The sequence below is a fragment of the Bacteroides sp. OF03-11BH genome (assembly GCF_003604005.1).
GTDB lineage: Bacteria > Bacteroidota > Bacteroidia > Bacteroidales > Bacteroidaceae > Bacteroides > Bacteroides ovatus.
In genome coordinates this window covers 1-57,671 of the sequence record NZ_QTMW01000035.1, presented here as the reverse complement: position 1 = coordinate 57,671, position 57,671 = coordinate 1, and the positions used below count along the sequence as shown (strand labels likewise).

The window sequence follows — 57,671 nt, the reverse complement described above, 5'->3', positions numbered from 1 at the left end:
ATACCTTACTACCATCCGGCAACACAGTCTGCGCTCTCTGTCCGGCAGCAGTTATCACCTCATAATCCGAAAGCTTATTAGAAAGTAATCCCCAGGCAATTCCACCGGCAAAAACGAGTCCGGTAAGAAAAGCAGCCGCCACAGTAGCATAACGTCCCCAACGGATTGAAACACTTTTCCGCTTAGCCTTTTTCTCCTTTTCTCTGATAGCTGATTTAAATTGATCCAATGACGCCTCTGTATCTACAGTATTCATCACCGCTATACGCTCACCTACAAAGAGAGTGTAATAAAGTTGCTCCAAAGTTTTCCGGTTTTCCGGCCCTTCCTCGCACCAAGCTTCCACCCGAGCAGCTTCTTCATCATTACATTCACCTTGCAGGTAATTCACCAAGATAGTTTCATCCATGCTCTTTTATCTTTTTACAAAAAAAACTATAATACCTTTGTAGTAATACAGTTGTGAGCACAAATATACTAAAGAGAAAAAGAAAAAAATATTTTTTCTCGCATTTTTATTTCATTTATCTACTTCTTTCATTATTTTTGTCTTACATAAATTAAAAGAGAATGTCACAATCTCCGATATATTTGGATATTAATAATAATAAGTCCGTTATCACTGCCCTAAAAGCAGGAGAAGAAAAAGTTTTTGACGTCGTCTACAGACATTATTTCCGTAGGCTATGTGCTTTTTGTTCCCAGTATGTAGGTGAGCAGGAAGAAATAGAGGAGATTGTACAAGAAACGATGATGTGGCTGTGGGAAAATCGTTGCACTCTTATGGAAGAGTTGACACTCAAAACACTTCTTTTTACGATTGTCAAGAACAAAGCTCTCAACCGTCTTTCCCATTTTGAGATCAAACGAAAAGTTCATCAGGAAATCGTTGATAAATATGATAGTGAGTTCAATAACCCGGACTTCTATTTGAGTGATGAGCTTTTCCGTTTATATGAAGAAGCACTAAAAAAACTTCCGAAAGAATATCTCGAAGCTTACGAGATGAACCGCAATCAACATCTGACGCATAAAGAAATTGCCGAGAAGCTGAATGTATCTCCACAAACGATTAATTACAGGATTGGACAAGCCTTAAAGTTATTGCGAGTAGCTTTAAAAGACTATCTACCTTTATTCATACTTATTTTCGGACCTAATTTTTTCGAACAATCATGAAATCAAAATTTGTATTTAGTAGTTCAAGCCTGTTTATCGGACTTTTTCTTTTCTTCTTCACTGAAAACGTGTGTTCACAAGAATCCGCTGATAACTGGACTCTTAAACAAGCCCGTCAATGGACACAAAAACAAGAATGGGCAAACGGACTGAAGGCAATGCCTCATAAAACAACCGATTATCAGGAATTTGCGTCACAATATCATAAGAACCAGAAAGTGTGGGACAAGACTTTCCAATGGCTAGCTACCCACGACCTTGCGAATATGCCTGCCGGACGATATGAAGTGGATGGCGAACATTGTTACATCAATGTACAGGATGCAACAACACAAGATGTCAGTAAACGTAAAATCGAAGCACACCGCCATGGTATTGATCTGCAATATGTAGTGAAAGGCACCGAACGTTTCGGAATTACTTCAGCAGAATATGCAGAGCCTATCACTGAATACAAACCGGATGTTACTTTCTACAAAGCCAAGAAAATAAAATATGTAGATTCCACTCCGGATACATTCTTCATGTTCTTCCCCAAAAACTTTCATCAGGCATTGGTAAAGGCAGGGAAAGAACCGGAGGACATACGGGTCATTGTTGCTAAAATCGAATATATCCCATAAACAGAAACATGAGTGAACTTTTAGTCTATAAAGCCTCCGCAGGTTCGGGTAAGACATTTACCCTGGCAGTGGAATATATCAAACTGTTAATTCTCAATCCCCGCGCCTACCGGCAAATTCTCGCTGTCACCTTTACCAATAAGGCAACTGCAGAAATGAAAGAACGCATTCTTAGTCAGCTTTACGGCATACAGATAGGCGATAAAGATTCCGAAGCCTACCTCAACCGAATTAAAGAAGAGACAGGAAAAACCGAACAGGAGATACGGGAAGCGGCAGGCGTCGCCCTTAGCTATATGCTGCATGATTACAGCCGGTTCAGGGTAGAGACTATCGACTCATTTTTTCAATCTGTCATGCGCAATCTCGCACGGGAACTGGAACTTAGCCCGAATCTGAATATTGAGTTAAATAACACCGAAGTTCTTAGTGACGCTGTAGATAGCATGATTGAGAAACTAGGACCCACTTCTCCCGTTCTCGCATGGTTACTCGATTATATCAACGAACGAATTGCCGACGATAAACGTTGGAACGTGTCGGACGAAGTAAAAAGTTTCGGACGCAATATTTTCGATGAAGGTTATATTGAAAAGGGAGAAGGACTCCGGCAACGGTTACGAAACCCTGATACCATCAAAGAGTATCGCAAGCAACTGAAAGCGCTGGAAACGGAAATTCTGGAGCAAATGAAAGGATTCTACGACCAATTCGAAGGAGAACTGGATGGACACGCACTGACTGCTGATGATCTGAAAAACGGTTCACGCGGAATCGGAAGTTATTTTCGTAAACTTAATAATGGTATTTTAGGCAATGATATCCGTAATGCTACAGTAGAAAAATGTCTGGAAGACGCAAAGAACTGGGCAACCAAGACTTCTCCCCGCTACGCGGACATCATTAATTTAGCCAACTCTAGTCTCATGCAAATTCTGGAAGATGCTGAAAAGTTACGTTCCAAGAATAATTTGTTACTGAATAGTTGCCGATTATCCCTGCAACATCTCAACAAAGTGCAACTCCTCGCCAATATCGATGAAGAAGTACGTCAGTTGAATCACGACAACAATCGTTTTCTATTATCAGATACGAATGCCCTGCTCCATCAACTGGTGAAAGACGGTGACTCCTCTTTTGTATTCGAAAAGATAGGAACGAATATCCATAACGTCATGATAGATGAGTTTCAGGATACCAGCCGGATGCAATGGGGAAATTTCAAATTGCTCTTACTGGAAGGATTGTCTCAAGGAGCAGACAGTTTGATTGTAGGAGACGTTAAACAATCCATTTATCGTTGGCGAAATGGCGATTGGGGAATTCTCAACAGCCTGAATAATCACATCGAACATTTCCCGATCCGCGTCAAGACATTAGCTACCAACCGGAGAAGTGAAACCAATGTTATCCGGTTTAATAACCAAATCTTCACAGCTGCCGCCAACTATCTGAACGGAGTATATAAGCAACAGTTAGGCAAGGATTGTGAGGATCTGCAGAAAGCTTATGCCGACGTTGTGCAGAAATCTCCCCGAAGTACAGAAAAAGGATATGTAAAAGTCTCTTTTCTCGAACCCGACGAAGAACATGATTATACCGAACAGACATTAATTAGCTTGGGAGAAGAAGTGCAACATCTCCTCACCTCCGGAGTACAACTGAATGATATAGCCATCCTGGTACGAAAAAATAAAAGCATTCCTCGAATCGCCGACTACTTCGATAAGGAGCTACACTATAAAGTGGCATCAGACGAAGCCTTCCGCCTTGACGCCTCTCTTGCCATTTGTATGATGTTGGATGCACTGCGATTCCTTTCCGATGAAAATAATAAAATAGCACGTGCCCAACTGGCCGTAGCCTATCAAAACGAGGTTTTACAGAAAGGACTGGATTGGAATACTCTCCTACTCCTCCCTGCCGAGAATTATCTTCCCGCCGCTTTTCTTGAAAAGACAAAGGAACTAAGGTTAATGCCTCTCTATGAGCTTTTAGAAGAACTTTTCAGCATATTTGAGATGAATCTTATCAAAGATCAGGATGCCTATTTATTTGCTTTCTTTGATGCGGTGATCGATTATCTGCAAAGCAACTCTTCCGAGCTAGACGGATTCATCCGGTATTGGGACGAAACATTATGCAGTAAAACAATTCCGAGTGGAGAAGTAGAAGGTATCCGGATTTTCTCCATACACAAATCCAAAGGATTGGAATTCCATACCGTACTCCTTCCTTTCTGCGACTGGAAACTGGAGAATGAAACCAATAATCAGCTTGTATGGTGTGCCCCGCAAACAGCACCATTCAATACATTGGATATTCTTCCTATTAACTATTCCACCCAAATGGCTGAATCGATTTATGGTAACGACTACCTGCAAGAACGTCTTCAACTTTGGGTAGATAATCTCAATCTACTATACGTTGCTTTTACCCGCGCTGGAAAAAATCTCATTATCTGGAGTAGAAAAAGTCAAAAAGGTACCATGTCCGAACTATTGGCAAACACCCTACCGATAGTAGCCCAAGAAGAAGGGATTGACTGGGAAGAAGACTGTTACGAGCAAGGACAACTATGCCCTTCCGAAAAAGAAAGAATCAAGACATCCACAAACAAGCTAACCCAGAAACCAGAGAAACTCCCTATTCGGATGGAATCCATGCGGCATGATATTGAATTTCGTCAGTCCAACCGCTCTGCTGACTTCATTCAGGGCATTGAAGAAGAAGATTCGGACGACCGCTTTATCAACCGCGGACGTATGTTACATACTTTATTTTCTGTCATCGAAACAGCAGAAGATATTGATCCAGCCATCGAACGGCTTATTTTTGAAGGAGTTATCAGAAATGACGAGAAAGAAAAAGTGGCTCGTGAAGTTGCAAAGAAAGCTTTTTCTTCTCCTAAAATTCAAGATTGGTATTCCGGAAAATGGACACTGTTTAATGAATGTGCTATTATCTATAAAGAAAAAGGAGTTTTGCAAACCCGTCGTCCGGATCGTGTAATGATGAAAGACGATCAGGTTGTTGTAGTCGATTTCAAGTTTGGTAAGGAAAATCCTAAATATAACAAACAAGTGAAAGGATATATGCAACTTCTTACCAAGATGGGATATAAGAATATCACCGGCTACTTGTGGTATGTGGATGAAGAAAAAATAGAAAAAGTATGAAAGCTGTTCCTCTCATCGGCATTGCCCGCCATCGACTAACGATTGACGGTGAAGGAGTTACAACATTAGTTGCTTTCCATGGCTGTCCGTTGCGTTGCAAATATTGTCTCAATCCAACTTCTCTACAGCCTGATGGCGTTTGGGAGAGATACGATTGTAACCAACTCTACGAGGAAGTACGCAAAGACGAACTTTACTTTCTGGCGAGCTGCGGAGGAGTCACATTTGGAGGTGGAGAACCATTATTGCAAAATGAGTTCATCCGGCAGTTTCGCCAACTTTGCGGACCGGAATGGAGAATCACTGTCGAAACGTCTCTCAATGTTCCACTACAGAATGTAGAAGAGTTGATTTCTATTGTAGATAATTATATCGTCGACATCAAAGACATGAATAATGACATTTATCAGCGATATACCGGAAAAGGTAATGAAAGGGTTTTATGCAATCTCCGGTATTTAATCGGAGAAGGCAAAGCCGGAAAAATTATCATTCGAACACCGCTCATTCCTTCTTATAATACGGAGAAAGATGTAGACTACAGCATAGAGCTTTTGGAAGAAATGGGAATCACCCGATTCGACCGATTCACCTATAAAACCCCTAATGATTAATGCCATGGCACGAGGAAAACAAACCTGTAAAATCTTAAAAGAGATTCGTCGGCAGATAGCAGAAGCGAATGATATTGAATTCATTACTTCTGAATGTCAGTATCAAGGAGATTGTTTGGGTACTTGCCCCAAATGCGAAGCTGAAGTTCGATATTTGGAGCAACAGCTTGAACGAAAACGCCGTGTAGGTAAGGCTATCACTCTGTTTGGACTATCAACTGGCATACTTACAATAATACCTCCTACTTCATTGAACGCAGAAACACTACAATGCCCTAAAATGAATTGGACCATTACTGCTGACAGCCTGATACAAGAAAAAGACATGAAAGGAGAAGCTCCTTTTTATGGTCCGGAGAAGCTACCGGAATTTCCCGGAGGAATAGCAAAATTTATAGAATTTCTGAAAGAAAATCTTCGTTATTCAGAAATAGATAGTATTGCTAATAATACATACACTGATGTACAATTCACTATAGATCATGACGGACAAGTTATCAACCCAAAGATTACTCGCAAGACACATCCCAAAGTTGAAGCTGAAATATTAAGGGTCATGTCTCTCATTCCTCGTTGGACACCTGGCATGTTGGCAAATGAGACAGTACAAGTGACATACAATCTGATGCTCTCATTCAGTGCGATGTATGGCCCGGAATTGAGAATCACTTATACTCGTATAAACTATCCTAACGTTTACGAGGAAGTTCCAGTTATGCCTCAATTTCCTGAAGGCCAGCAAGCTCTCATGCAGTTTCTTGCAAAAAAAATCCAGTATCCCACAATAGCACAGGGAGATATGTGCATGGGACGTGTTATAATTCAGTTCATCATTGACAAAGAAGGCAATATAATCAAACCCAGAGTTGCACGTGGCATAGATCCTTACCTGGACAAGGAAGCATTACGCGTCATCAACCAAATGCCCAAATGGAAACCCGGAGAACTGGAAGATGGTACTAAAGTAGCCGTTTATTTCACCGTTCCGGTTATGTTCCGGGCACAATAAATATATGAATTAGAAAAAACTGAATCAATATGCAATCATTTCTCCAACTAGTCGCTCATGATTTATATACCAAGATAGGAAACGACCTGTCACGTACGGCACTCGTTTTCCCTAATAAACGTGCTAACTTGTTCTTCAATGAATATTTAGCCGGAGAATCCGATCAACCGATTTGGTCACCAGCTGCCATGAGTATCAGCGACCTGTTTCAGAAACTATCCGTACAGAAAAGCGGCGATCCTATTCGATTGGTCTGCGAACTTTATAAAGTGTTCAAAGAGGAAACACGGAGTCAGGAAACATTGGACGATTTCTACTTCTGGGGCGAATTGTTGATTAGTGATTTTGATGATGTAGATAAGAATATGGTCGATGCCGACAAATTATTCAGTAATCTACAAGATTTGAAAAATCTGATGGATGACTATGAATTCCTTGACAAAGAGCAGGAAGAAGCCATACAACAATTTTTTCAGAATTTCTCCATTGAAAAACGGACCGAACTAAAAGAAAAATTTATTTCCCTTTGGGACAAGCTAGGTACTATCTACCATCGTTACCGTGCGAACCTGACAGAGTTAGGTATTGCTTACGAAGGTATGCTCTACCGGAACGTGATCGAACAACTTGATACCGAACAACTCAAATACGACAAATACATATTTGTCGGGTTCAATGTTTTGAATAAAGTAGAAAATGACTTTTTCAGAAAACTGAAAGATGCGGGCAAGGCACTTTTCTATTGGGACTATGATATTTTCTACACCCAACAAATCAAAAAACATGAGGCCGGAGAATTCCTAAAACGTAATCTCGAGGAATTTCCGAACGAACTCCCGGAAAGCTTGTTCAACACCTTTAAAGAACCGAAGAAAATACGTTATATTTCCGCTTCTACCGAGAATGCCCAGGCACGTTTCCTTCCCGGATGGATTAAGGCGATAACAAACGATCATTCACAAATTGCCGTAGAAAAGGAAAAAGAAAATGCTGTAGTGCTTTGTAATGAAGCTCTGCTTCTCCCTGTACTTCATTCCATTCCGCAGGAAGTGAAAAATGTCAATATCACCATGGGATTCCCATTGGCACAAACTCCTGTTTATAGCTTTATCAATGCCGCAATGGAACTGCAAACCAATGGTTACCGCTCCGACACCGGCCGATTCACTTACGAGGCAGTATCCGCCATATTGAAACATCCCTATACCCAGCAATTATCATCCCATGCTGGTCCCCTGGAACGTGAACTGACCCAAACAAACCGTTTTTATCCACTCCCGTCGGAACTTAAACAGGATGATTTCCTAACTACCCTCTTCACTCCCCGTAATGGTATAAAAGAACTATGCGATTATCTGATCGAATTAATCAAAAACATTTCAACCATTTATCGGAAAGAAGGAGAATATAATGATATTTTCAATCAACTATATAGAGAATCGCTCTTTCAAAGCCATACCAAAATCAACCGTCTCTACAGTTTGATTGAAAGCGGAGAACTAAATATACGCACCGATACTCTGAAACGACTGATTACCAAAGTACTGACATCTTCTAACATTCCTTTCCACGGAGAACCTGCTATCGGAATGCAAGTCATGGGAGTATTGGAAACACGTAATCTGGACTTCCGGAATCTCATTATATTGTCTCTCAACGAAGGACAACTTCCAAAATCCGGAGGAGATTCCTCTTTTATTCCCTATAATCTCCGGAAAGCATTCGGCATGACCACTATCGAACACAAAAATGCAGTGTATGCCTACTACTTTTATCGACTGATACAACGGGCAGAGAATATCACGCTACTCTACAATACTTCTTCGGACGGTCTCAACCGTGGAGAAGAATCCCGCTTCATGCTGCAATTGCTTGTAGAAGGTCCACATGATATCACTCGCGAGTATCTGGAAGCCGGACAATCTCCGCAAAGTACCCAAGAGATACGAGTAGAAAAAACACCTGAAGTACTAAGACGAATCTATCGTGCTTACGATAGCACCAATCCAAATTCAGTGATTCTCTCTCCTTCCGCCCTTAATGCTTATCTGGATTGCCGATTGAGATTCTACTACCGGTATATAGCGGGTTTGAAAACACCGGACGAAGTTAGTGCTGAAATTGATTCCGCCCTATTTGGAACCATTTTTCACCTCTCCGCCCAATTGGCATACACCGACCTGACTGCAGCTGGAAAAACGATACAGAAAGAAGATCTTGAACGCTTATTACGCAATGACGTGAAGCTACAAAGCTACGTTGACCAAGCCTTCAAAGAAGAATTATTCAAGGTTTCTCCCGAAGAAAAACCGGAATATAACGGTATACAACTTATCAACTCCAAAGTAATTGTTTCCTATCTGAAACAATTGCTGCGCAACGACCTTCAATATACCCCTTTCGAAATGGTCGCTATGGAAAAGAAAGTTTCAGAAGAGATTACTATACAAACAGGACAAGGACCGTTCACTCTCCGTCTGGGTGGCACAATCGACCGTATGGATGCAAAAGAAAGTACCCTGCGGATTGTTGACTACAAAACAGGAGGAAGCCCTAAAATACCTGCTAATATCGAGCAACTGTTCACCCCATCGGAAACACGCCCGAACTATATCTTCCAGACTTTTCTGTATGCCGCTATCATGAGCCGGCAACAATCGTTGATGGTAGCTCCTGCCCTGCTCTACATCCACCGGGCAGCATCGGAAAACTATTCGCCTGTTATCGAAATGGGAGAACCCCGTAAACCGAAAATACCGGTAAACAACTTCGCTTTCTTTGAAGATGAATTCCGTGAACGCCTGCAAGCATTATTAGAAGAAATATTCAGCGAAGAAGAGACTTTTACGCAGACAGAGGATACTAAAAAATGTTCGTATTGCGATTTTAAGGCTATCTGCAAACGATAGGCCGAAAATAGAATATACCATTAAATAAGGACACGATTTACATATTCATGCAAACCGTGCCCTTATTATTTCTAGTCCGTGTTATCTCTAGTTATTCTTATTTTTCCAACAATGGGATTGAGAAACTAAATGTAGACCCGTCTCCCTTCTTTGAAGTAAACCAAAGTTTACCGCCATTCTTGACAACAAAGTCCTGACACAATAATAATCCGAGTCCCGAACCTTCCTCATTGTTTGTACCAAAGGTACTGAAATGAGTATCGGTATGCAGCAACTTCTTCTGATTTTCATCATCGATACCACAACCGCTGTCTTTCACACTTACGATTGCCATACCGTCTTCTTCTGCCAGTGATACCACTACTTCCGAACCTTCATTACTAAACTTAATCGCATTACTGATTAAATTACGGATCACCGTCTTAATCATATCAATATCAGCACGAACAGCCATATTTTCCACAGGTACATCCTGTACAATCTTAATATTCTTCAGACTGGCCACCATCGTAAAGATTTCACTTACGCCCTCTACCACTTCTACCATATCAATATCCTGATAAACCACTTTCAGCTTACCAATCTGGCTCTTCGTCCATTTCAGTAGATTATCAAGCAATGAGAATACATCTTCAGTTGTCTGATTGGCCATCGTTAGCAATTCATACATCTCCTCACCAATTGTTTCGCTTGGCAGATTCAGAATCAGCATATTCAATACCATCTTGATGGACCCCATAGGCGAACGCAAGTCATGTGCAATCACAGAATAAAGTTTGTCACGTCCCATAATAGTCTTACGTAACTCTTCCGTTTGTGCAACAATGATTCTTTTCGCTGCAACTAACGAAATCTGGTGTGTCACACGAATAATCAGCTCTTCTTTGTTGAATGGCTTTGAGATAAAGTCGTTACCACCCACCTGAAATCCTTTAACGATATCCGCCGTACTATTAAGAGCAGTCAGGAAGATAATGGGAATTTCAGCCATTTCGGGATCCGCTTTCATTTGTTGAGCCACCTCAAATCCACTGATATCCGGCATCATCACATCCAGCAATACTAGATCCGGATTTTCCTTCTTCACTTGTTCCAACGCCTGTGTTCCATTACCGGCAGTCACAATTTTGAATTTCTCGTTGGTCAAAAGTACCTTTAATAAAAGGACGTTTGATATTACATCGTCCACAATAAGGACTTTATATTCGGAAGGATTAATTTCCATATTCATAATTTTCTTTTTTTATGCTTCAGACATTTTTAAAATATTCAATCATACGCTTCAGCCCTTCTTCCAGTTCAACGGTAGGCTGCCAACCCAGTTTCTCTTTAGCCAATGTAATATCCGGTTGTCGCTGTTTCGGATCATCATCCGGCAAAGACTTAAATACAATTTTCGAAGATGAGCCGGTCAGGCTAATGATCCTTTCCGCCAATTCCAACACTGGAAACTCATTCGGATTCCCCAAATTCACAGGGCCTGTAAATCCGTCCTCCGTATTCATCATTCTTATCATTCCCTCAATCAAATCATCAATATATTGGAAACTACGTGTTTGTTTTCCATCACCATATATAGTTATATCTTCATTATTCAACGCTTGAAGAATAAAATTAGAAACAACCCGGCCGTCGTTTGGCAACATTCGCGGACCATACGTATTAAAAATACGGATAATCTTCACACGCACACTGTTCTGACGGTGATAATCCATAAATAACGTTTCTGCGCAACGCTTCCCCTCATCATAACAAGACCGGTAACCTACCGGATTCACATTCCCCCAGTAGCTTTCCGGTTGCGGATGAACGATTGGATCTCCATATACCTCACTCGTAGAAGCTTGCAGAATCTTGGCATCCAGTCTCATTGCCAATCCCAGCATATTAATGGCTCCCATCACAGATGTTTTGGCAGTTTGAATCGGGTCATGTTGATAATGAATGGGAGATGCCGGACAAGCCAAATTATAAATTTCATCTACTTCAACCGAATAAGGATAAGTGACATCATGCCTCACCACCTCAAAATGATGATTATCCATCAAGTGAATGATATTATCTTTCGAACCCGTAAAAAAATTATCCAGGCATATCACGTCGTGACCTTCGTTTATAAGCCGAGTACAGAGATGAGAGCCTATAAAACCGGCTCCGCCACTTACCAATATTCTTTTCATTCTAAATATTTCTATTGTTTACTAAAGAGACGCTGTCTCTTCGTTTTGTTTATGGTCACAAATGTAACCGATTTGCTTAAAATAAACAATTTTCGGAGAGGATATTTTAAAAAAAAGAAGATTTAAATAGTTTCAATTTCCGAAACAACTTGCCACTGACAAATGTTTATAATAGAAAAGTATTATTTATTAGAACTATTATGATGACAAATAATCCAAATGCAAACCTCATAGAAGCGATGAAAGAAAAGCTTCCGCTCAAAGGACAACTGGCAGATATGTTAATGGACACGCTATACATAGGAAAAGAGGCAGTATACAGAAGATTGCGCGGTGAAGTACCTTTCACCTTACAAGAGTCAGCCCTTATTTCAAGAAAACTGGGTATATCGCTAGACAAGATTATAGGACTAAGTTTCAAATCGAACGCCATGTTTAATATAAACATTGTAGATTATGACGACCCGTTCGAGAGTTACTACAATATCTTTGAAAAATATGTCTCGCTAATCAATACGATGCCGGATGACCCGAATTCTGTAATGGGAACTTCTGCCAACATTATTCCCCAGACTCTCTATCTGAAACATGAACTTCTGGCAAAATTCCGTTTATTCAAATGGATGTACCAGAATAAATATATTGATTGCAAGAGTTTCGAAGAATTGGATATTCCACCGAAACTGGTCAATATCCAGAAAGACTATGTAGCAATGACACGTCATATCCACTCCATAGACTATATATGGGATAATATGATTTTCCAACACCTTATCAACGATATCCAATACTTCGCCAGCATCCATCTCATTTCCGACGAAACAAAAGAAGAAATCAAAAATGAATTATTCTTATTGGCGGACGAACTGGAAGAACTGGCTATCAATGGCAAGACAGCCGATGGCAATCGTGTACGCATCTATGTGTCGAATATCAACTTCGAGGCAACATATAGCTATGTAGACACCAATAACCTGCAAATGAGCCTCATACGTATTTATTCCATCAACTCCATTACCACGATGGACAACGAAATTTTCTGTACCTTGAAAGAATGGATTCAATCTCTGAAAAAGTTCTCCACTTTGATATCCGAAAGCGGTGAAATGCAGCGTATTCAATTCTTCAAGCAACAGCGAGAAATTATTGACGCTCTTTAATTTTATTTTCGCAGATTAGAACTTCAAAAAAAAATCAGTTCCAATAAATGAAAGTAGATAAGATTCTTATCTACTTTTTTTCATTCCCTGTCCTCACCGCTTCCGTTTGATTCCCAATCAGAAAAAGACACATACATTCATCTCTGTTTTTCCACACAAATCTTTCAAACACAAGACGTAATTTTGCATAGAATGTATCACAGAGATTATTAACATTAAAATTAAAGGAACAAACAATGAAAAATGGTATTCTAAACGAATTAATATCTACAATGAGGGAGCGAATTCCTCAAGATATGAATCTGGCCAATACTTTGGCTGACATTTTATGCATGGGAAAGGAAGCTGTCTATCGCAGATTGAGGGGTGAGGTGTCTTTTACAATAGACGAAGTAGCGCTGCTTTCTCAAAAACTCGGTATTTCTATCGACCAGATTGTAGGTAGCCATGTATCTAATAAAGTTACTTTCGACCTGAACTTACTTCATGCCACTAGTGCGCTGGAAAGTTATTACGAAATAATCAACCGTTATCTGCAAATTTTCGACTATGTGAAAACAGATAATACGACGGAGGTGTATACTGCATCCAATTCCCTTCCCTTTACACTTTATTCTTCCTATGAGAATTTGTCTAAATTCCGTCTTTGCCGATGGATGTATCAGAATGGGGATATAAAGACGCCACATTCTTTGGAAGACATGTCTGTGGATGAACGGATCGTCAATGTGCATAAGAAGCTGAGTGAAAGTATAAGACAGTGTCCAAAAACGTTTTTCATCTGGGACACAAATATCTTTTATTCTTTTGTGAAAGAGATCAAGTACTTTGCCAGCCTGAATCTGATAAACAAGGACGATGTCATGCATTTGAAAGAAGAACTTCTTCAGTTACTTGGCGTGGTAGAACATCTGTCCATAAAGGGAGAGTTCAGCGAAAACAAGAAAGTGTCTTTCTATCTGTCCAATATCAGTTTCGAAGCCACTTACAGCTATATCGAGAAACATGATTACCAAGTCAGTCTGCTGCGGGTATATTCTATCAACTCGATGGATTCGCAAAGCTCATATATCTGCCAGATGCAACGCAATTGGATTCAATCGTTGAAGCGCCACTCTATTCTGGTTTCGGAAAGTGGAGAAGCACAGCGTATTGCTTTCTTGCAAAAGCAGTTGGAAGTTATCAATACGTTGTAAACAAAGGGAAACACACTAAACATTGTGGATTCTAGGAATAAAAAGAAAAGGATTTAATAGACGAGCTGTATCAGAATGAAGACAAACAACATTCTGATACAGTTCTTTTAGCTTTTATTCTATTGTGCGCACACAACGATACCAAGCCCAAGTTGTGGACTCTACCGTAGCCCATGCACCGAATTCACCATTATTATGTCCGACCAGCCAATAGTTGCTATCGCGTGAAGTCAATGTCCAGTGCACAGCACTAATCTTCTTGAATCCGTTCCCTGTCCAAGTAGTCGAGTCACCGAAACCTTGGTTTTCGATATTGGTAACAGCCCCTCCCATACTGAGTACTAAATACATCTCACGCTGAGTAGGTAGACGCCAGCCACTCCCTTTGCTTTCGCATGCCGCTTTTGCTTCCGCCCAAGTTTTACCATTACTACTGGAATTTTCAATCTGAAACTTAGGAGCAACCTTATTCATTGCGCCACTTGTATCCGGAGTTTCACCTGAAGCAAATAACACCGAAGGATCTGTTCCTCCACTGGCATCGCGAGAGACAATAGTGACCCCCGAGGATTCTACCATCAAATAAGGGTACTTCTTTCCGCTATTTGTATTATCCCTTACGCAACGAAAATAATTATTATTACTAACAGGTGCGGAATCCGGATAACCTGCCGACATTTCCATCCCAAAACGTGTTGTAGAGCCTTTAGCCTCATAGTATGATGAAGACCAGTAGTTACCTGTCCAGTTTTGATACCACCCATATATATTCTGACCGTCATGATAATTACTGTTAATCGCATTACCACCCAAAGCATTTTCATAGACAAATGACAGCAACAGTTCACTAGCAGTAGGCAGACGCCAACCATCGCCTATATTCCTACAGATATCCTCCGCATCGGCTACATTTTCCAATCGCCCCACACTTTGGTTAGTTCCGTTATAATATCTCCTATTATCAAACCGAAGCGGATAAAGATAGAAAAGAGGTTCCCCGGCAGTTGTGTAAGATTTGGTTTCGGACACCATCTGAAGGTCAATCGTACGATAAAACGGGAATTCTTCATCCGCCACGGTATGCATTACATTTCTGAACGTGATTCTTATCGTTCCGCTTTTTCCTTCTTTCCACTTGCCGGGGTGAAGCTTCAGCCTGAAATCGTATCCATGACCAACCACATCATTTCCCTTGCCGTCATCATAGCCTATGATAGACTCAAGATACATCTTGTCGTCCGCATTCTTTCTACCTATAATTACATCATTATCCGAATCGGTCCGAATCAGTCCGGTGCCATCATCGTTCGTTATATTCAATTCCTCAATATCCATAATTTCCCAATTGTTATTGACAAACAATTGCAAGTATTGTTCCGCACCCAGATTGACTTTATAAGTACGACTATTGACTGTAGTGGAAAGATATCGGAGTGAAAACTCCAGCTCCCCCTGATTGATGGGGAATTGTACTTGAGTAAGGTATCCTTCCTTATCGTACAGGTCGAACAACATAAAGTCCCAACGCCACCACCAGCCTGCACCATCTTCAACAGTACCATCGCCTGCTCTTCGCGGATTAGGCTGTATGGTAAACGCCTGTACCCTTTCACTGAACGGTATCGCATTCGTCCTGTCTAATTGCGGAATCAAACCGCCGGCATTATATTGGACCATATTGACACCGCCAGTGCCATAAAGCTTACCTTCTATCCTATCCACGGAAAACATGACATACACCGTCTGCGGTTCGAGAGGGAGTTCGTCGCCATCAGGATTTCGAATTGGAAAAAAAAGATCTCTCTCCAACACATTTCCGTATGCATCGACAAATTTGATAATTCCCGGATCTATTGTATACTGCGTCACTTCAATATTGTGAGTCAGGCGCCCTGCCGTCAACGTAACAGTAGCCTTACGCCCAACACCAATATTTTCATTATTAAAATATGGAATCTTCAATTTGAGTTGGGTATCATCGTTTGCAATGCCCGATGCCGCATCAGCTCCACCTTCAAATTTGAGCCAGTCGTTCCCTGCAGTAATGGTGGCCTTCCAGCCTCCGGGACTGTCAGTAAAAACGTCTATAGCATAACTATTATTCTGGTATTGAGTTACAGCGACCTCCGATTCACCCACTCCAAGCATATATTGCCCATTGTAGACTATATCTTTGACCTTATCACGATCATAGTGTATCAACCGGAATTTCAGGTTGGACATGACTGTATATGATGCCAGCGCCTCGCTAAAACTTTTATAACCGGTTCCCAATGCTTGGGTAATGGTAATGATGTATTTATGGTTTCGCTTCAAAGGCAAATATTCCACCTGCTCTCCTGTATTTCCGTTTTTGGTAAAATCCACCCGGTAAAATGTCGATTCACCCGTACCGATCCTTCCTTTCACAATCAGGCAAGTAGCATCCTTACGGCTCGCTTCTCCGTCTGCTCCCGCACCACCGGCATCCTCTGCCGCCAGGGATTCAAATGTATAAATCTCCCCATCGTAGGGTGTGTTACCATTTACGGAATAACGGATTGCATCCCCTTCCTCCGTCATTTTACCACTGCCCGTGGGGAGAACAGGAGTATCCGGAGCCGGTTCAGTAACCTGCCCGTTCGTGTTCCATGCCGGAGCAATATATCCGGTGGTATTGTAATTGGCCAGGTAAACCTCTTCGACCGTGAAATTTGAAGTGACACTGTTATTACGGATATCAATACGCGCCAGCATACGTTTCATATTAATTTCGGTTATCGGATTCATCGAAGGAGTGATTTTGCTTATTACCTTCTCCCCGTACATCGGAATCCGCGTATACCCACCGGTTGTCGAGCCGTCTGCCAGCCATTTGCCGGTTTGGGTGTGGAGCATCTTTTCCATTGCCTCAACCTTGGTGGTCGCTCCCTTCGTGAAGCCCGACACAATATTATCAAGTTCCTTATTTGCCACAACCACGATGCAGGTAGATGCGGTAGTGGGAGAAAGCACAGCAGAGAAACTCACAGTGGAATTGTCAGCCAAGTCCTGCGTAACTCCTGTAGCGCTGACCCATTCCAGAAATACTGCCGGCGTTTTTGACATATCAAAAACAAGAATATCCACCGTTTCTATTTCGTCTTCTTTCTTTGCTGTTCCCGTTCCGGTCATCGTACGCGAAGATACGGACGGGAGGTTTACATCGGGAACCGTTAATGTAAAGCGAATACCGTTTCCTGCCGGAGAAGGTGTCGACTCAAATTCTTCCTGTACGCATCCGGTAAGCCATACCGTCATCAACAGAACAGACAAAAGATAGCACTTTCTTTTTATTGAAAACCCATATTGCATATTTCTATTTCCTTTCCTTAAACTTTGATATTGCATATTCGTCATTATGGTGCGGTCAATGTCACCGTTATTGGCAGATTATCACCATTCGTATTGGTTAGTGTGAGTCTAGCCGTATCACCGGACACAGCATCGGCTCTAAAGTAGAAGTAAACCGCATCACCACTCACGCCACTTGTTTCGAGCATTGTCTCACTGTTAAGCAGAATTTTATCCGGATCCTGTATCTGGGTTATCTTCCACTCCCATATTCCCGGATTACCCGAAGTAAAAACAATCTTGCGACGTCGCATATTTCCGGTTCCATTATCGTTGCTGTCCAACTCTACGTTTGAGGTCAGCCACTCTCCGTCTTCTCTCCACTGGCTCAACAGTACATGGTGCTGCAGATTACCAGCATTGATATAAAAGCCTGTTTCCCGCTTAGTTCCGGTTCCTGAATTAAATTTGGGCATCACAACCTGGATATTATACGTATACACTCCTTCCGAAAGGGATATCTGAGTCATATTAACTGTCGGCCACGTATCCATGGTACTTTTGTTTAATGACGCCCCCGGCAGAAATCCTGTATCCGGATTAGCATCATAATTCGTTTTCACTTCTATATTGACAGTGACCCCATCACCAGCCGTCTGTACCTTGGTCTGCGATAATTTGAGATAATACTGTTTATCGAAAATTACATTCACCGGGCTTTCCGTCCATTCAAGTGGGGTAGCTGAAAGCTGATAGGTTTCGTTGGATATCGTAAGATTGTAGTTGATGTACTCGCCCGATTCCCAAGAATGCGGATTCTTGGCGAGAATATCACTGAACAGGAATTCCCGATCGCCAAAGTTGGTGGTAACAACGATTTTGGCGGTTGCGGAGAAAGCGTCAGTCGGCAACATGAGGAATGTATCACCTATCAAGGTGGCATTTTCAGTAACCGTTTTGTTACCGGTGGGAGTAGAAGCGACCTCCCCGGTGGCGACATCGCTCCAGACAAACTTCGGTTTGCCGTTTTTCGTCGTGGTAGTCGGAATTTCAGTCATCGCAAGGTTACCGCTTTTTCCTACATTCTGGAATTCTATTTTCTCGATAGTCACCTCATTCGGTACAGGAGCTACTTTCTTGAATGTAAAGGTAACCTTGGTCAATGTGTGGTAGAAGTGTATATTCACACCTTCAACCCATACAGGGCCCGATATAGCCGCCAATACATCGACATGATTGGCGGCAGATTCATTCGCTGTATAATTCAGCACCATTTCTCCGGGATCAATGAAACTCGCAGTAGGCGCATTCGCATCACTATACGGATACCAGGAGAAGAACTTCATGCTCGCATTCAACAATCCGGGCCAATATTGCAACGGCGAGATGGTGGCTGTCAGGTCGGCGTTAACCGTAGCACTTGCATTGAAGTATGATTGGGGAACAGAAGCATTGGGAGTCAGTGAGCCGTAAAGACCGAAAGTCTCTTCTTTCAGATCGGTATTCGAAGAGATTACCGTACCACGAGTGTAGACATAGCCGCCTTCACCGATACGTTGCACAACAATTAATTCCTTATCACACGTCATCTCTTCTCTGACACACGAAAAGAGGACAACCGAAAGGACAGCCATTGCCATAATCATCCTAATATTATTTATAGTCTTTATCATCTTACTTCTTTTCCGAAATTAAAAACAATCAGCGAAAGATATTACAAGTCCATATCCAAATCAATGTCTTGTCTTTCACCCCAATTTTCTACGCTTATCGTCAGTATCTGAATACCTATTTTTCCTACGCGTGCCGTTACCTGATACACGTTGTTCCGACGGATCTCCGTAAAAGGTTGCGCTGTCGGACTACCTGTGCCGTCAACCTTTGTTACGCTTTCAATTACTTTCCCGGTTATTCCGGTGACGTCCGAAGGCCCTTTTGGGACATTAGCCATACTGATAGACAGTCGGTCGGAATAATCCGACTTGAATAGGCGTTCGGCTGTGTAGAACGAGCAAAGCAACTTCCGGTTTTCAGCTCCGGGAGCCGATGAGTATGCCCAAGTTTCTGTAGTCGCAGCCGTCCAGCTATGCGTTAATAAATTGCTTTCCGACACGTCTTCCTTCACCTTTCCGTAGTTTTTTGAAGAGTCGGCGTTATCACGCGTGCCGTTGCCCACATTTCCCATCACGAAATAGCTATCGTGGGAGAAATTATGTAAGGTGACACTGGTGCTTCCGGCAGTATATCCGGTCACTGCCCCGCCGTCTATAGCTTCGATAAAGACATCTACCCGGGCTACGGCACGTTCGATCATCATTTGCACTGTTTTGGTTTCATCGGGTGCTATGGATATATCCCGGATCACTCCTGTCATAGGCATTCCGGTCGCCGAAATAATCTGCCCGTCATTATTCAGTATGCTGGAGATGTCGTAAATCATCTCTTGCAACGTCAAAAGATTAGCTATACCGTCAAGTTGGCTTGTGAGACTCTGCGGTTCGTTGGCAATAACTACGACCAGGATATCATTGCTGGAAGTCACTTCGAGAAGTTGCGCATCTATATCAGTAGCTGTCTCCGGAGTGCTCAACAGGATGTGTTCATTCACATCCTGTTGAGCACTCCGGGCGTGCTGCCGAATACGATAAACCGCATGGAGTTTATCTTCTCCTGTTGTTCCACATCCCCATTATTCACCAAATCGATGCTAAGTTGCGCCCGGGTAGTATGGGCAGGCAACTCATAAGCCACATCAGCTTCTCTACTGCATGAGAACAAAAGGATGGTGGATGCCAGATAAATGATATGTAATAGCTTTTTTCTCATTCTTAAACTTCCATCCCGTGGAGCCAATGAATCCAGGTCCCCACGACAATACCAATTTGAAGGAATCCTCCTCCGGGTTTTTCAACAACTGTAAATATCAGGTTCCATTCACTCTGCCTGTCAAGATACTCCTGAAAGGGAAGTTCCGTTCCGTCGTAACGGGAAACCGGCCGGGCAATGCTCAATAGTGTCATCAGATTGTAGCTCCAGACTTCGGCTTTGGTATTCGCATCCCTTATAATAAATTCATAATCCCATCCGCTCCTGTTGAGCAAACGCATCGTGTTCAGGCGTGCGGACATAACCACATCGGATATTTCACCCGGACCTGTATAGTAAGGCACATAAGTAATCGGCCCTTGTCCTGTGGGTTCGTTTTCCCAGGAATAAACCGCATTTTCCGGTGCCTGAATTTCAAATGTATATTGTGTGCCATCCACTTTATTTTCCTCATATCCCATTAGCGCGAGATTAAACCGATTGGTGTCACGTATCAGGTTCACCGGATAAACTTTATGGTTGGTATTGGATGGCAGGTGATCCACTTCCACAACTTCTCCGAAGTAAAGATGCTGAAATTCGAAATTAACAACATCCGTCTCCCGCTTCAGGGATACAATGACTTGTTGGAGGGTGGTTGTTCCCGGCACTAGTTTATTACCTGTATTGTCCGAAAGCCGGAATCTGTCAGACAGACTTCCGACGGTCAGTACTTTATAACTTCCGAAATCGAGCTCGTCGGTCAACGACATCCGGCTTCCACCAACCAGCGCAGCAACCTCGGCACTTTTGGTGAAAAGCAATTTATCATCGCTGTCGAACACAAGTACATCCACCGATTTAACCTGCGGATTAAATGCATCCGCATATTCCATATTGTAGTCGAAATACAAATTCCAACCAAAGCTCGCACCGTGGCAGGTCTTCGCGTATACTGTCGCACGAAGCCATACATAGCATCGAAGCAACGATAAGGAACAGCGATTTAGTTTTTCCGAACATATCTTTTCTTTTAGGGGGCAACCCTATCGGTTTGCCATTTTATATTGTCAGAGATCTCTATTTTGTGACCTCCGGTTATTTCCTCTTTTTGGGGCGCGCTTTGCATTTCATTGCATCTCGGATGCGCCGGTATATTTCAGTGCTGTTTTTGGGAAGCCTGTCACCGACTTGTTTTTACTTTTTTCGGCGGTCTGTTCCGTACGGAATATCTATTTTAAAAGTACAGGGCAGGCAGTCCGCACTGCCCTGTTTTCTTTGAAAGTAAAGAATTTATTTAGATTTCGAAATTTGTAGTCCAGTATATCCACGGAGCAACTTTAATCTCAAAATGGAGATAGGCACCTTTCTTATCGATATCTTCTTCTTCATCCGGATCTTCGGGACCACCACCAGGATACCACGGTGTACCGTTACCATTCACCTTTGTCAGCGTAAGCGTATAATAGTTATTACGTACTACACCGTATTTCCCATACTCCATGTAAGAGTTAGCTGCATTGTCATGACGAATCTCATAGTAGTAATAGTTGAGACTCTTTGGATACCAATAGATGCAACCTTCTTTTTTACACAGTTCACCACCATTCTGAATGTTGTTGTCGTCAAGAATAGCCTGCGTAAGGGATGCAAAATCACCCGGATCATTGGCGGTAAGTTCAGATTTTATCTGAGTATAGAACAGTTCGCATGCCGAAACTAAAAGTTTCTCCTGGGCGGTCATAGGGTCTGAGGCTGTTTCTTTAGCTTTGGCAGGCGTATAAGCAGCCAGCAAGTCGGCAAAACTCTTGAAGTTTACAGAGTTAGTTCCATTAGGAAGACGATACCAGTCATTTCCTAAAGTAAATTCACCAGACTTCCAAGGTGCATACTGTCCCTTAAGTACCAGACGCGTAGCCGCACCGAACTTCTGATATCCTGCGGCCATCGTATTCTCGATACAGTATTTGTAATTATCACCTGCAGTCGCACTTTCAGCAACCCATTCCACCTTAGGTTCGCGAGTTGCAGCATCGAGTGTATTCTTAATAATGCCTGTAAGATATTCGGTTCCACCCGCAGTCGTAAAGTTCGGGTCGACTGTATAGAAGTTACTTTTGTAGAATCCGGTAGTATGAGACGATGCTGTGGTAGTCTTCTTTGCAAAAGGATAGAACAGAGAGTTATAATAGTCTATAGTCCAGTTTCCAAAATCAAACTGTCCAAGACTTGCATTTGTTCCATCTTCAAAAGGTCCTACTTCTAATGAACCGCCAATCATAACCTCCAACTTTGCAGCAAGGCGTTCTATCTCAAGGGTAGCCGGATTACTTTTCGCTGCATTCTGAGCTTGCGCTTCCGATTTATAGTCGCTGACCAAAACAATCTTATCCGATACATCGAGCAGACATTCATCCTCCCATGCATGATTGGATGGATCTGAATCGGAGTCATCGTAGAATCCAACATTAATCATTGCACAGCCTTTGGAATGTACAACCTCCTCTACCAGATAAGCATTGTTGGGCTTAGTATTGTTTTCAGGAACTGTAATCATTCCATTGATGGTAGTATAGGTTGCACCCGCTGAAAGATTATCCAAGCGATCCTTTAATTGGTAACCCGGATTGGCTATAACAAGCAAATACTTAGTATTCGGATCCACTTTAACCGGAGTATTCGGGGTCGTAACTCCATTATTTGTTCCAAAAGAACTTGATCCCAATACCGTGGCATACTTAGTTGCCTTTTCATCCTTAGTCACCACCTTACTCGCATTGAACGTAATCAAATAGAGCTCATTAATCGCGCTTTCCTCCTCTAAAGCCGTCTGTTCACCAGAAGCACGTGAACCAGGCACTTTGGGATTAGTCAGACTAATTGATACGTAAGCTACATCATAACCTGCTCCCCCTTCAACCTCCGGATTTTCCTCCAGATTCTCATTTGAACAACTTGCCAGTGCCGCAACAGCCAGCAACGAAACTAAAATTGATTTAATCTTTAGCATAATACAAAAAATTATTAGAATTAATACTTATATAATTTCCCACTTAATCAGTAAGTTTTACTTACCATTCTTTTTCATTTTAGCAGCATTAGCCTTCTTCCTGACTAATTCTTCCAGATTGCTCCTAGCTGCATCCAGACCTGACTGCTCTGCAAACTTCAAATACTTCTTCGATGATTCATAATCTCCCTTCATTAACATTAATATTCCCATAGCATTATTATATTCCGGCAAATTCTTATTCGAATTCACCATGTCCAGATAACGTTCAGCCGAAACCAATTCATTACGTGATAAAGCGGCAGTAGCAGCATTTATATTTGCAATCTCACTCTGCGGATACATCTGGACAGCCGTTTCGAACACATCAATAAATTCTTGCGAGCCTGTCGGATAGGTATTAGCTACCAAAAACATTTCATTCAAGCTCAAATTCTGCGGACGCGTCTTGATAATCTCTTTTGCTTCCTCCACACTAAAATCCCTCACTTCGTAATTCACTTTGCAGATAGCCACACGCAAACTTGGGAAAATATACTTCAACAAGTATCGGTAAGGCGTCCCTCCGTGAAGTTGCATCAGTTTTGTTTCTCTTCCTTTTTCAATAGGTATGTTCCTGATAATATCCAGCACTTCGTCTTTATATTCCAATTCGATTGTTTCAAGCGCCTTCTCCAGTCCGTCCCAGTTTTCACCTCCAAAGACAATGTAGTATTGGTTTCTCGGAAAATCGTATCTGCATGCCAGATAATCCCGGAGCGCCATGGCACGTCCTTCAGACAGACGTTTATTCGCTGCCAATGTTCCTTCCGGAGAAGCATAACCGATAATATCCAAACGGTTCACTTTCACATTCGGATCGGACTTCAGCTCATCGATCATCTTGCGGATTTTAGCCAGTTCCTGAGGGTTATTCATGTATTCGGGACGAATATTGACTTTATTCACCTCGAAATCCAGAAAACATTCCGTTTGAACATCCCGTTGTTTGATTTCTTCCGCTTTCGGTTGCAGATAAGCAAACTGAGGAGCCACTACGTAAGGCGTCCATACACGTTCCAACGTCACTTTGCCAAATTCCTCGATGTTCATTAATGCCATTTCGCCGCAACCACATTCGTCATGCTGCACGTCCAGACGCGCATCCTTCATCCATGATTCGAACGGAACCAGATATTGATACCGAATCGTATCATTTCTTAGTTTTCCGGCTTTTTCCACTATATATGGCTTCTCGTAGCTTCTCTTCTCCTTGGCGCTCATCAACGCAAGCTCACGCTCATACGCCAAATACTCGTCACGACCTTTAATAGAAACTTTCGGAAGATTCAGAGTGCACCCGGAAGTCACCAGCCGCGGAATTAAATCCATTCCCCGGGCAGATTTCACTTTCACATTATTCAAAACAAAATCTATATCGACATGAATAAAATCACCTTTCTGTTCCAACTGCACCGGATTCACGGTAATGCCACCTTCGTAAGAGCGGGATTGAGCCATAGCTGTGTTTATATTCAGGCTGCAAACCACCAACATACACACAAGGAAACCTATATTTCTTATCATCATACTCCTCATTATTTAATTACATAAATAAGTGACACACTTGCTTTGGTAGGTCCGAAATAATTTTTGCTGCTTTCCTTCAATCTCGTACCACAGGTAGCGCAAGGATACTTGTCATATACAATGTGCGCATATCCCACTCCGACAGACGTTTCTATACTCCAGCGTTTTTTCAGAATCCACGAATATCCTACGGAAAAGCCACCGCCATAAAGATATCCCTGATAACGCGTATGCTGCATATTGTCACTGATAAAAGACCAGTCGGGCCACCCTCCTACATTGAAATCGGCATAATGTCCGTGCATTCCGATAAACATACGGCGAAAACTCTCACAAAACCAGTAACGAACTTCGGGTTGTATCCCCCAATGACGGAGGCGTTTGCCGTCGGAAAGTTTCCACGGATTATAATTGACCGGAATGTCCAGCGTCCATTTACGCGCCAGTCCGATCTCCAACCCCAAATTCATGGTAGTGGTAGCATCATACAGCAGATTGCTTTTCAACGCAACCTTCTGGGCATAACCCTCGGAAATAGCACATCCGAGCATGAATAATATGGGTATAACAACTTTCTTCATTTATATCACATTTACTGTTATTTATTGCCCCAATTGAGTAACATCTATTTTTATGCGTTGCACATTACTGATGCCCGTTTTAACGGAAGACGCCATTGTTGTGAGATGTACGATTCCGTTTCTGGAATCCGCCTCTATATTGGGCAATACCTTAATATATATCTTACCGTCTTCAACGATAATGCGTTCTTCTCCTGTATGTTCCTCCGGCATTACGGAAGAATACAGACGGATCCAATTTTTAGCACTTTCATCCACTTCGCCCGTAAGGCAGAAATAATTGATTTCATGCACCTCCGAATTTGAATTTTCAGCAGGCATGAGCTGAAGCGTACTTCCCGCAGCAGGAACAGCTTTCCTTTGTCTAATATGAACTTCTTTTTCCAAATTTCCTGTTTTTAATGTTAGATACACATCATCCTGTCACCTGTTTCTCTTTGTCCTTCTTCATACTACATCAACCAGTCAGCCCCATCTGTTACCGATGTTATTACCAGACCAAGTCCCTTGATGTGCAGACAGGTATTGTTCTGAATGCCGGACTCATACATAATATAATTCATGGAGATTGATTCTTGAGTGTCACTATAAGAGAGAGAGCCAAGCCAAGGATTGCTCAACGGCATAATCAACAACTTGGCATATATATCCGCACAAGTTGTCACTTTCGGTGTTAATTGAAAGAGAGTGCCGATCACATTCGACCCCTGCACACACACACCACAGATAATAAAAAAATCAAATATAAAAAACTGATTGTAAGTTTTGTTATTTCTCTCATTAATTCTCTAATATACTTTCCTCTACTTCTTATATATTTCTCTTTTTGCTTTTCTCTCAGGACAATATTTTTGTCCAAATCTCATATTGCAAATTTCGGAATATTAAAGGAGATACAAAATTGTATTCATTTCTGTTACAGAGAATCAATTTAGAATAAAGGGACTAATTATGTAGGTAGCGAACAACAAGGTTACGAAATTCACAACAAAAATATTCAATATCCTCATTTCTTTCGATATGCGAACATTTTAAAATTCCCAAGTTTCTTTCATAAAAACTTGGACAATAGAGGAAAGTTATAGTTTTCCGTGTCATTTAGACACAACTTAGGCACAAATTAGACAAAAGAACTAGCTATTTTATACAACAAAATAAGCTAATAACTTGTATAATTTGTGCCTAAATGACAAAATACTCAATTTCTGTATATATATAACTATCAGATTATAAGGTTTTACGCTCAGTTTCCGTAGGTGCCACCTCATCAGGAATACTGAATTCGCGATTAGCAAACAGATCAGCAAGTCCTGAAATTTGTTTCAGACGTAACAATTCATCACGATCCATACCAATATTTTTCATTATCCATTGATCGGACATACCTGCCTTATCAAGCTCCGCAACAATGTTGCACATCAATTCAATGTTATGCATTCCACGCGCACGGTTGTGCCGGATTGTTGAACTCATACGGTTAGACAAGTCTTTGTCTATCACCACAATCGGCAACAAACCGTTTTCACGCTTATAGATTCGTTGGGAAGTCTTCAATACCGTATAGCGATGGTAACCATCCACCAGGATATAACGGTCTTCATCTTTATTGTAGTAACATACACATGGCATCGTAAAGCCATCTTCCCAAATAGAAAGTTCCAGCAACTTCATTTCAGGCGGTGCAACGACATTCGGATTATAATCGTTCGCATATACTTTTTCTACGGGCACCGCTTTTACCTCGTAAACAGGGCTTTTATCTACACTCATGATACTATGATTCTATATTGTTCCATAATTTGACTTCTCTTACTCATCTCCTCCTTTGTAGGTGAGAATCCCATATATTTGCAGGCATGGTCATTCTTAAGAATACAAACGCACATTCGCTTATACGTGGGTATTTCTTTGAATTCCGGAATGTCGATATCATCCTGATATTCCATACGTACCGGTTTTTTCAACGTTTTGTAGGTACTGTTGTCCATAACGATAATTGGTACTTTCGCATCAATCAGCTTTTGGATGGTGGCATCACTCAGGCATCCGCCTTTTGTCCGCCAGAAATTCACGCTCACTGAAAGTTTCCGTAGATAATTCTTCCTCGCCCGCTCCGGCAGAGTAGACAACAAAAAATACATAAACTCGCGCCATGTATATCCTTCGGGAAGTTTCACCGATTGCCATCCCATTGCATGAGTACCACCATACATACCGGTAAAGTTCACACCGTTCACCCTTCCCACCATTTTACCCCAGGTATTAGGATCAAGCACCCGGTAAAGCTGCAAACTCTCTTGTGCCTCATTAATAAAGGGACTTGCTACACGCTGACGCTCCAGATTGACTCCGGCACGATAATAAAGATCGTATAAAACATTATAATCCCACTGGAATTTTCCATTGGCAGTCCATACATCCGTTGTTTTCCAGTCATAAATAGGGTAGGCATTATAAATATCGTTCCCTACTTTTGAAGTCCATTTATATTTATGATACATCTGGAATTTACGGCTCATATAGATACATCTCCACCGATTGAAACTTTCCTGTGTACGAATCCCGATCAGACAACAAGTGCGCACTGCATCATTTTTATTATGTATCCATTGCGCAAAACGCATCTGAAATTCATAATCCCACATGGTTGTATTATAAAAAGGAAAATCTTCTTTGGTCATTGCCTTTTTCGGCATGGAACGAACCCATATATTCTTTTTGCTGTCTTCCCACGGACGCCAAAAAGATTGATACATCGAGGTGCAGGTAGCCACACGGAAAGGGATGCATACCCGGTATACATCCAAAATATCCTTATTGGCCTCCAGCATCCGGTCTACATAGTCAATGGTCATTTTATACTGGATCTCATAATCCATGTGAAAAACTCCCAAACGTACCTTCAGGTTATTCTTCCGGATATAATCGATACACATATTCAGCAGTACCCCGCTGTCTTTACCTCCGGAGAATGACACATATATATTATCAAATTCATTAAATATAACTTTCAGTCGTTCTTGTGCTAATTCATATACATTCTTTGTGCCTGCTATTTTCTTTTTCGTCATAAGTTATCTATACATTTTTACATACCGTGTCCATTTCTTGTCCATCGATACAAATTCAAACTTTTCAAATGTTTCTTTATCTTGTACCAGTGTGACCGAATTGAGCAACCAACTCTCGGGCCTAAATTCCGCAACGATAGCGGGCAACAGATGTGACAGGATTTCCTCCCGTACGGTGCCTTCTGCCTTCACATAATAATTATTGATTACAGCTTTCTTCCGGCTTTTCTGTTCCACGGGGACGAAGCCCACCACTTCTTTATCTTCAATCGCAATGAACCACACATACTCTTCGCCCGTCTTGAAAGGGTAATTATTGTTTGCGCGTATCACTTCGGGATCCATCACCATCGGCGCTAAAAGCCGATATAAGTGTTTGTCTTTTCCTTTTAATCGTATTATCTGTATCATATCATTCAAAAATGGACACACAAAAATAAGGAAAAAATATCAAATTCGTCATTTCTGTTCCTAAAACATTTGTTTTTCACACTATTATCTCTATATTTCGATATTTTTGAAATCACCCATACGCCATTCCTCTTTCACGTTTAAAGTAAGTCAGTATAGTTGCAAAGCTTAAATATTCCCGTCCAGGAGTATGCAACCGACTTTTAAACTGATAGTAGGCAAAGATGACTTCGCATGCCAATTTATATTTGAAATGCAGCTTTAAACGGTGCTGCAAAAACTCAAACACCCGGCAGAGATATGCAAACACCTCCTCCACCCTAGCATTTGGAATCACTCGTGGCGCACGATTTACATCCGCTATATGCTCCATCTCATTAAGCACATATTCCAGTTGCTCAATTTCCTCACCGGTGTTTTGCATTGTACACTTCATTTGTTCTATTTTCTCTCCCTGATGGATGTACTGTTTTCGCTTTCGTTGTAAACGATCTTTTATTATTTCTATTCCTTTCAACATTATAAAATTTAGTTATATATAAATGGTTTGATATTACTGATTATTAATCGACAAAACTGCCACATAAAATTTAATCTCAAATGCAAATATAGAAAAGATTGTTTAAATAATTAGATTTTTATTTAAAAATATTCATACTTATTTTACATTTAAATTACCAGCATCAGAAAAACGTTTTTTTCATCCAATGAAACGAGTCATTATTTTGCGGCGTACTAAAATATTTTAAACAATGGATAATCAATCTTTTGACTGGCTGCTTCACGGTTGCCACGTACTATCCGAGATGGCAGTGGCTTATTTTCCCAACTATCAGGATAACTGATATAGACGATACGCTGGCAAATGCCCATACCCTCCTCGACCGATTGGAAAATGAATGTGGTACTGCCGAACATCTCCGTTCCACGTCACAACTCATAGAGGACACTATAAGTTGATAGAGGCCCGCATGGCCAGCAACAAGAACAGTGCTACAGGACTGACTACTGGATTTGCCGACCTTGACCGGGTGACATGCGGCTGGCAACCCGGTGAGGAGATCGTTATTGCTGCCCGTCCTGCGGTAGGTAAAACAGCATTTGCACTGCATCTGGCACGTACTGCAGCTTCTGCCGGTTATCATATCGCTGTGTATATTTTCACATATACAATATTTTTCTTGATGAATAACTGACTATTACCATACATTACCGATGGCAGTATGGATTTAGAAGAACACACATTTGCAAGTCATCAAGAAAATCTTGAACCTGCAAGACAAGAAAGGAAGCGAAAATATGATTTGCATAAAATTTAAATAGTCTCTAACCAATAAGTCATCTTTATACAATGACGAGTTGTTTGACAAACTTCGTAGTTAGCAATACCGGAGCAACATTCACAATTACCTATGAATCAATTATTTACAACAACTCATTCATTTAAACAAAAATTGCCTGCTAAAAATTTAGACAAAATTTGGTCAAATATTCCTTTTTATTAATTAAAAAGGCTACAGTTTCACAAACTACTATTGGAATTCGGTCTCTTTTCCATATATTTGCGCCCGCATTTTTGATTTTCGAATGAACCTCCTTATTCAATTTACCAAAACTAGATAAAACGAATGGAAAAAATAAACGCAGTAATTACAGGAGTCGGAGGATATGTACCCGATTACATCTTGACCAATGATGAGATTTCCAAAATGGTAGATACTACCGACGAATGGATTATGGGGCGTATTGGTATTAAGGAAAGACGTATTTTGAAAGAGGAAGGACTGGGAACTTCTTACATAGCTCGTAAAGCTGTCAAACAGTTAATAAAACGCACCCGAACAAATCCGGATGATATTGATCTGATAATTGTAGCTACAACAACCCCTGACTACCGCTTTCCTTCCACGGCTTCTATTTTATGTGAAAGACTGGGACTGAAAAGAGCTTTTGCTTTTGACATGCAAGCTGTTTGCAGCGGTTTTTTATATGCACTGGAGACTGGAGCCAATTTTATCCGTTCTGGAAATTACAAGAAAGTGGTAGTTGTAGGCGCTGAAAAGATGTCGTCAATAATAAATTATGCCGACCGGGCAACTTGTCCGATTTTCGGTGATGGCGGAGCAGCTGTCATGCTTGAACCTACTACTGAAGATTTTGGCATTATGGATGCTGTGTTAAGAACAGATGGTAAAGGATTGCCTTTTTTGCACATTAAAGCGGGTGGCTCTATATGTACTCCTTCTTATTATACATTGGATAATCAAATGCATTATATCTATCAGGAAGGACGTACTGTATTCAAATATGCAGTATCCAACATGGCTGATGCCTGTGAATCTATCATTGCAAGAAACCATCTAAGCAAAGAAAACATCGACTGGGTAATTCCTCATCAGGCTAATCAACGTATTATCACCGCCGTAACACAACGTTTGGAAGTTCCTGTCGAAAAGGTCATGGTCAACATCGAACGATACGGTAACACTAGTGCCGGCACTCTCCCACTCTGCCTCTGGGATTTTGAAGATAAATTCAAAAAAGGAGATAACCTAATTCTTACTGCATTTGGAGCAGGATTTGCATGGGGAGCCATCTATGTGAAATGGGGATATGATGGAAAAAAGAGATAGCGATTATTCGCTATCTTCAAAATAAAAAATCCTCTGATTTTCAGTAAATCAGAGGATTTTTTATTTCCTAATGCGGTGCGTACGGGACTCGAACCCGTGACCCCATGCGTGACAGGCATGTATTCTAACCAACTGAACTAACGCACCAAAATATTCACTTTAGCATCTCTCTCGATTGCGGATGCAAAGGTAGATATTTTTTTGAAACCTGCAATAGCTTCAGTATCTTTTTTCTGAAAAAGTGGGTTTATTAAGAATTATCGTGTACATTTGCAGCTACTAATAAAATAGAAAATAGAATGAAAAATACACCAATTGAACGACATCTGATTGACGAAACCATCAATGAGTTTCAAATTGTCGATTTTTCCAAAGCTACCATTCGTGAAGTGAAAGCTATTGCTTCAAAAGCAGAAACAGCATCGGGAGTTGAATTTATCAAAATGGAAATGGGTGTTCCGGGACTTCCTCCTTCCGCTGTAGGCGTGAAAGCGGAAATTGAAGCATTACAAAATGGCATTGCCAGTCTATATCCCGACATCAACGGATTGCCGGAACTAAAGAAAGAGGCATCCAACTTTATCAAAGCATTCATCAACGTAGATTTAAGTCCGGAAGGTTGTGTGCCTGTCACTGGTTCCATGCAAGGTACATTCGCTTCATTTCTTACTTGCAGCCAATGTGACGAAAAGAAAGATACGATTTTGTTTATCGATCCAGGGTTTCCGGTACAGAAACAGCAGTTGGTTGTAATGGGGCAAAAGTTTGAAACATTTGATGTGTATGACTACCGCGGAGAAAAACTGAAAGAGAAACTGGAAAGCTATCTGAAAAAAGGAAATATATCAGCCATCATTTATTCAAATCCCAATAATCCCAGCTGGATTTGCCTGAAAGAAGAAGAATTGAGGATTATCGGTGAATTGGCAACACTGTATGATGTGATTGTTCTGGAGGATTTGGCTTATTTTGCCATGGACTTCCGCCAAGATTTAAGTAAACCGTATCAACCTCCTTTCCAGCCATCAGTTGCCCATTATACGGACAATTACGTATTGCTGATTTCCGGCTCAAAAGCATTCAGCTACGCCGGGCAACGTATTGGGGTAAGTTGTATCTCTGATAAACTATACCACCGAAGCTATCCAGGACTGACCAAACGATATGGTGGCGGAACTTTCGGAACGGTTTTCATTCACCGTGTGCTTTATGCGCTTTCTTCAGGAACTAGTCATTCTGCACAGTTCGCCATGGCCGCCATGCTGAAAGCTGCCAACGAAGGACAATATAATTTCCTCAACGAAGTGAAGATATACGGTGAAAGAGCACGGAAATTAAAAGAAATCTTCCTCCGTCACGGTTTTCATCTGGTATATGACAACGATCTGGGCGAGCCGATTGCAGACGGATTTTATTTCACCATCGGTTATCCGGGAATAACCAGTGGCGAACTGGCGAAAGAATTGATGTACTACGGAGTCAGCGCTATCTCATTAGTAACTACAGGAAGCCATCAGGAAGGATTGCGCGCGTGTACCTCTTTCATTAAAGACCACCAATATGCTCAACTGGATGAAAGAATGAAACTATTTGCTGAAAATCATCCGATAGCCTGATTATTTGACATAAGATATTCATAAAAGCCATTCTTAAAATGAAAAAAAACGGAAAGAACGATTGTTATTCCGTTTTTTTTCTTACTTTAGTGGCATGAATATCGACTCTGACATATTTAAGATTCAATCGAATAATGTGTTGCCATCGAGAGGAAGGATTTTAATATCAGAACCTTTTCTACGTGACGCAACGTTTGGCAGATCCGTAATTTTACTGGTCGATCATACGGATGAAGGAAGTATGGGATTGGTTATCAACAAGCAACTGCCATTGTTCCTTAACGATATCATCATGGAATTTAAATACCTGGATGAGATTCCTCTATACAAAGGTGGACCTATTGCCACTGATACCCTATTTTATCTCCACACATTATCTGATATCCCCGGATCCATTTCTATCAGTAAAGGGCTTTATCTGAATGGAGATTTTGATGAAATAAAGAAATATATATTACAAGGGAATAAAATCAGTGAATGCATTCGTTTCTTCTTGGGATATTCCGGTTGGGATAGCGAACAGTTAAATAACGAAATCAGAGAAAACACATGGCTGGTGTCTGAAGAAGAAAAATCATATCTGATGAAAAACAATATCAAGGATATGTGGCGGACTGCTTTAGAGAAGCTAGGCAGCAAGTACGAAACGTGGTCACGCTTCCCGCAAGTGCCTACTCTCAACTAATATTTTATTTCTTAGGATTCAAACATTGGAGAAGCAATGCATCTTTGTAGCAGCCCTCCACTTGCAGCCAGTTTTTCAATAATCCGCATTGAACGAAGCCACAAGACGTGAACAGCTTTACACAAACGTCATTATCTGTCGTGACATGCGCATAAAGCTGACTTAAAGACAGAAAATCAAAAGCGTATTCACAAAGTAGCTTCAGTGCGTCGGTGGCATAACCTTGTTGCCGATAATCCTTATGAACGGCAATTCCGACTTCTCCCCGCGAATGAAGGGGAACGAAATCCGTAATATCAATCGTACCAAGGATACACTGGTCGGATTTGCGTACCATCATCAGACGTAATTGCTTATCCGCAAACACATCACACTGTGAACCTTCAATATATTGGCGCAACACGTAACGGGAGTATGGAACCGTAAAGTTACTGATGTCCCACATGGAAGGGTCATTTTCCATCTCGTACATAATGTCCATATCTTCCGGTTCTACTGCACGAAGATAAATACGTTCGTTCATTAAGAAAGACTGTCTCATAACTTTTCTTCTTTTGCAATGTGAAGTTCGTTACGCAATCTCTTCTCGCTGGGCAGGCAGAAAAGTGACGCCGTGAGGCCAATCAGCATACAGAGGTTACCCGTACTGCTCAACGTCAGGTAGTAACACAAAAGGTTCACTACAATAGCTACTTCAAGCACTCCCAAGCGAACAATGTTCCATTGCACATATCGCTTCAAGGCAAGCGTGATAGTCATGTGATCTATCTTTTTCTTAAGCACCAAGCTAAATAATTTGAGAGAAAGAGGCACACATAAAGCAGTGAGCAAAATGCCGACCGTCTCAAAATAGTAGATAGCCGGTGCGTTATCTACCAAACCTCCTACGGGAAAGAGTTCAAACTCTCCTGCCCCAAGCAAAAATGCCGGGAGTACCCAAAAGAAAACATAACTGATATTCAAATTTCTGACAGCTCGTCTTATCTGTTCTTCCATGTTCGTTCTTAAATGATTAATAATGATTATACAGTTCCGGTAAAAAGCGTCCGATTCACAATGCTGCGTCCTAAAGTCACTTCATCGGCATATTCAAGTTCATCACCAACTGATATGCCACGAGCTATCACACTTAGTTTAACCCCTAGTTTATCCAGCTTGCGATAGATATAGAAGTTGGTAGTATCGCCCTCCATCGTGGTGCTCAACGCCAGAATAACTTCTTTGATTCCACCTTCAGCCACCCGCTGCACCAGGCTTTCAATTTGAAGGTCACTCGGTCCGACTCCGTCCATTGGAGAAATAACCCCACCCAAAACATGATAAAGCCCGCGATACTGCTGGGTTGCCTCCACCGCCATTACATCACGGATATTTTCCACCACACAGACAGTGGAAGCATCCCGTTGCGGATTAGCACAAATCTGGCAAGTTTCAGTATCGGATATATTATGACACACTTTGCAGTATTTCACCTCACGTTTCAACGTTATGATAGAATTTCCGAAAGCTTCCACCGTAGCCGTATCCTGACGGAGCAGATGTAGAACAAGCCTCATAGCCGTCTTACGCCCGATACCCGGAAGTTTGGAAAATTCGCCGACTGCCTTTTCAAGCAGTATAGAAGGATATTGTTGGTTCATAGATAATATTTGCTGTTCTATCGATAAAACCTTGCAAAGATACAGATTATTGTTTTTAATACCTACAAAAATTGCTACCTTTGCATCTGTTATGATGATACTAGTCACTATTCTTTGCTACTTCGCGGTATTATTACTAATAGCCCGTATCACCGGACGTAAGGGAGGATCGAATGCAGCGTTCTTCAAGGGAGAGAACCAATCACCTTGGTATATAGTCTCTTTTGGAATGATTGGCGCCTCTATCTCCGGAGTCACTTTCGTCTCTGTACCGGGAATGGTGCGCGGAATGGATATGACGTATATGCAAACGGTACTCGGATTTTTCTTCGGATACATGGTCGTAGCCCATATCTTACTTCCTTTATATTATAAGTTGAATCTGACAAGCATCTACGGATATCTCGGCACCCGCATCGGAGTGCGCGCCTATCGCACCGGTTCCTTTTTCTTTCTGCTGTCACGCATGTTGGGAACCGCAGCCAAACTTTATCTGGTATGCCTTATTCTCCATACGTATGTATTCCAAGAAATGCACGTTCCCTTTTGGCTGATTGCTGTCGGTTCGGTTGCATTGGTATGGATATATACTCATAAAAGCGGAATAAAGACCATTGTGTGGACAGATACCTTACAAACATTTTGCCTGATTGCCGCTCTGATTTTTATCATCTATTTTACGATCCAAAAATTAGACCTTAACTTCAGTGGCATTGTGCAAACAATCCAAAACAGCGAACATAGCCGTATTTTTGTATTTGACGACTGGGTATCCCGACAGAACTTCTTCAAACAGTTCTTCAGCGGTATCTTCATCGTCATCGTAATGACCGGACTGGATCAGGATATGATGCAAAAGAATCTTTCTTGCCGGAACCTCCGGGAAGCACAAAAAAACATGTATTGCTACGGTTTCTCATTCATTCCGCTAAATTTTCTTTTTCTATGCTTGGGAATTCTATTGATAGCACTAGCGGGACAAATGCAACTCGAACTGCCAGCCATGAATGATGATATACTGTCCATGTTTGCAGCCCAAGGTTATCTGGGACAATCCGTATTGGTACTTTTTACAATCGGTATTATCGCAGCAGCTTTCAGCAACTCGGATTCCGCCCTGACAGCCATGACAACCAGTGTATGCGTAGATCTGCTAAATACGGAAAAAGACACAGAAGAAACGGCACGTCGCAAAAGAGACAAAGTGCATTTATCGCTATCAGTCTTATTGGCATTCTTCATCTGCCTGGTAGAAATACTTAATAATAAGAGCGTTATTGACGCCATATATATCATCGCCTCCTACACATACGGTCCCCTGCTTGGAATGTTTGCTTTCGGACTTTTTACACGCAGGCAAACGAATGACCGGTGGGTTCCTCTCATAGCCATCCTTTCACCACTGATCTGCTATCTTGCCGACTGGTGGATTGGAAAAGAAACCGGATATAAATTCGGTTATGAATTGCTAATGTTAAATGGAACGCTTACCTTTGCGGGGTTAATTTGTATGTCTAAAAAAGGGAAAACGCTGAAAGTACCATGAAAACAGGTACTCCGAAGTTTATAATAAATAATGGCAGAGTTTATTATAAACTGCGCAATAGTTTATTATAAACAATGAACAAGTTTATTATAAACGATTTTACAAAGAAATAAATGACAAGAAAATGGAAATAACAAGTGCTGAATTTGTGATTAGCAATACGGACGTGAAGAAATGCCCAGCCGGTATTTTCCCGGAATATGCCTTTATAGGCCGTTCGAATGTGGGTAAATCAAGTCTTATCAATATGTTGACCAGTCGTAAAGGTCTGGCCATGACCTCCTCTACTCCGGGAAAAACGATGTTAATCAACCACTTCCTTATCAATAAGAATTGGTATCTCGTCGACCTTCCGGGATATGGCTACGCCCGACGCGGACAGAAAGGAAAAGACCAGATACATACCATAATTGAAGACTACATTCTGGAACGAGAGCAAATGACTAATCTCTTTGTCCTGATAGACAGCCGGCTGGAACCTCAAAAAATAGACCTTGAGTTTATGGAATGGCTGGGCGAGAACGGTATCCCCTTCTCTATCATCTTTACCAAAGCCGATAAACTCAAAGGTGGACGTTTAAAAATGAATATCAATGCCTATTTACGTGAGTTGAGTAAACAATGGGAAGAGCTCCCTCCTCACTTCGTTTCTTCCTCGGAAGACCGCATGGGACGTATGGAAATACTCAACTACATAGAAAACATAAACAAGGATCTCAATATAAAATGAAAAGAAGAATGAAAAAGAGTTTTTTATCCATTGCCTTTATGGCAGTATTTATGCTGATGGCGACTAACAGCCAGGCACAATCATGGTCCGACTTATTTAATAAGGACAACATTTCAAAAGTAGTGAATGCCATCACCGGAACCACCGAATCTATCGACATGACCGGAACATGGAACTACAAAGGTTCGGCCGTAGAGTTCGAATCGGATAACTTACTAATGAAAGCAGGCGGAGCTGCCGCAGCCACTATGGCTGAAAATAAGCTGAACGAACAATTAAGCAAAATAGGTATTAAAGACGGCCAAATGAGTTTCACTTTCAATGCCGACAGTACTTTCACCAGCACGGTGGGCAAGAAAACATTGAAAGGCACTTACTCCTACAATGCTTCAACCAAACAAGTTGATTTGAAGTATTTGAAACTTCTGAATCTGCACGCTAAAGTAAATTGCAGTTCCAGTTCACTGGAGTTACTGTTCAACTCGGACAAACTGTTGAAATTAATGGCTTTCATCGGCAGCAAAAGTAGCAGTACCGCACTGAAAACAGTTAGTTCACTGGCCGAAAATTACGATGGAATGATGCTCGGATTCCAACTCTCAAAATAGCAAAAGAGAATCGTTTAATACTATTTCGCACTCCATAAAGTATATTTTAGGGGAAAAGCATTATCTTTGTCGTTTGTAATCAAAAAGAGAAGGAAAAATGAAAAAGATACTTTTTTTAATGACCCTGTTAGTAATGGGCGTAAGCTTTGCATTTGCGCAAACAAATGCAGATATCAAGTTTGACAAAACAACTCACGATTTCGGTAAGTTTTCTGAAAACAGCCCGGTTGTCAGTTGCACATTTACCTTTACTAATATCGGCGATGCCCCTCTGGTGATCCATCAGGCGGTAGCCTCTTGCGGATGTACAGTACCCGAATATACAAAGGAGCCCATCATGCCGGGCAAAAAGGGAACAATCAAGGTAACTTATAACGGAACAGGCAAATATCCGGGACATTTCAAAAAATCAATCACCTTGCGTACCAACGCCAAAACAGAGATGGTAAGATTGTATATCGAAGGCGATATGACGGCAAAAGATGCAAAGTAGGAAAAAATAGACTATTACATAAAGGAGAATCTTTCGGTTCTCCTTTTTTTTTGTTTACTTTGAGGACGGAAATGTAAATTAACACATTAGCAAATTATAAAAACTATGAAACAAGAAGAAGACAAATTCACCGGGTTACCCGAGAATGCGTTCAGAGAGTTGAAACCCGGGGAAGTGTACAACCCGTTGATGGGTCCCTCTAAAAATTATCCGGAAGTTAATATCTGGTCAGTAGCATGGGGTATTGCCATGGCAATCCTTTTTTCGGCCGCCGCTGCCTATCTGGGATTGAAGGTCGGACAGGTATTTGAAGCAGCTATTCCAATTGCGATCATTGCCGTAGGAGTTTCCGGAGCTGCCAAAAGAAAAAATGCGTTGGGTGAAAATGTGATTATCCAGTCTATCGGAGCTTGTTCCGGAGTAATCGTTGCCGGAGCAATCTTCACCCTCCCCGCTCTTTATATTCTCCAAGCTAAATATCCCGAGATGACGGTTACCTTCATGCAGGTATTCATCAGCTCTTTATTGGGTGGCGTATTGGGTATTCTATTCCTGATCCCTTTCCGTAAATACTTCGTCAGCGACATGCATGGAAAATATCCTTTCCCGGAAGCAACAGCCACTACACAGGTGTTGATCTCCGGCGAAAAAGGCGGCAGTCAGGCCAAACCGTTATTGATGGCAGGTATGATCGGCGGATTATATGACTTCATCGTAGCGACATTCGGATGGTGGAACGAGAACTTTACCACCCGTGTTTGTAGTGCCGGAGAAATGCTGGCAGAAAAGGCAAAATTGGTATTCAAGGTAAACACCGGTGCCGCCGTGCTTGGTTTGGGATATATCGTCGGACTGAAATATGCTTCCATCATTTGTGCCGGTTCATTGGCTGTGTGGTGGATTATCATTCCGGGAATGTCTGCTATCTGGGGTGACAGTGTACTGAATGCATGGAATCCGGAAATCACCTCTACCGTAGGTATGATGAGTCCGGAAGAAATATTCAAATATTATGCCAAGAGCATCGGTATCGGCGGTATCGCTATGGCGGGTGTGATCGGTATTATCCGTTCCTGGAGCATCATCAAGAGCGCTGTCGGACTGGCAGCCAAAGAGATGGGCGGTAAAGGGAATGTAGAGAAGAGCATTATCCGTACCCAACGGGATCTTTCCATGAAGATTATCGCCATCGGTTCCATCATCACACTGATCTTAATCGTATTATTCTTCTACCTTGATGTCATGCAAGGGAATCTGTTGCATACATTGGTAGCCATTGTTCTGGTTGCCGGTATCTCTTTCCTGTTCACCACAGTAGCAGCTAATGCCATTGCGATTGTTGGTACTAATCCGGTTTCGGGAATGACATTGATGACACTGATTTTGGCTTCCGTAGTGATGGTAGCTGTCGGACTGAAAGGTCCTTCGGGCATGGTTGCCGCATTGGTAATGGGTGGTGTAGTATGTACCGCACTATCGATGGCAGGAGGTTTTATCACCGACTTGAAGATTGGTTACTGGCTCGGAAGCACGCCTGCCAAACAGGAAACATGGAAGTTCTTGGGAACAATCGTATCGGCTGCAACAGTAGGCGGTGTAATGATTATCCTGAATAAGACATACGGATTTACAAGTGGCGCACTGGCTGCTCCGCAAGCAAATGCGATGGCGGCCGTTATCGAACCGCTGATGAGTGGTGTAGGTGCACCCTGGTTGTTATATGGTATTGGGGCTGTCTTAGCTATTATTCTGACTCTTTGTAAAATTCCTGCATTAGCTTTCGCATTGGGTATGTTTATTCCGTTGGAACTGAATGTGCCGCTGGTAGTGGGTGGAGCAGTGAATTGGTTTGTTACAACACGTAGCAAAGATGCATCTCTGAATACGGAAAGAGGTGAAAAAGGAACTTTACTGGCATCCGGTTTCATTGCCGGAGGTGCATTGATGGGAGTAATCAGTGCCGCGATGCGCTTTGGTGGAATCAATCTGGTTAATGAGGCATGGTTGAACAATACTTGGTCAGAAGTGTTGGCATTAGGAGCGTATGCCTTACTGATTCTTTACTTTATAAAGGCTTCAATGAAAGTTAAATAAATCATTATGAGGAGACTATTATCCATTATAGTATCACTTGTAACTGCCATATCATTTGCGCAGCAGCCCGTCGAGCTACCTTTGTGGCCCGACGGTGCTCCCAACTCCAGTGGACTAACCGGAGAAGAGCAGGAAACGCGCCCTCATTTTGTCACGAATGTCACGCATCCCACCCTGACGGTCTACCATCCGGAAAAGCCGAATGGAATGGCTATTATCATGTGTCCCGGAGGCGGTTATCGTGGACTGGGTATGGATGGAGAGGGGTATGATATGGCCCCCTGGTTCTGCGGACAAGGTATTACCTATATGGTATTAAAATACCGGATGCCGAACGGACATTGGGAAGTCCCCGTATCAGACGCCGAACAAGCCATTCGCATGGTACGCCAACATGCCAAAGAATGGAATGTCGATCCTTACAAGGTAGGATTAATGGGAGCCTCTGCGGGAGGGCATTTAACTGCTACACTCGCCACTCACTACAATTCGGAAACACGTCCGGACTTTCAGATATTACTTTATCCGGTAGTTACGATGATGCAAGTCACCCGGGGAAATACCAGAGCTGCATTGCTTGGCAAAAATCCCACAATGGAACAAATACAGAAGTTCTCTGCCGAATTGCAAGTAACGCCCGATACTCCACAAGCATTTATCGCTCTTACCTCCGACGACCCTTCCGTAGCACCTTATCACGGAGTGAACTATTACCTCGCTTTACAAAAAAACAAGGTTCCGGCAACTCTCCATGTTTATCCTACCGGAGGACATGGCTGGGGATTTCAGGATCATTTTAAATATAAGCAACAATGGACACAGGAGTTGGAGAAATGGTTGCGCGACGGCGTTGTATTCCCGGAAAATCCCGAACCCATGTTACGAATCGGGAAATCTTACCTGGGAACTAAATACGTGGCTAACACATTAGATCAAGACGGAGAAGAATCATTAGTGATCCGGACCGATGCCGTAGATTGCCTCACTTTCGTAGAATACACGTTGGCACAGGCACTCGGTTCTTCCTTTGCCGACAATCTGCAAAAAATACGTTATCGGGACGGCATCATCAACGGTTATCCTTCCCGATTGCATTATACTTCCGAATGGATAGAAAACGGAATTCGTCACGGATTCCTCACCGATATTACTGCCAAAAACAGTGCGCATACCCAGAAAATCTCTCTTTCGTATATGTCTACCCATCCCAGGCAATATAAAAAATTGGCTGATTCGCCGGAAAATGTACGACAAATGGCCGAATATGAAAAAGCAATCTCCGGAAAAGTCGTACATTGGTTGCCGAAAAGCGAACTGCCGGAAGCCGGATTGCCCTGGATCATGAATGGAGACATTATTGCTATTACAACGAAGATGCCCGGACTGGACATTGCTCATGTGGGAATAGCAGAATATAAAGAGGGAAAACTGCACCTGCTGCACGCTTCTTCTACATTGGGAAAAGTAGTTGTCAGCGATGAACCTCTCAATCACATGCTAAACAACAATAAATCGTGGACAGGCATACGTGTTGTCCGGATGTCTCACTCTAAAAATAACTGATTATGAAACGAGTAAAACATTTCCTTCTCGCCTCGTGCTTATTCCCCACTTTGCTGGGAGCACAAGAAATGGCAAGCGCCTATTTTCTGGAACTTACTCCGGACGCCCAATCGGCAGGTATGGCAGGTACAGGATTAGCTACCACCGATAACGGTAGTACAGCTATTTTTCATAATGCTTCTACCATCGCTTTCTCACAAGAAGTGATGGGTGCGAGTTATTCATACGCTAAGATCAACCAAGATTATGCGCTACATAGCGCCTCTCTTTTCTACCGGATCGGAAGGGAAGGCATACATGGATTTGCTGTAGGTTTCCGGCATTTCAAAGATCCCAAGGTGCTCGATTACCGCTCTCACGCATGGGACTTAGAAGCTGCTTATTTCAGAAATATAGCCAAAAATCTGTCTCTTTCATTAACGTTCAGATACCTGCAAGCCAAAGCCGCGGAAAGCGCAGACAGCAAGAATAGCGTTTGTCTGGACTTCGGCGCGACCTACTATCGCAATATGGCTCTATTGGACGAAATGGCTTCCTGGAGCATTGGTTTCCAAGCTGCCAACATAGGCAAAAAGCTGGACGGACAAAAGTTACCCGCCAGATTAGGATTGGGAGGTACAATCGACCTGCCATTCAGCATAGAAAACCGTTTGCAGGTGGCTCTCGACTTCAACTATCTGCTCCCCTCTGAAATCCGTCATCTCCAGGCTGGCATAGGAGCCGAATATAATTTCCTGAAATATGGTGTTGTCCGTGCGGGATATCATTTCGGAGACAAAGATAAAGGAGTGGGCAACTACGGCACTCTAGGCTGCGGAATAAACTTCTGGCCGATACGTGCAGACTTCTCTTATGCCTTGGCTGATAAAGATTGCTTTATGCGCCGCACTTGGCAACTGGGAGTTGGAATAGTTTTCTAAGCTCCTCTTCGAGGCGTTGCTTCACTTCGTCCATCGGCACATCGTGCTTTAATTCCTGACGAAGAGAAGTGACGCCTTTATCTATAAATCCGCAAGGGTGGATATAACTGAAATAACGTAAATCGGTATTTACATTCAGAGCCAGTCCATGCATCGTGACATAATGACTGCTCCTCACTCCGATAGCACAAATCTTACGTGCACGAGGCGTATCACCTTCCAACCAGACTCCTGTCGCTTTCTCCAAACGTCCGGCTTCAATGCCATAAGAAGCACATACCCGAATCACCGCTTCTTCCAGCAAATGAACGTACTCTTTCAATCCTAACTGAAATTCTTCCAGGTTTAATATCGGATAGCACACCAGTTGTCCCGGACCATGATAAGTAATGTCCCCTCCCCGATCAATATGATAAAGGGTGGCATCAATTGCTTTCAATTGTTCATCACTCAACAACATATTATTTTCTTTCCCGCTACGTCCTAATGTATAAACATGAGGATGTTCGCACATCACAATACGGTTTTCATAACTCTCGCCCTGAACTTTTGCCCGGACAATGTTATCAAACCATTCTGTCTGCCGTTGCCATGCTTCGGCGTATGGTATCAAATTCCAATCAATAAAAACTGTTTTCATAAAAACAAAGGTAAGAAATAAAAAGAAAATGCGTACATTTGTTGGCCCAATATAACACACACAACTATGAAAATGGACTTTCCACAGGTAGACTTGCCTACCGAAGTATTAGCATGGACGAATGTAACAGAAGACATTCTCAATATTTACAAGCAATCTTGTCGGTTGCAAGCATGTATTGTTGCCATCTGTACCGAAGGTTCGATGAAAGCCTCCATCAATCTGCTTGATTACGAAATTCATCCCAATGACTTAATAACATTATTACCGGGAACAATCATTCAGTTTCGGGAGAGAACAGAAAAAGTATGCCTTTGCTTTGCCGGCTTCTCTGCTCATTGTGCCGGACGGATCAATCTCATGAAGAATATTGGTAACGCATATCCCAAACTGATAGAACAGCCGGTAGTTCCTCTTAATGAAGAAGTAGCCAGTTATCTGAAAGACTATTTTGCTCTATTATCACGGGCCAGTTGCAATGAGAACTTCGAAATGGATTCTGAATTGGTCGAATTGTCTCTTCAGACTATCCTGACAAGCATACGACTGATATATCATAAATTTCCGGGCGAAAATAGCAGTTCGAACCGCAAAAAGGAAATCTGCCGGGAACTGATTCAAGCCATCACCGAGAATTATAAAAATGAACGTCGTGCACAGTTCTACGCAGATAAATTAGGTATATCTCTTCAACATCTAAGCACGACTGTGAGACAAGTGACAGGTAAAAGTGTTTTAGATACCATTGCTTATATCGTTATCATGGATGCTAAAGCCAAACTGAAAGGTACCAATATGACTATCCAAGAGATAGCATATTCTCTAAACTTCCCCAGCGCCTCTTTCTTTGGCAAGTATTTCAGACGATATGTAGGAATGACACCATTGGACTTTAGAAACAGATAATTTTCACGAAGAACGATAGAAAATATAAATGGTGAGTTGCAAAACAATGAACGGTGAATAAATTGCGCATTATCCGCAAAGTATTCACCGTCTATTATTTACAGTTTGCTGTTCATAAATGACAGCTAGCCATTCATCGTTTACAGCTTACAGGTTCCTGTCTTTTTATAGTTCATTTCTCATTTTCTTCCCAAGCTCAACGAATTGAGCACTACGCTCACACTGGAGAACGCCATTGCGGCACTTGCCAGCATCGGATTCAATAACAAACCATTCAGAGGGAACAAGATACCGGCAGCAATAGGAATACCGATCAGGTTGTAAATAAACGCCCAGAAAAGATTCTGATGAATCAGTTTGACCGTCTGCTTTGACAACTGGAAGGCTTTAGGAAGCAGCAACAAATCCGATGTCATCAAAGTCACCATAGCCACGTCCATAGCAATATCAGTTCCTTTTCCCATGGCAATGCTGACGTCAGCCAATGCCAGTGCCTGCGAATCATTGATACCATCGCCCACCATCGCAACCTTCTTTCCCTGCATTTGAAGCTCACGTACAAATTCGGCCTTATCGTCCGGTAGAGCGTCGGCAACAAAACGTTCGATTCCTAAACGGGAAGAAACGGCTAGTGCAGTCCGTTGCCCGTCACCCGTCAGCATACAGATGTCAATCTCTTGACGTTTCAGTTCCTTCACTGCTTCGGCAGAAGTAGCCTTTATCGGGTCGGAAACAGCAATGATAGCCAACAACTCATTTTCACGTCCAAAGTAAATGATGCCGTTACCGTCCGATTCATAGTGAACCAGCATTTCAGCCATCACATCGCTTACTGTCGCACTGAAATCTTTCAGGAGTTTATGACTGCCTACCCAGTAAGTATGTCCCTCATACGAGGCTTTAATTCCTTTTCCCGTAATGCTTTCAAAGCTATCCAACGCGGCAGGTTTTATTTTTTCTTCGTCCTGAAGCGCAGAAACAATAGCGCCGGCAAGCGGATGCTCCGATTTCATTTCCGCAGCTAAAAGTACATCTTTGAAATGTGGTTCCTGCGACTGCGCCCATAACCATCCGGTAGCTGTAGGATGTCCTTCAGTCAGTGTTCCCGTTTTATCCAGAACAACGACATCTACTTTTCGCATTTGTTCCAAAGCCACTGCATCTTTAATCAGAATATGCTGGCTGGCAGCTTTACCTATACCCACCATCAACGCAGTAGGTGTAGCAAGCCCCAAAGCACATGGACAAGCAATGACAAGAACAGAAACAGCCGACAAAATACCATAAGAGATATATTCACTACCACCAATGGTAACCCACAATACAAATGTCAGAATGGCAATGCCTAACACGACAGGTACAAAAATCCCCGTAATACGATCGACAATGCGTTGCACGGGAGCTTTGCTGCCCTGTGCTTCCTGCACCATAGCGATAATACGAGCAAGCACGGTTTCACTGCCTACCTGTGCGGCACAAATGATAAATGAGCCACGCTGGTTAATCGTTCCTGCCAATACTTTATCACCTTTCTTCTTTTCTACCGGAACCGGTTCACCGCTAATCATACTCTCATCGACATACGAGTCGCCTTCGGAAAGCTGACCGTCCACAGGTATTTGTTCTCCCGGGCGTACAACCACCAAATCACCTACCTGGAGTTTCTCAATCAAGATCTCCTCCTCCACTCCATTGCGCAGAACGCGAGCCGCTTTTGGCTGCATTCCCATCAACTTACGAATGGCTGTTGAGGTATTTCCTTTGGCACGTTCTTCCATCAACTTTCCGGTAAGAACGAAAGCGATAATCACCGCAGAAGCCTCATAATAGACATGCGGTTCCAATCCGCGGTCATACCAGAATTCGGGGAAGAAAGTGTTGAACAGACTGAACAGAAAAGCAATGGAAGTACTAAGCGCAACCAAAGTATCCATATTGCTCCGTCCTAATTTAGCCTGTTTCCAGGCTCCGGTGAAGAAACCACCTCCGAAAAAGACCATAACAGGGATAGCAAGTACCATTTGAATCTCATTAGAATATGGCACATGCATCAGTATCATGGAATATACCAATAACGGTACTACCAAAATCCATGCACCAATCACTTTCCACTTCAAACGAGTGTAACGCTTATGCTGTTCCTCTTCCCGGCGTTCTTCTTTGTGGGCTTCTTCCACAATCAGATCATAACCTGCCGCAAGGACAGCCGCACGAATCTCTCCGGGAGTCAAATGCTCTTTCTCATAAGAAACGGTCAATGTATTGGTAGCAAAATTAACGGAAGCCTCAATGACTCCCGGCAATTTTTTCACTGTTTTTTCTACATTATTGGCACATCCTGCACAATGCATATTAAGCACAGGAAATGCCTTTTTTGTTGTGTTACCCATATAATTATAGTTTACGGCCTTCCCCCTCCTCTCAAAAAAGGAGTTGGGGAAGAACCCTTATTTGTTTATAGAAACAAGCTAATACAGGTATTTGTTCAATTACTTCTTATCAGCCTTCTGATCGTCTTTCTTTGTTTCTTTTACAAATTCGGCTTCATAACTGAACTTATTAAACCCTGCCTGCAACTTCTTTACATTCGTTTTTTCAGCGTCATACGTAATGGTTACCATTTTCGTTTTTACTTCGGTCGAAATATCCTTCAACCCTTTCTCAAAACGCATATTGTCCTTTACTTTCTTTTCGCATTTCTCACAGTGCATCTGCGACACTTTAAATACAACAACACGAATATCTTTTGCCAATACAGCTGTTACACTCAAAAGAGCCACCACGCAAGTGGCCATCCATCTTTTTGTTTTCATTTTTCCTATCAGTTTAAAATTAGTATTCTTTATTTTCTATGCGATCGTTTCTTTCATTCGCTATTTCCTGCTTTTACTCACTATTTCTAGCTAAGTTAAAACGTATTCCGATATATCCTTTTGCTCCGTGCACCGGTCCCCAAATCATGGTAGAATCAAAGTTGTTCCCCCAGGGATTTGCCGCATCGATAATCGGATTCTTTTGTTTGAAGTTTGTCAGGTTCTCGCCTCCTACGTAGATAGACCAGCGGCGGAAGTAACGGGTCACCTGCAAGCTCAACTGCTCAAAACTGCCGTAACGACGTTCCCAAGACAACTGTCCGTCTCCCTGTTCATAAGGAGTAGGCATCCTACCGCCACCATTCTGTTGCAGTGTGGCGTCAAACTGCCATATTCCCAGCGGAGTTTGGTAAGAAGCCGTGAGTAGTCCTTTATATTTGCTGGTCAGCGGTTTCTCCATTCGTTCACCTTTGTAGGTCGTTTTCGCATCCGTGAGCCGGTAAGCACCTGTCAGAGTGAATCCTTTGAAGAAAGGATAACTTGCTTCCACTTGGAACACATGCGAATAAGAGCGTCCATCCAAATTGTAAAAAGCTACTTCATGGGGGTTGCTATCCATATCCACTATCACTTGTTTCAGGAAATCCGTATAATAGTATTCTGCATTCACATTCAGCGTTTTGCCGAATATAGGGATATAAGTAGAGACGCTGGCACCGTAGTTCCATGCTTCTTCCATATCCAGGTTCTTTGCTATTTCCACCTTACGACTGCTGGAAAGCAGGTAGTTGTTTTCTGCCAACACATGATTGGTACGGTACCCTTTTCCGGCAGAAAGACGGAAATTCACATAATCATTCGGATTGTACTTCAGATGCGCACGCGGAGTCACGAAGAAACCATGTTCGTTACTGTAATCACCACGCAGACCGGCCATTACCATCCATTTATCATTCAGGTTCAACGTATATTGCACGTAAGCACCGGGAACAGCTTCCTTTTCAAAGGCTTTGAGAGGATTGTCCGTTGTATTTTCCAAACGGTAATGTTGGTCATAAGCGTCATAATTGAAGCTCAACCCTGCGGAGAAACTATTTTGCGGATTAAATTCCGTTTCAAACATCAGCGAAGCATAGACGTTGGTTTGATCCACATTATACAGTTTGCGTCCATACGTAGCATCCTGATTGTGTAAAGTGGTGGAAAGAATCAAAGCCAGGTTCGTATTCTTCTCCTTATTAAAGATATAAGCATTCTTGGTGAAGAATTCATAGCGTTCCGTATCGATCCCTACTTTATACAGGTCACCGGAGTGCATTGTCCCTCCATGATTGGCCTGTCCGCTGGTACGTGTTTCAGAAAGGGCTTTGATACCTGCCTGGAAAACATAATGGTCGCCCATGTATGCCCACCGGTTCCACACATTATACTGTTCCACCTGCGGAATATCCACAAATCCGTCATCGTTGCCATCATGCGCCTTGGTCTCATTTTCGTAATGCGCCAGCAGAGAAGTGCTCCATCGTTTGGAAAGTTTCAATGTAGCGTCCGCATTGGCTTCATACCGGTTAGTAGTGCTTGCAAAAAGATTGGCAGACACCCAATCGGCTTCCGGCAACTGTGGTTTCTTAAATTCTACGTTTATCTGTCCTGTGATGGCTTCATAACCATTCTTCACCGAAGATGTTCCTTTGGAAACCTGTATGCTCTGCATCCACGGACCGGGGACATATCCCAATCCATAAGGAGCGGCGGCTCCCCGATAATTCGGAATATTTTCCGTCAACATCTGCACATAAGTGCCGGACAGCCCCAACAATTTAATTTGTTTGGCTCCTGTTGCCGCATCGGAATAACTCACATCTACTGAAGGGTTCGTCACAAAACTTTCACCCAGGTTACAACAAGCGGCTCTACTCAATTCGGCACTGCTTATCATGTCTTCGTTCATCACGCTACTGCGCAATTTCATTGTTCCCAGTTTACGAGTGACAATATTCACTTCATTCAGTTCCACTCCATCACGAAGCACAATATCCAGTTGTTGATTTTTACTGCTCACATGAATCGTATCGTTCTGAAAACCGATAAAGCTGACAATCAGCATGTGGCTTTTAGAAGGTTTAGTAATAGAAAAACTACCATCCTCTTTGGTTGTCACTCCTTGTCCTGTATTCATCCAGAACACATTGGCACCCGGAATAGCCTCCCCGGTACTATCTTTCACTGTTCCCCGTACTTGCGCATATATATTGCCGGCAAATAACAGGAACAGTCCTATTATCATATATTTCATTCTTTCTAAAGTTACTTTCGAGATACAAAATTAATTCATTTCTCATGCAACTTAGTTGCATTCAGTGCTGCTTTACTTTCATGTTCTATTGAAAGCAAAGGATTAAATAAGAAAGAAATAGTGGCTAAATAATATAAGTGGAATATAGCGCCAGCTTCTGCCTCGAACAGAGAGGTGGCGGAGAGGTCAGACTATCATATTCTACCGATTTATCCGCATAGGTCGGAGTCAACAGATAGCAAAAATGCTCACACAAAAGATCGACTACTAAAGCTGATGTTGTCAGTTCAGTAGTATGTTTCATCAAATCGAGCTTATAGATAATAGCTGTACAACCCTTATCTTTACAACCTTTTTTTGAATCACAAGTATGAGTCTTTTTACACTTCGGACAGCCTGTATCACAACAGCTCTGCACCGTTTCACAACGGACACAGCAATAATGCACAATAGAGACTCCACCTCCTGAATAGATAATCAGGAGAGAAAGGATAAGTGCTGTTATGTAGGCTAGTTTTTTCATTTCAGAGGACAAAGATAAGAATAAAAACAGATTTTCCTATAATTTTTCGTAATTAAGATTCAATCAATCCGATACAGACACATTCTCTTTCCTTTATTTGGCTATTTTAGAGTCATATCAGCACTATTAACTCTTTTTACTCAACAATAAAACCTATCTTTGCCCCAATAAATTCTCTGATTTTTAAGTAAACGCTATGCTTACATATTTACTCATCATTATCACTCTTTATCTGGCAGGTAATGCCTACATATTTATCAGAGCAAAGCAAGCTCTGAAAGTTAAATCTCTCGGAGTAAAAATATTCCTGACCGTTTTATTCTGGATATGTGCTTTATCCTTTTTCGGCACGATGCTAACTCGTAACCTTGAGATGCCTGTCTTTATCTCCCATTCAATGTACACCATTGGAACAAGTTGGTTGATATTTACTCTATACATGGCATTATTCTTGCTTTTGTTTGATATCTTGAAATTATTCAAAGTTGTCTACAAATATAGGTTCTATCTGTCTTTAGTGTTCACGTTGGGATTGCTGGGATGTGGGGTATATAACTATCATCACCCGGAAACCAATGTAGTCAGCATTTTAACCAATAAACGATATGAAGATACTCCCCAAGCAATTAAAATCGTCGCAATCAGCGATGTTCACTTGGGAAATGGTACAGGGAAAGCCGCATTAAAAAAATATGTGGAAATGATAAATGCGCAGCATCCCGACCTGATACTGATTAGTGGTGACTTGATTGATAATAGCGTCGTACCTCTTTATACAGAGAATATGGCGGAAGAATTAGCTAACTTGAAAGCTCCTATGGGTATCTATATGGTTCTCGGCAATCACGAATACATTAGCGGTATCGATGAAAGTATCCGATATATTAAAAGCACTCAAATACAATTATTGCGCGATTCAGTAGTTACACTTCCCAACGGCATACAACTGATAGGACGTGATGACCGTCATAACCGCAAGCGTCATTCCCTGCAAGAGTTAATGGTGAATATCGATAAAAGCAAACCTATCATTTTATTGGATCATCAACCTTTTGATTTGGAAAAAACGGAAGCTGCCGGCATCGACCTGCAATTCAGCGGGCATACACACCACGGACAAATATGGCCTATTAATTGGGTGACCGATTATATCTTCGAGCAAAGCCACGGTTATCGCCAATGGGGAAACAGTCACGTGTATGTATCTTCCGGATTGTCTCTTTGGGGACCACCCTTCAGAATAGGAACGCATAGTGAAATGGTTATTTTCAATTTTCAATGAATATTATGCAGTTTTGTCACATATGTTACAGTTTCCAAGCAATCTCTGCCCTATCTTTGCAGAAAAAAGATTATGGAACAATTACATGCTCATGAAGTCCTCCACATGATGGAAGGAAATAGCTACTCGGAATCATCATTGCGGGAAGCAATCATTAAGAAGTTTGGCTCACAGCAACGTTTTTATGCTTGCTCGGCAGAAAACATGGATGTAGATACCCTTATCGAATTTCTGAAAATGAAAGGGAAATTTATGCCTGCTGAAGATGGATTCACAGTAGATATCACTAAAGTTTGCAAGCATTGATTGGCGGATAATATCCGCCAATCCCATTTTGGGGGATAAATAGCTGCATTTTTTTCTGTTTTTATTAGCCCGATTCACGAATTTCATCTATATTTGTCAATAGTGAATGATAAAACAAATGTTGAATTTACAGAAAAAACGGGTATGAAAAAACAATATGTCAGTCTGCTTGCAATTATACTTTCGGTAAGCGGCTTTTTGTTTTCTTGTCATGACAAGATGAACAAAAACACAGGTGCGTTACAGTTTGATAGCATTCAAGTGAATAAGACAGCTCACCTCTTCAATGATACAGCCAAACCGGCCTGCAATATTATTATTAATTTTGCTTATCCGATAAAATCATCGGATGATATGCTGAAAGACAGTCTGAATACTTATTTCATTTCGGCCTGTTTCGGAGATAAATACATCGGCGAAAAACCGGAAGAAGTTGTAAAGCAATATACCGAGAATTATATCAGCGAATACCGTCGCGATCTCGAGCCTATGTATACCGAAGATGAGAAAGACAAGGAAGACGAATCTTCCATCGGTGCCTGGTATTCTTATTATAAAGGTATAGAAAGCCATGTGCAACTGTATGATAAAGATCTACTTGTATATCGCATCGACTATAACGAATATACCGGAGGTGCACATGGAATTTACATGGCAACTTATTTAAATATGGACCTCACCCTGATGCGTCCGCTCCGCCTCGATGATATTTTTGTCGGAGACTACAAAGACGCATTGACCGACCTGATCTGGAATCAGCTCATGGCAGATAACAAAGTGACCACTCACGAAGCATTGGAAGATATGGGATATGCTTCCACCGGGGACATCGCTCCGACAGAAAATTTCTATCTAAGCAAAGAAGGAATCACCTTCTATTATAATGTATACGATATCACTCCTTATTCTATGGGACCTGTAAAGGTAACAATCCCATTTGCTATGATGGAACATCTATTAGGCAGTAACCCGATTCTGGGAGAGCTAAAAAATTAAAAATCATAAAAAGCTGAACACCAATGAATATCCTGTTGTTATCACTTCCATGTGACAGAATAGGATATTCATCCACATCTATCATTCAAAACTTATAATTCAAAATTCAAACAGTGGAAATCATACTGAAATATTTTCCTGATCTGACGGAAGAGCAGCGCAAACAATTCGCAGCTCTATACGACCTCTACACTGACTGGAATTCAAAAATCAACGTTATCTCCCGCAAGGACATTGAGAATTTATATGAGCATCACGTGCTCCATTCATTAGGCATTGCCAAAGTCATCCAATTCCGCCCCGGAACCAGCATCATGGACTTGGGTACAGGAGGAGGTTTTCCCGGCATTCCTTTAGCAATCCTGTTTCCCGAGGTAAAATTCCACCTCGTAGACAGTATCGGCAAAAAAGTACGTGTAGCAACCGAAGTGGCAAATGCCATCGGACTGAAAAATGTAACTTTCCGCCATGCCCGTGCAGAAGAGGAGAAACGAACGTTCGACTTTGTTGTCAGCCGTGCCGTAATGCCTTTGGCGGATTTGATTAAGATTATTAAAAAGAATATCTCTTCGAAACAACAGAATGCATTGCCCAACGGACTTATCTGTCTCAAAGGCGGTGAACTGGAGCATGAAACAATGCCGTTCAAACATAAAACGGTCATTCATAGCTTGAGCGACAACTTCGAGGAAGAGTTCTTTAAAACAAAAAAAGTGGTATATGTTCCGATTTAAACAAGACTATATGTTCTGATAGATGATAAATCATAGAGAAACCATGAAAATAAAAAGATTTGAATTTAATATGTTTCCCGTAAATTGCTACGTATTATGGGATGACACTAAAGAAGCAGTCGTAATTGATCCAGGCTGTTTCTATGAAGAAGAAAAGCAGGCACTGAAAAAGTTCATTCTTACCAATGAACTGAATGTAAAGCATCTGCTGAATACTCATTTACACCTGGATCATATCTTCGGAAATCCATTCATGCTGAAAGAATTCGGATTATCGGCAGAAGCAAACAAAGCAGACGAGTACTGGATTGACGAAGCACCGAAACAAAGCAGAATGTTTGGCTTTCAGTTGCAGGAAGAACCTGTACCACTGGGCAAATACCTGCACGACGGAGATATCATCACTTTCGGACATACCAAACTGGAAGCAATACACGTACCCGGACATTCACCCGGCAGTTTGGTGTACTATTGCAAAGAAGACAACTGCATGTTCTCTGGTGACGTTCTGTTCCAAGGTAGCATCGGCCGCGCTGATCTCACAGGAGGCAACTTCGATGAACTGATAGAGCATATTTGCAGCCGTTTATTTGTTCTTCCCAACGAAACAGTCGTTTATCCGGGACATGGAGCTCCCACGACTATCGGAATGGAGAAAGCTGAAAACCCATTTTTTAGATAATAAAAAATAAGTATCAAGCATCAAGTATTAGGTATTAACAAGGCAAATCGCCCATTAACTACAGTAATACTTAATACTTGATACTTCATACTCGATACTTTAATACTTGATTATTATGAAAACCGATTTGTTAGCTAGCCGTCACATCGGCATCAATGAACAAGATACAGCCATAATGCTCCGCAAAATTGGCGTGAACTCACTGGACGAACTGATTAATCAGACAATTCCCGCCAATATACGGCTGAAAGAGCCGCTTGCATTGACTAGTCCGCTGACGGAATACGAATTTGGAAAACACATCGCTGAACTGGCAGCTAAAAACAAACTATATACCACATATATCGGTTTGGGATGGTACAACACGATCACCCCGGCTGTTATCCAGCGGAATGTATTTGAAAACCCGGTATGGTATACTTCTTACACTCCGTACCAGACAGAGGTATCGCAAGGACGTCTGGAAGCATTGATGAATTTCCAGACAGCCGTATGTGATCTTACTGCCATGCCACTCGCCAACTGCTCACTTCTGGACGAAGCAACTGCCGCCGCCGAAGCCGTAAGCATGATGTATGCCTTACGCTCCCGCGCGCAACAGAAAGCCAATGCGAACGTAGTCTTCGTAGACGAGAATATTTTTCCGCAGACATTAGCTGTCATGACTACACGTGCCGTACCTCAAGGCATCGAACTACGTGTAGGTAAATATAAAGATTTTGAACCTTCACCGGAAGTGTTTGCCTGTATTCTGCAATATCCGAACTCACATGGAAACGTAGAGGACTATTCTGAATTTACCGAAAAAGCACATGCCGCAGACTGCAAAGTAGCTGTTGCCGCTGATATTTTAAGTCTCGCCCTGCTAACTCCTCCGGGAGAATGGGGAGCAGATATTGTATTCGGAACCACACAACGCTTGGGTACCCCAATGTTCTATGGCGGTCCATCGGCTGCTTTCTTTGCTACCAAAGACGAATACAAGCGGAATATGCCGGGACGAATCATCGGATGGTCTAAAGACAAATATGGCAAACTCTGCTACCGCATGGCTTTACAGACACGTGAACAACATATCAAACGGGAAAAAGCAACTTCAAATATCTGTACTGCACAAGCATTATTAGCTACTATGGCAGGCTTTTACGCCGTTTATCACGGTCAGGAGGGTATCACTACAATTGCATCACGTATACACAGCATTACTGTATTTCTTGAAAAGCAATTAAAGAAATGCGGATATACACAAGTCAACGCTCAATACTTTGACACCTTACGTTTCGAATTGCCCGAACACGTTTCGGCACAGCAAATCCGCACGATAGCACTTACCAAAGAAGTTAATCTGCGCTATTATGAAAATGGCAATGTTGGTTTCAGCATTGACGAAACAACAGATGTGGCAGCTGCCAATGTGTTGCTCTCGATTTTTGCCATTGCCGCCGGAAAAGATTACCAGAAAGTAGACGACATTCCGGAAAGAAGCAACATCGACAAGGATTTAAAACGTACAACTCCTTTCCTGACACATGAAGTATTCAGCAAGTATCACACGGAAACAGAGATGATGCGTTACATCAAACGTCTGGACCGCAAAGATATTTCTCTTGCACAATCCATGATTTCCCTCGGTTCATGTACAATGAAGCTGAATGCAGCCGCAGAAATGTTGCCTTTAAGCCTTCCCGAGTTTATGGGTATGCACCCGCTGGTTCCGGAAGACCAAGCAGAAGGTTATCGTGAATTAATTAAGAACCTAAGTGAAGATTTGAAAATTATCACCGGATTTGCAGGAGTCAGCCTACAACCCAATTCGGGTGCTGCAGGAGAATATGCAGGTCTTCGTGTGATTCGTGCCTATCTCGAAAGTATCGGTCAGGGACACCGTAACAAAGTCTTGATTCCGGCTTCGGCTCACGGAACAAATCCTGCGTCTGCTATACAGGCAGGCTTCGTAACTGTTACCTGTGCATGCGACGAGCAGGGGAATGTAGAAATGGCTGACCTACGTGCAAAAGCTGAAGAAAATAAAGATGAATTGGCTGCACTGATGATTACTTATCCTTCTACACATGGTATCTTCGAGACCGAGATAAAAGAGATTTGCGACATCATTCACGCCTGTGGTGCACAAGTATATATGGACGGAGCCAACATGAATGCACAGGTAGGATTAACCAATCCGGGATTCATCGGTGCAGATGTCTGTCACTTGAATCTTCATAAAACATTCGCTTCCCCTCATGGTGGCGGAGGTCCGGGAGTCGGTCCTATCTGCGTAGCCAAACATTTGGTTCCTTTCCTTCCCGGACACGGAATCTTCGGCAACTCACAAAATCAAGTATCAGCAGCTCCATTCGGCAGTGCAGGTATTTTGCCTATCACATACGGATATATCCGTATGATGGGTGCAGAAGGACTGACACAGGCAACTAAAATTGCGATCCTGAATGCTAATTATCTGGCTACTTGTCTGAAAGATACGTATGGAATTGTTTATCGGGGAGCTAACGGTTTCGTAGGACACGAAATGATTCTGGAATGCCGGAAAGTACATGAGGAAGCAGGCATCTCGGAGAATGATATTGCCAAACGCCTGATGGATTACGGTTATCATGCTCCTACCCTCTCCTTTCCTGTCCACGGCACCTTGATGATTGAACCAACAGAAAGTGAAAGTCTGGCAGAACTAGACAATTTCGTAGATGTCATGCTAAATATCTGGAAAGAAATTCAAGAAGTGAAGAATGGCGAAGCGGATAAAGATGATAATGTATTGATTAATGCTCCTCATCCGGAATATGAAATTATAAATGATCGTTGGGAGCACTCATATACACGCGAGAAAGCAGCTTATCCTATAGAAAGTGTACGTGATAATAAATTCTGGATAAATGTAGCTCGCGTAGATAACACCTTGGGAGACCGTAAGCTACTACCCACTCGCTATGGTACTTTCGAGTAAAAAGAGGTCTATCCAAAGAGATTTCTAGAGCACTGTCTCTTAAAAAATCACCTCACAAAATAATTCCGGGACTCACATACGTTAAGTCCCGGAATTATTTTTATCAGACAAGAAGCTGTATTCTATCTAACGATAGTTATTGTATTGTAAGTATTCGGCCAACTACAGGTATTAAACCTTTATATACAACAA

48 protein-coding genes, 1 tRNA gene and 2 pseudogenes (1 of these 51 running past the window's edge) are annotated in these 57,671 nt (G+C 42.0%); 26 read left to right on the top strand and 25 right to left on the bottom strand.

The genetic code is table 11. The features are described from left to right. Window positions 1-409, bottom strand: partial view of a FecR family protein gene (locus tag DXA54_RS20415; RefSeq protein WP_120080541.1) — the 5' end (the start) only. The gene continues 584 nt to the left of window position 1, outside the view; the window shows 409 of its 993 coding nt (coding positions 1-409); it begins with the start codon at window positions 407-409; the stop codon falls past the left edge of the window. A 161-nt stretch (window positions 410-570) separates the two neighbouring features. On the opposite strand from DXA54_RS20415, the gene DXA54_RS20410 reads away from it, so the two are divergent. From DXA54_RS20410 to DXA54_RS20385, 6 genes are read left to right on the top strand one after another with little or no spacing between them, the layout of a single operon-like run. After that, the gene (locus DXA54_RS20410) at window positions 571-1,179 is read left to right on the top strand and encodes an RNA polymerase sigma-70 factor (protein WP_004300457.1); all 609 of its coding nucleotides are present in this window, start codon (window positions 571-573) and stop codon (window positions 1,177-1,179) included. After that, window positions 1,176-1,802, top strand: coding sequence for a YhcH/YjgK/YiaL family protein (locus DXA54_RS20405; protein WP_004308167.1), 627 nt, complete (start codon window positions 1,176-1,178; stop codon window positions 1,800-1,802). The genes DXA54_RS20410 and DXA54_RS20405 overlap by 4 nt, the downstream gene beginning before the upstream one ends. Window positions 1,803-1,810: 8 nt before the next feature. Beyond that, window positions 1,811-4,981 carry a UvrD-helicase domain-containing protein gene (locus DXA54_RS20400; RefSeq protein WP_008647356.1) on the top strand — a complete coding sequence of 1,057 codons (3,171 nt, stop codon included), beginning with the start codon at window positions 1,811-1,813 and terminating at the stop codon, window positions 4,979-4,981. After that, entirely contained in the window at window positions 4,978-5,595 is a 618-nt protein-coding gene (locus DXA54_RS20395) for a radical SAM protein (RefSeq protein WP_008647354.1), read from the top strand. The genes DXA54_RS20400 and DXA54_RS20395 overlap by 4 nt, the downstream gene beginning before the upstream one ends. Beyond that, a complete protein-coding gene (locus tag DXA54_RS20390; protein ID WP_008647352.1) occupies window positions 5,588-6,604 on the top strand; it encodes an energy transducer TonB in 1,017 nt (338 codons plus the stop codon). The genes DXA54_RS20395 and DXA54_RS20390 overlap by 8 nt, the downstream gene beginning before the upstream one ends. A gap of 29 nt (window positions 6,605-6,633) precedes the next feature. Further along, on the top strand, window positions 6,634-9,513 hold the full coding sequence (locus tag DXA54_RS20385) for a PD-(D/E)XK nuclease family protein (RefSeq protein ID WP_008647351.1): 2,880 nt from the start codon (window positions 6,634-6,636) through the stop codon (window positions 9,511-9,513). Between the two features lie 97 nt (window positions 9,514-9,610). Here DXA54_RS20385 and DXA54_RS20380 read toward each other — a convergent pair whose 3' ends face one another. Together DXA54_RS20380 and DXA54_RS20375 are read right to left on the bottom strand one after the other, a co-directional pair. Beyond that, the gene (locus DXA54_RS20380; protein WP_008647350.1) at window positions 9,611-10,744 is read right to left on the bottom strand and encodes a hybrid sensor histidine kinase/response regulator; all 1,134 of its coding nucleotides are present in this window, start codon (window positions 10,742-10,744) and stop codon (window positions 9,611-9,613) included. Between the two features lie 19 nt (window positions 10,745-10,763). Beyond that, entirely contained in the window at window positions 10,764-11,693 is a 930-nt protein-coding gene (locus tag DXA54_RS20375) for a UDP-glucuronic acid decarboxylase family protein (RefSeq protein ID WP_008647348.1), read from the bottom strand. 200 nt (window positions 11,694-11,893) lie between these two features. Here DXA54_RS20375 and DXA54_RS20370 point away from each other — a divergent pair, with 200 nt between their 5' ends. Both DXA54_RS20370 and DXA54_RS20365 read left to right on the top strand, forming a co-directional pair. After that, window positions 11,894-12,853, top strand: a complete 960-nt coding sequence (locus tag DXA54_RS20370) for a hypothetical protein (protein WP_008647347.1) — start codon at window positions 11,894-11,896, stop codon at window positions 12,851-12,853. A gap of 236 nt (window positions 12,854-13,089) precedes the next feature. Further along, entirely contained in the window at window positions 13,090-14,049 is a 960-nt protein-coding gene (locus tag DXA54_RS20365; RefSeq protein WP_004300446.1) for a hypothetical protein, read from the top strand. Window positions 14,050-14,163: 114 nt separating this feature from the next. On the opposite strand, the gene DXA54_RS20360 is transcribed toward DXA54_RS20365, so the two are convergent. The 13 genes and pseudogenes from DXA54_RS20360 to DXA54_RS20295 form a co-directional block, all read right to left on the bottom strand. Continuing rightward, window positions 14,164-17,382 (bottom strand): fimbrial protein, encoded by a 3,219-nt coding sequence (locus tag DXA54_RS20360; protein WP_032852600.1) that lies wholly within the window; start codon window positions 17,380-17,382, stop codon window positions 14,164-14,166. A gap of 44 nt (window positions 17,383-17,426) precedes the next feature. Then, window positions 17,427-19,034, bottom strand: a complete 1,608-nt coding sequence (locus tag DXA54_RS20355; RefSeq protein ID WP_008647343.1) for a fimbrillin family protein — start codon at window positions 19,032-19,034, stop codon at window positions 17,427-17,429. Window positions 19,035-19,075: 41 nt separating this feature from the next. Beyond that, window positions 19,076-20,187: pseudogene (locus DXA54_RS20350) on the bottom strand (hypothetical protein). A gap of 2 nt (window positions 20,188-20,189) precedes the next feature. Next, window positions 20,190-21,189: pseudogene (locus tag DXA54_RS20345) on the bottom strand (FimB/Mfa2 family fimbrial subunit). A 274-nt stretch (window positions 21,190-21,463) separates the two neighbouring features. Next, window positions 21,464-23,176, bottom strand: a complete 1,713-nt coding sequence (locus tag DXA54_RS20335; RefSeq protein WP_004327265.1) for an Mfa1 family fimbria major subunit — start codon at window positions 23,174-23,176, stop codon at window positions 21,464-21,466. 57 nt (window positions 23,177-23,233) lie between these two features. Then, the gene (locus DXA54_RS20330) at window positions 23,234-24,745 is read right to left on the bottom strand and encodes a DUF3868 domain-containing protein (protein WP_008647338.1); all 1,512 of its coding nucleotides are present in this window, start codon (window positions 24,743-24,745) and stop codon (window positions 23,234-23,236) included. A gap of 8 nt (window positions 24,746-24,753) precedes the next feature. Continuing rightward, on the bottom strand, window positions 24,754-25,326 hold the full coding sequence (locus DXA54_RS20325) for a DUF3575 domain-containing protein (protein ID WP_008647336.1): 573 nt from the start codon (window positions 25,324-25,326) through the stop codon (window positions 24,754-24,756). A gap of 21 nt (window positions 25,327-25,347) precedes the next feature. Further along, window positions 25,348-25,713: a hypothetical protein gene (locus DXA54_RS20320; RefSeq protein ID WP_008647334.1), complete on the bottom strand. Its 366-nt coding sequence runs from the start codon at window positions 25,711-25,713 to the stop codon at window positions 25,348-25,350. 65 nt (window positions 25,714-25,778) lie between these two features. Next, window positions 25,779-26,039 carry a hypothetical protein gene (locus DXA54_RS28595; protein WP_232284314.1) on the bottom strand — a complete coding sequence of 87 codons (261 nt, stop codon included), beginning with the start codon at window positions 26,037-26,039 and terminating at the stop codon, window positions 25,779-25,781. A 514-nt stretch (window positions 26,040-26,553) separates the two neighbouring features. Further along, window positions 26,554-27,096: an IbrB-like domain-containing protein gene (locus DXA54_RS20310; RefSeq protein WP_004300435.1), complete on the bottom strand. Its 543-nt coding sequence runs from the start codon at window positions 27,094-27,096 to the stop codon at window positions 26,554-26,556. Then, window positions 27,093-28,397 carry a DUF3440 domain-containing protein gene (locus tag DXA54_RS20305; protein ID WP_008647330.1) on the bottom strand — a complete coding sequence of 435 codons (1,305 nt, stop codon included), beginning with the start codon at window positions 28,395-28,397 and terminating at the stop codon, window positions 27,093-27,095. Before DXA54_RS20305 ends, DXA54_RS20310 begins: the two co-directional genes overlap by 4 nt. Before the next feature lie 3 nt (window positions 28,398-28,400). After that, window positions 28,401-28,808, bottom strand: a complete 408-nt coding sequence (locus DXA54_RS20300) for a hypothetical protein (protein ID WP_008647328.1) — start codon at window positions 28,806-28,808, stop codon at window positions 28,401-28,403. Window positions 28,809-28,920: 112 nt separating this feature from the next. Next, complete coding sequence (locus tag DXA54_RS20295) at window positions 28,921-29,328, bottom strand: hypothetical protein (protein ID WP_004300432.1); 408 nt, start codon at window positions 29,326-29,328, stop codon at window positions 28,921-28,923. 379 nt (window positions 29,329-29,707) lie between these two features. Here DXA54_RS20295 and DXA54_RS20285 point away from each other — a divergent pair, with 379 nt between their 5' ends. Continuing rightward, complete coding sequence (locus DXA54_RS20285; protein ID WP_004318548.1) at window positions 29,708-30,004, top strand: DnaB-like helicase C-terminal domain-containing protein; 297 nt, start codon at window positions 29,708-29,710, stop codon at window positions 30,002-30,004. A gap of 432 nt (window positions 30,005-30,436) precedes the next feature. Further along, window positions 30,437-31,441 carry a beta-ketoacyl-ACP synthase III gene (locus tag DXA54_RS20280; protein WP_004300429.1) on the top strand — a complete coding sequence of 335 codons (1,005 nt, stop codon included), beginning with the start codon at window positions 30,437-30,439 and terminating at the stop codon, window positions 31,439-31,441. A 73-nt stretch (window positions 31,442-31,514) separates the two neighbouring features. Here the strand turns inward: DXA54_RS20280 and DXA54_RS20275 are convergent. Continuing rightward, window positions 31,515-31,588, bottom strand: a tRNA-Asp gene (locus tag DXA54_RS20275). Between the two features lie 152 nt (window positions 31,589-31,740). On the opposite strand from DXA54_RS20275, the gene DXA54_RS20270 reads away from it, so the two are divergent. Both DXA54_RS20270 and DXA54_RS20265 read left to right on the top strand, forming a co-directional pair. Further along, the gene (locus DXA54_RS20270; protein ID WP_120080539.1) at window positions 31,741-33,057 is read left to right on the top strand and encodes an aminotransferase class I/II-fold pyridoxal phosphate-dependent enzyme; all 1,317 of its coding nucleotides are present in this window, start codon (window positions 31,741-31,743) and stop codon (window positions 33,055-33,057) included. Window positions 33,058-33,151: 94 nt separating this feature from the next. After that, window positions 33,152-33,742, top strand: a complete 591-nt coding sequence (locus DXA54_RS20265) for a YqgE/AlgH family protein (RefSeq protein ID WP_004300427.1) — start codon at window positions 33,152-33,154, stop codon at window positions 33,740-33,742. 4 nt (window positions 33,743-33,746) lie between these two features. Here the strand turns inward: DXA54_RS20265 and DXA54_RS20260 are convergent, their stop codons facing one another. Genes DXA54_RS20260 through recR form a run of 3 tightly spaced genes read right to left on the bottom strand, consistent with a single transcriptional unit; the run spans window position 33,747 to window position 35,382 of the window. Further along, window positions 33,747-34,283: a GNAT family N-acetyltransferase gene (locus DXA54_RS20260; RefSeq protein WP_004326972.1), complete on the bottom strand. Its 537-nt coding sequence runs from the start codon at window positions 34,281-34,283 to the stop codon at window positions 33,747-33,749. Beyond that, window positions 34,280-34,738: a hypothetical protein gene (locus DXA54_RS20255; RefSeq protein WP_008647308.1), complete on the bottom strand. Its 459-nt coding sequence runs from the start codon at window positions 34,736-34,738 to the stop codon at window positions 34,280-34,282. The genes DXA54_RS20260 and DXA54_RS20255 overlap by 4 nt, the downstream gene beginning before the upstream one ends. A 26-nt stretch (window positions 34,739-34,764) precedes the next feature. Then, the gene (recR, locus tag DXA54_RS20250) at window positions 34,765-35,382 is read right to left on the bottom strand and encodes a recombination mediator RecR (RefSeq protein WP_004306273.1); all 618 of its coding nucleotides are present in this window, start codon (window positions 35,380-35,382) and stop codon (window positions 34,765-34,767) included. 91 nt (window positions 35,383-35,473) lie between these two features. Here recR and DXA54_RS20245 point away from each other — a divergent pair, with 91 nt between their 5' ends. The 7 genes from DXA54_RS20245 to DXA54_RS20215 all read left to right on the top strand — a co-directional run bounded on the left by DXA54_RS20245 (window position 35,474) and on the right by DXA54_RS20215 (window position 43,336). Beyond that, window positions 35,474-36,928 carry a sodium:solute symporter gene (locus tag DXA54_RS20245; RefSeq protein WP_008647307.1) on the top strand — a complete coding sequence of 485 codons (1,455 nt, stop codon included), beginning with the start codon at window positions 35,474-35,476 and terminating at the stop codon, window positions 36,926-36,928. Between the two features lie 124 nt (window positions 36,929-37,052). Beyond that, window positions 37,053-37,658: a ribosome biogenesis GTP-binding protein YihA/YsxC gene (gene yihA, locus DXA54_RS20240; protein ID WP_008647306.1), complete on the top strand. Its 606-nt coding sequence runs from the start codon at window positions 37,053-37,055 to the stop codon at window positions 37,656-37,658. 8 nt (window positions 37,659-37,666) lie between these two features. Then, a complete protein-coding gene (locus tag DXA54_RS20235; protein WP_032852599.1) occupies window positions 37,667-38,266 on the top strand; it encodes a DUF4923 family protein in 600 nt (199 codons plus the stop codon). A gap of 97 nt (window positions 38,267-38,363) precedes the next feature. Then, window positions 38,364-38,759: a DUF1573 domain-containing protein gene (locus tag DXA54_RS20230; protein WP_004300420.1), complete on the top strand. Its 396-nt coding sequence runs from the start codon at window positions 38,364-38,366 to the stop codon at window positions 38,757-38,759. A 105-nt stretch (window positions 38,760-38,864) separates the two neighbouring features. Beyond that, window positions 38,865-40,853, top strand: coding sequence for an OPT family oligopeptide transporter (locus DXA54_RS20225; RefSeq protein ID WP_004300419.1), 1,989 nt, complete (start codon window positions 38,865-38,867; stop codon window positions 40,851-40,853). Between the two features lie 6 nt (window positions 40,854-40,859). Continuing rightward, entirely contained in the window at window positions 40,860-42,416 is a 1,557-nt protein-coding gene (locus tag DXA54_RS20220) for an N-acetylmuramoyl-L-alanine amidase-like domain-containing protein (protein WP_120080537.1), read from the top strand. A gap of 2 nt (window positions 42,417-42,418) precedes the next feature. Continuing rightward, window positions 42,419-43,336, top strand: coding sequence for a PorV/PorQ family protein (locus tag DXA54_RS20215; RefSeq protein ID WP_120080535.1), 918 nt, complete (start codon window positions 42,419-42,421; stop codon window positions 43,334-43,336). On the opposite strand, the gene lipB is transcribed toward DXA54_RS20215, so the two are convergent. Then, entirely contained in the window at window positions 43,293-43,976 is a 684-nt protein-coding gene (lipB, locus tag DXA54_RS20210) for a lipoyl(octanoyl) transferase LipB (RefSeq protein ID WP_004306283.1), read from the bottom strand. The two genes, DXA54_RS20215 and lipB, sit on opposite strands and share 44 nt — an antisense overlap. Before the next feature lie 66 nt (window positions 43,977-44,042). On the opposite strand from lipB, the gene DXA54_RS20205 reads away from it, so the two are divergent. Continuing rightward, window positions 44,043-44,882 (top strand): helix-turn-helix domain-containing protein, encoded by an 840-nt coding sequence (locus DXA54_RS20205; RefSeq protein WP_004300415.1) that lies wholly within the window; start codon window positions 44,043-44,045, stop codon window positions 44,880-44,882. 179 nt (window positions 44,883-45,061) lie between these two features. Here DXA54_RS20205 and DXA54_RS20200 read toward each other — a convergent pair whose 3' ends face one another. From DXA54_RS20200 to DXA54_RS20185, 4 genes are all read right to left on the bottom strand, one after another. Further along, window positions 45,062-47,272 (bottom strand): heavy metal translocating P-type ATPase, encoded by a 2,211-nt coding sequence (locus DXA54_RS20200; RefSeq protein WP_120080533.1) that lies wholly within the window; start codon window positions 47,270-47,272, stop codon window positions 45,062-45,064. A 99-nt stretch (window positions 47,273-47,371) separates the two neighbouring features. After that, on the bottom strand, window positions 47,372-47,695 hold the full coding sequence (locus DXA54_RS20195; RefSeq protein ID WP_004306288.1) for a heavy-metal-associated domain-containing protein: 324 nt from the start codon (window positions 47,693-47,695) through the stop codon (window positions 47,372-47,374). 73 nt (window positions 47,696-47,768) lie between these two features. Further along, window positions 47,769-49,991, bottom strand: coding sequence for a TonB-dependent receptor (locus tag DXA54_RS20190; RefSeq protein ID WP_008647295.1), 2,223 nt, complete (start codon window positions 49,989-49,991; stop codon window positions 47,769-47,771). A gap of 124 nt (window positions 49,992-50,115) precedes the next feature. Further along, complete coding sequence (locus DXA54_RS20185; RefSeq protein ID WP_004306293.1) at window positions 50,116-50,514, bottom strand: hypothetical protein; 399 nt, start codon at window positions 50,512-50,514, stop codon at window positions 50,116-50,118. A gap of 196 nt (window positions 50,515-50,710) precedes the next feature. Between DXA54_RS20185 and DXA54_RS20180 the strand changes: the two genes are divergently transcribed. From DXA54_RS20180 to gcvP, 6 genes are all read left to right on the top strand, one after another. After that, window positions 50,711-51,796 carry a metallophosphoesterase gene (locus DXA54_RS20180; RefSeq protein ID WP_004306295.1) on the top strand — a complete coding sequence of 362 codons (1,086 nt, stop codon included), beginning with the start codon at window positions 50,711-50,713 and terminating at the stop codon, window positions 51,794-51,796. 72 nt (window positions 51,797-51,868) lie between these two features. Further along, on the top strand, window positions 51,869-52,102 hold the full coding sequence (locus DXA54_RS20175; RefSeq protein WP_004306297.1) for a YecH family metal-binding protein: 234 nt from the start codon (window positions 51,869-51,871) through the stop codon (window positions 52,100-52,102). A 144-nt stretch (window positions 52,103-52,246) separates the two neighbouring features. Further along, window positions 52,247-53,098, top strand: a complete 852-nt coding sequence (locus DXA54_RS20170; RefSeq protein WP_004326964.1) for an RsiV family protein — start codon at window positions 52,247-52,249, stop codon at window positions 53,096-53,098. Between the two features lie 113 nt (window positions 53,099-53,211). Continuing rightward, entirely contained in the window at window positions 53,212-53,832 is a 621-nt protein-coding gene (gene rsmG, locus DXA54_RS20165; protein ID WP_004300406.1) for a 16S rRNA (guanine(527)-N(7))-methyltransferase RsmG, read from the top strand. A 43-nt stretch (window positions 53,833-53,875) separates the two neighbouring features. Beyond that, complete coding sequence (locus DXA54_RS20160; protein ID WP_004311627.1) at window positions 53,876-54,514, top strand: MBL fold metallo-hydrolase; 639 nt, start codon at window positions 53,876-53,878, stop codon at window positions 54,512-54,514. A 115-nt stretch (window positions 54,515-54,629) separates the two neighbouring features. Next, window positions 54,630-57,479 (top strand): aminomethyl-transferring glycine dehydrogenase, encoded by a 2,850-nt coding sequence (gcvP, locus tag DXA54_RS20155; RefSeq protein WP_120080531.1) that lies wholly within the window; start codon window positions 54,630-54,632, stop codon window positions 57,477-57,479. Window positions 57,480-57,671: the final 192 nt, after the last annotated feature.

Bases quoted from the DNA above. Each gene is read 5' to 3' on its own strand.
- DXA54_RS20405 (WP_004308167.1), top strand. From the start codon at position 1,176: ATGAAATCAAAATTTGTATTTAGTAGTTCAAGCCTGTTTATCGGACTT.
- DXA54_RS20310 (WP_004300435.1), bottom strand. From the start codon at position 27,096: ATGAGTGTAGATAAAAGCCCTGTTTACGAGGTAAAAGCGGTGCCCGTA.
- DXA54_RS20175 (WP_004306297.1), top strand. From the start codon at position 51,869: ATGGAACAATTACATGCTCATGAAGTCCTCCACATGATGGAAGGAAAT.
- gcvP (WP_120080531.1), top strand. From the start codon at position 54,630: ATGAAAACCGATTTGTTAGCTAGCCGTCACATCGGCATCAATGAACAA.
- DXA54_RS20265 (WP_004300427.1), top strand. From the start codon at position 33,152: ATGAATATCGACTCTGACATATTTAAGATTCAATCGAATAATGTGTTG.
- DXA54_RS20330 (WP_008647338.1), bottom strand. From the start codon at position 24,745: ATGATGATAAGAAATATAGGTTTCCTTGTGTGTATGTTGGTGGTTTGC.
- DXA54_RS20160 (WP_004311627.1), top strand. From the start codon at position 53,876: ATGAAAATAAAAAGATTTGAATTTAATATGTTTCCCGTAAATTGCTAC.
- DXA54_RS20200 (WP_120080533.1), bottom strand. From the start codon at position 47,272: ATGGGTAACACAACAAAAAAGGCATTTCCTGTGCTTAATATGCATTGT.
- DXA54_RS20260 (WP_004326972.1), bottom strand. From the start codon at position 34,283: ATGAGACAGTCTTTCTTAATGAACGAACGTATTTATCTTCGTGCAGTA.
- DXA54_RS20180 (WP_004306295.1), top strand. From the start codon at position 50,711: ATGCTTACATATTTACTCATCATTATCACTCTTTATCTGGCAGGTAAT.
- lipB (WP_004306283.1), bottom strand. From the start codon at position 43,976: ATGAAAACAGTTTTTATTGATTGGAATTTGATACCATACGCCGAAGCA.
- DXA54_RS20225 (WP_004300419.1), top strand. From the start codon at position 38,865: ATGAAACAAGAAGAAGACAAATTCACCGGGTTACCCGAGAATGCGTTC.
- DXA54_RS20355 (WP_008647343.1), bottom strand. From the start codon at position 19,034: ATGATAAAGACTATAAATAATATTAGGATGATTATGGCAATGGCTGTC.
- DXA54_RS20220 (WP_120080537.1), top strand. From the start codon at position 40,860: ATGAGGAGACTATTATCCATTATAGTATCACTTGTAACTGCCATATCA.
- DXA54_RS20270 (WP_120080539.1), top strand. From the start codon at position 31,741: ATGAAAAATACACCAATTGAACGACATCTGATTGACGAAACCATCAAT.
- DXA54_RS20325 (WP_008647336.1), bottom strand. From the start codon at position 25,326: ATGAAGAAAGTTGTTATACCCATATTATTCATGCTCGGATGTGCTATT.
- yihA (WP_008647306.1), top strand. From the start codon at position 37,053: ATGGAAATAACAAGTGCTGAATTTGTGATTAGCAATACGGACGTGAAG.
- DXA54_RS20230 (WP_004300420.1), top strand. From the start codon at position 38,364: ATGAAAAAGATACTTTTTTTAATGACCCTGTTAGTAATGGGCGTAAGC.
- DXA54_RS20370 (WP_008647347.1), top strand. From the start codon at position 11,894: ATGATGACAAATAATCCAAATGCAAACCTCATAGAAGCGATGAAAGAA.
- DXA54_RS20410 (WP_004300457.1), top strand. From the start codon at position 571: ATGTCACAATCTCCGATATATTTGGATATTAATAATAATAAGTCCGTT.
- DXA54_RS20185 (WP_004306293.1), bottom strand. From the start codon at position 50,514: ATGAAAAAACTAGCCTACATAACAGCACTTATCCTTTCTCTCCTGATT.
- DXA54_RS20375 (WP_008647348.1), bottom strand. From the start codon at position 11,693: ATGAAAAGAATATTGGTAAGTGGCGGAGCCGGTTTTATAGGCTCTCAT.
- DXA54_RS20400 (WP_008647356.1), top strand. From the start codon at position 1,811: ATGAGTGAACTTTTAGTCTATAAAGCCTCCGCAGGTTCGGGTAAGACA.
- recR (WP_004306273.1), bottom strand. From the start codon at position 35,382: ATGAACCAACAATATCCTTCTATACTGCTTGAAAAGGCAGTCGGCGAA.
- DXA54_RS20170 (WP_004326964.1), top strand. From the start codon at position 52,247: ATGAAAAAACAATATGTCAGTCTGCTTGCAATTATACTTTCGGTAAGC.
- DXA54_RS20360 (WP_032852600.1), bottom strand. From the start codon at position 17,382: ATGCAATATGGGTTTTCAATAAAAAGAAAGTGCTATCTTTTGTCTGTT.
- DXA54_RS20195 (WP_004306288.1), bottom strand. From the start codon at position 47,695: ATGAAAACAAAAAGATGGATGGCCACTTGCGTGGTGGCTCTTTTGAGT.
- DXA54_RS20215 (WP_120080535.1), top strand. From the start codon at position 42,419: ATGAAACGAGTAAAACATTTCCTTCTCGCCTCGTGCTTATTCCCCACT.
- DXA54_RS20255 (WP_008647308.1), bottom strand. From the start codon at position 34,738: ATGGAAGAACAGATAAGACGAGCTGTCAGAAATTTGAATATCAGTTAT.
- DXA54_RS20300 (WP_008647328.1), bottom strand. From the start codon at position 28,808: ATGATACAGATAATACGATTAAAAGGAAAAGACAAACACTTATATCGG.
- DXA54_RS20245 (WP_008647307.1), top strand. From the start codon at position 35,474: ATGATGATACTAGTCACTATTCTTTGCTACTTCGCGGTATTATTACTA.
- DXA54_RS20235 (WP_032852599.1), top strand. From the start codon at position 37,667: ATGAAAAAGAGTTTTTTATCCATTGCCTTTATGGCAGTATTTATGCTG.
- DXA54_RS20390 (WP_008647352.1), top strand. From the start codon at position 5,588: ATGATTAATGCCATGGCACGAGGAAAACAAACCTGTAAAATCTTAAAA.
- DXA54_RS20395 (WP_008647354.1), top strand. From the start codon at position 4,978: ATGAAAGCTGTTCCTCTCATCGGCATTGCCCGCCATCGACTAACGATT.
- DXA54_RS20365 (WP_004300446.1), top strand. From the start codon at position 13,090: ATGAAAAATGGTATTCTAAACGAATTAATATCTACAATGAGGGAGCGA.
- DXA54_RS20385 (WP_008647351.1), top strand. From the start codon at position 6,634: ATGCAATCATTTCTCCAACTAGTCGCTCATGATTTATATACCAAGATA.
- DXA54_RS20335 (WP_004327265.1), bottom strand. From the start codon at position 23,176: ATGCTAAAGATTAAATCAATTTTAGTTTCGTTGCTGGCTGTTGCGGCA.
- DXA54_RS20190 (WP_008647295.1), bottom strand. From the start codon at position 49,991: ATGAAATATATGATAATAGGACTGTTCCTGTTATTTGCCGGCAATATA.
- DXA54_RS20295 (WP_004300432.1), bottom strand. From the start codon at position 29,328: ATGTTGAAAGGAATAGAAATAATAAAAGATCGTTTACAACGAAAGCGA.
- DXA54_RS20205 (WP_004300415.1), top strand. From the start codon at position 44,043: ATGAAAATGGACTTTCCACAGGTAGACTTGCCTACCGAAGTATTAGCA.
- DXA54_RS20285 (WP_004318548.1), top strand. From the start codon at position 29,708: ATGTGGTACTGCCGAACATCTCCGTTCCACGTCACAACTCATAGAGGA.
- DXA54_RS20280 (WP_004300429.1), top strand. From the start codon at position 30,437: ATGGAAAAAATAAACGCAGTAATTACAGGAGTCGGAGGATATGTACCC.
- DXA54_RS20305 (WP_008647330.1), bottom strand. From the start codon at position 28,397: ATGACGAAAAAGAAAATAGCAGGCACAAAGAATGTATATGAATTAGCA.
- DXA54_RS20380 (WP_008647350.1), bottom strand. From the start codon at position 10,744: ATGAATATGGAAATTAATCCTTCCGAATATAAAGTCCTTATTGTGGAC.